At 35.2% G+C, this 57,671-nt stretch carries 51 protein-coding genes (2 of these 51 cut by a window edge); 28 read left to right on the top strand and 23 right to left on the bottom strand.

Going from position 1 to position 57,671, the window contains the following annotated elements; all coding sequences use genetic code 11:
* Window positions 1-1,039, top strand: the 3' portion of a protein-coding gene (locus tag ACFSJT_RS08935) for a hypothetical protein (RefSeq protein ID WP_378319911.1). It extends 353 nt beyond the left edge of the window; 1,039 of the gene's 1,392 nt are visible here — the last part of the coding sequence; the start codon falls outside the window, past its left edge; its stop codon occupies window positions 1,037-1,039.
* A 324-nt stretch (window positions 1,040-1,363) separates the two neighbouring features.
* Here ACFSJT_RS08935 and ACFSJT_RS08930 read toward each other — a convergent pair whose 3' ends face one another.
* On the bottom strand, window positions 1,364-3,655 hold the full coding sequence (locus ACFSJT_RS08930; RefSeq protein WP_378319910.1) for an N-acetylmuramoyl-L-alanine amidase: 2,292 nt from the start codon (window positions 3,653-3,655) through the stop codon (window positions 1,364-1,366).
* Between the two features lie 244 nt (window positions 3,656-3,899).
* Window positions 3,900-5,480, bottom strand: coding sequence for a solute:sodium symporter family transporter (locus tag ACFSJT_RS08925; RefSeq protein ID WP_378319909.1), 1,581 nt, complete (start codon window positions 5,478-5,480; stop codon window positions 3,900-3,902).
* 548 nt (window positions 5,481-6,028) lie between these two features.
* Here ACFSJT_RS08925 and ACFSJT_RS08920 point away from each other — a divergent pair.
* Window positions 6,029-6,568: a hypothetical protein gene (locus tag ACFSJT_RS08920; protein WP_378319908.1), complete on the top strand. Its 540-nt coding sequence runs from the start codon at window positions 6,029-6,031 to the stop codon at window positions 6,566-6,568.
* Between the two features lie 15 nt (window positions 6,569-6,583).
* Entirely contained in the window at window positions 6,584-7,078 is a 495-nt protein-coding gene (locus ACFSJT_RS08915) for a nuclear transport factor 2 family protein (RefSeq protein ID WP_378319907.1), read from the top strand.
* On the opposite strand, the gene ACFSJT_RS08910 is transcribed toward ACFSJT_RS08915, so the two are convergent.
* The 7 genes from ACFSJT_RS08910 to ACFSJT_RS08880 form a co-directional block, all read right to left on the bottom strand.
* Window positions 7,075-7,710 (bottom strand): HAD family hydrolase, encoded by a 636-nt coding sequence (locus tag ACFSJT_RS08910; protein WP_378319933.1) that lies wholly within the window; start codon window positions 7,708-7,710, stop codon window positions 7,075-7,077. The two genes, ACFSJT_RS08915 and ACFSJT_RS08910, sit on opposite strands and share 4 nt — an antisense overlap.
* 31 nt (window positions 7,711-7,741) lie before the next feature.
* On the bottom strand, window positions 7,742-10,153 hold the full coding sequence (locus ACFSJT_RS08905; RefSeq protein ID WP_378319906.1) for a TonB-dependent receptor plug domain-containing protein: 2,412 nt from the start codon (window positions 10,151-10,153) through the stop codon (window positions 7,742-7,744).
* 4 nt (window positions 10,154-10,157) lie between these two features.
* Window positions 10,158-10,877: a DNA repair protein RecO gene (recO, locus tag ACFSJT_RS08900; RefSeq protein WP_378319905.1), complete on the bottom strand. Its 720-nt coding sequence runs from the start codon at window positions 10,875-10,877 to the stop codon at window positions 10,158-10,160.
* 34 nt (window positions 10,878-10,911) lie between these two features.
* Window positions 10,912-11,478, bottom strand: coding sequence for a GNAT family N-acetyltransferase (locus ACFSJT_RS08895; RefSeq protein ID WP_378319904.1), 567 nt, complete (start codon window positions 11,476-11,478; stop codon window positions 10,912-10,914).
* Window positions 11,475-12,005, bottom strand: a complete 531-nt coding sequence (locus ACFSJT_RS08890; protein ID WP_378319903.1) for a DUF4136 domain-containing protein — start codon at window positions 12,003-12,005, stop codon at window positions 11,475-11,477. Before ACFSJT_RS08890 ends, ACFSJT_RS08895 begins: the two co-directional genes overlap by 4 nt.
* Before the next feature lie 132 nt (window positions 12,006-12,137).
* A complete protein-coding gene (gdhA, locus tag ACFSJT_RS08885) occupies window positions 12,138-13,481 on the bottom strand; it encodes an NADP-specific glutamate dehydrogenase (RefSeq protein ID WP_378319902.1) in 1,344 nt (447 codons plus the stop codon).
* A 103-nt stretch (window positions 13,482-13,584) separates the two neighbouring features.
* Entirely contained in the window at window positions 13,585-14,724 is a 1,140-nt protein-coding gene (locus ACFSJT_RS08880) for a cystathionine gamma-synthase (RefSeq protein WP_378319901.1), read from the bottom strand.
* 114 nt (window positions 14,725-14,838) lie between these two features.
* Here ACFSJT_RS08880 and ACFSJT_RS08875 point away from each other — a divergent pair, with 114 nt between their 5' ends.
* Window positions 14,839-15,618, top strand: coding sequence for an RsiV family protein (locus ACFSJT_RS08875; protein WP_378319900.1), 780 nt, complete (start codon window positions 14,839-14,841; stop codon window positions 15,616-15,618).
* Here the strand turns inward: ACFSJT_RS08875 and ACFSJT_RS08870 are convergent.
* On the bottom strand, window positions 15,613-16,068 hold the full coding sequence (locus tag ACFSJT_RS08870) for a DinB family protein (RefSeq protein ID WP_378319899.1): 456 nt from the start codon (window positions 16,066-16,068) through the stop codon (window positions 15,613-15,615). The two genes, ACFSJT_RS08875 and ACFSJT_RS08870, sit on opposite strands and share 6 nt — an antisense overlap.
* Before the next feature lie 225 nt (window positions 16,069-16,293).
* On the opposite strand from ACFSJT_RS08870, the gene ACFSJT_RS08865 reads away from it, so the two are divergent.
* Together ACFSJT_RS08865 and ACFSJT_RS08860 are read left to right on the top strand one after the other, a co-directional pair.
* Window positions 16,294-16,641 carry an arsenate reductase family protein gene (locus tag ACFSJT_RS08865; protein ID WP_378319898.1) on the top strand — a complete coding sequence of 116 codons (348 nt, stop codon included), beginning with the start codon at window positions 16,294-16,296 and terminating at the stop codon, window positions 16,639-16,641.
* Window positions 16,642-16,644: 3 nt separating this feature from the next.
* Window positions 16,645-17,538 carry a DMT family transporter gene (locus tag ACFSJT_RS08860; RefSeq protein WP_378319897.1) on the top strand — a complete coding sequence of 298 codons (894 nt, stop codon included), beginning with the start codon at window positions 16,645-16,647 and terminating at the stop codon, window positions 17,536-17,538.
* Here the strand turns inward: ACFSJT_RS08860 and ACFSJT_RS08855 are convergent.
* Window positions 17,530-18,006, bottom strand: a complete 477-nt coding sequence (locus ACFSJT_RS08855) for an acyl-CoA thioesterase (protein WP_378319896.1) — start codon at window positions 18,004-18,006, stop codon at window positions 17,530-17,532. The two genes, ACFSJT_RS08860 and ACFSJT_RS08855, sit on opposite strands and share 9 nt — an antisense overlap.
* Window positions 18,007-18,166: 160 nt before the next feature.
* Here ACFSJT_RS08855 and ACFSJT_RS08850 point away from each other — a divergent pair, with 160 nt between their 5' ends.
* From ACFSJT_RS08850 to ACFSJT_RS08770, 17 genes are all read left to right on the top strand, one after another.
* A complete protein-coding gene (locus ACFSJT_RS08850) occupies window positions 18,167-19,276 on the top strand; it encodes an aldo/keto reductase (protein WP_378319895.1) in 1,110 nt (369 codons plus the stop codon).
* A 71-nt stretch (window positions 19,277-19,347) separates the two neighbouring features.
* On the top strand, window positions 19,348-20,256 hold the full coding sequence (locus ACFSJT_RS08845) for a helix-turn-helix domain-containing protein (RefSeq protein ID WP_378319894.1): 909 nt from the start codon (window positions 19,348-19,350) through the stop codon (window positions 20,254-20,256).
* Between the two features lie 119 nt (window positions 20,257-20,375).
* Entirely contained in the window at window positions 20,376-21,143 is a 768-nt protein-coding gene (locus ACFSJT_RS08840) for an SDR family oxidoreductase (RefSeq protein ID WP_378319893.1), read from the top strand.
* A gap of 77 nt (window positions 21,144-21,220) precedes the next feature.
* Window positions 21,221-22,222: a bestrophin family protein gene (locus ACFSJT_RS08835; protein WP_378319892.1), complete on the top strand. Its 1,002-nt coding sequence runs from the start codon at window positions 21,221-21,223 to the stop codon at window positions 22,220-22,222.
* Window positions 22,222-23,196 carry a YheT family hydrolase gene (locus tag ACFSJT_RS08830; RefSeq protein ID WP_378319891.1) on the top strand — a complete coding sequence of 325 codons (975 nt, stop codon included), beginning with the start codon at window positions 22,222-22,224 and terminating at the stop codon, window positions 23,194-23,196. The genes ACFSJT_RS08835 and ACFSJT_RS08830 overlap by 1 nt, the downstream gene beginning before the upstream one ends.
* A gap of 186 nt (window positions 23,197-23,382) precedes the next feature.
* A complete protein-coding gene (locus ACFSJT_RS08825; protein WP_378319890.1) occupies window positions 23,383-27,027 on the top strand; it encodes a S8 family serine peptidase in 3,645 nt (1,214 codons plus the stop codon).
* Between the two features lie 132 nt (window positions 27,028-27,159).
* Window positions 27,160-27,582, top strand: a complete 423-nt coding sequence (locus ACFSJT_RS08820; protein ID WP_378319889.1) for a hypothetical protein — start codon at window positions 27,160-27,162, stop codon at window positions 27,580-27,582.
* Between the two features lie 88 nt (window positions 27,583-27,670).
* On the top strand, window positions 27,671-28,018 hold the full coding sequence (locus tag ACFSJT_RS08815) for a DUF2834 domain-containing protein (protein WP_378319888.1): 348 nt from the start codon (window positions 27,671-27,673) through the stop codon (window positions 28,016-28,018).
* 31 nt (window positions 28,019-28,049) lie between these two features.
* Window positions 28,050-29,264 (top strand): APC family permease, encoded by a 1,215-nt coding sequence (locus ACFSJT_RS08810; RefSeq protein ID WP_378319887.1) that lies wholly within the window; start codon window positions 28,050-28,052, stop codon window positions 29,262-29,264.
* A gap of 164 nt (window positions 29,265-29,428) precedes the next feature.
* Window positions 29,429-30,007: a hypothetical protein gene (locus ACFSJT_RS08805; RefSeq protein WP_378319886.1), complete on the top strand. Its 579-nt coding sequence runs from the start codon at window positions 29,429-29,431 to the stop codon at window positions 30,005-30,007.
* A 51-nt stretch (window positions 30,008-30,058) separates the two neighbouring features.
* A complete protein-coding gene (locus ACFSJT_RS08800) occupies window positions 30,059-30,877 on the top strand; it encodes a helix-turn-helix transcriptional regulator (RefSeq protein ID WP_378319885.1) in 819 nt (272 codons plus the stop codon).
* Between the two features lie 70 nt (window positions 30,878-30,947).
* A complete protein-coding gene (locus ACFSJT_RS08795) occupies window positions 30,948-32,288 on the top strand; it encodes a DUF6624 domain-containing protein (RefSeq protein ID WP_378319884.1) in 1,341 nt (446 codons plus the stop codon).
* A 73-nt stretch (window positions 32,289-32,361) separates the two neighbouring features.
* Window positions 32,362-32,919 carry an alcohol dehydrogenase catalytic domain-containing protein gene (locus ACFSJT_RS08790; RefSeq protein WP_378319883.1) on the top strand — a complete coding sequence of 186 codons (558 nt, stop codon included), beginning with the start codon at window positions 32,362-32,364 and terminating at the stop codon, window positions 32,917-32,919.
* A gap of 69 nt (window positions 32,920-32,988) precedes the next feature.
* The gene (gene modA / locus ACFSJT_RS08785) at window positions 32,989-33,762 is read left to right on the top strand and encodes a molybdate ABC transporter substrate-binding protein (protein WP_378319882.1); all 774 of its coding nucleotides are present in this window, start codon (window positions 32,989-32,991) and stop codon (window positions 33,760-33,762) included.
* Window positions 33,759-34,157 (top strand): TOBE domain-containing protein, encoded by a 399-nt coding sequence (locus ACFSJT_RS08780; RefSeq protein ID WP_378319881.1) that lies wholly within the window; start codon window positions 33,759-33,761, stop codon window positions 34,155-34,157. The genes modA and ACFSJT_RS08780 overlap by 4 nt, the downstream gene beginning before the upstream one ends.
* The gene (modB, locus tag ACFSJT_RS08775; RefSeq protein WP_378319932.1) at window positions 34,157-34,828 is read left to right on the top strand and encodes a molybdate ABC transporter permease subunit; all 672 of its coding nucleotides are present in this window, start codon (window positions 34,157-34,159) and stop codon (window positions 34,826-34,828) included. The genes ACFSJT_RS08780 and modB overlap by 1 nt, the downstream gene beginning before the upstream one ends.
* A gap of 20 nt (window positions 34,829-34,848) precedes the next feature.
* Window positions 34,849-35,700, top strand: a complete 852-nt coding sequence (locus ACFSJT_RS08770; RefSeq protein WP_378319880.1) for a sulfate/molybdate ABC transporter ATP-binding protein — start codon at window positions 34,849-34,851, stop codon at window positions 35,698-35,700.
* 354 nt (window positions 35,701-36,054) lie between these two features.
* On the opposite strand, the gene ACFSJT_RS08765 is transcribed toward ACFSJT_RS08770, so the two are convergent.
* From ACFSJT_RS08765 to hemB, 7 genes are all read right to left on the bottom strand, one after another.
* Window positions 36,055-36,768, bottom strand: coding sequence for a 3'-5' exonuclease (locus ACFSJT_RS08765; RefSeq protein ID WP_378319879.1), 714 nt, complete (start codon window positions 36,766-36,768; stop codon window positions 36,055-36,057).
* On the bottom strand, window positions 36,758-37,918 hold the full coding sequence (locus ACFSJT_RS08760) for a serine hydrolase domain-containing protein (protein WP_378319878.1): 1,161 nt from the start codon (window positions 37,916-37,918) through the stop codon (window positions 36,758-36,760). The genes ACFSJT_RS08765 and ACFSJT_RS08760 overlap by 11 nt, the downstream gene beginning before the upstream one ends.
* Window positions 37,919-38,187: 269 nt before the next feature.
* Window positions 38,188-38,667 carry a methylated-DNA--[protein]-cysteine S-methyltransferase gene (locus ACFSJT_RS08755; RefSeq protein ID WP_378319877.1) on the bottom strand — a complete coding sequence of 160 codons (480 nt, stop codon included), beginning with the start codon at window positions 38,665-38,667 and terminating at the stop codon, window positions 38,188-38,190.
* A complete protein-coding gene (locus ACFSJT_RS08750; protein ID WP_378319876.1) occupies window positions 38,667-39,749 on the bottom strand; it encodes a CNNM domain-containing protein in 1,083 nt (360 codons plus the stop codon). The genes ACFSJT_RS08755 and ACFSJT_RS08750 overlap by 1 nt, the downstream gene beginning before the upstream one ends.
* A 50-nt stretch (window positions 39,750-39,799) precedes the next feature.
* A complete protein-coding gene (locus tag ACFSJT_RS08745) occupies window positions 39,800-40,192 on the bottom strand; it encodes a c-type cytochrome (protein ID WP_378319875.1) in 393 nt (130 codons plus the stop codon).
* Window positions 40,193-40,206: 14 nt separating this feature from the next.
* Window positions 40,207-40,593 carry a tellurite resistance TerB family protein gene (locus ACFSJT_RS08740; RefSeq protein ID WP_378319874.1) on the bottom strand — a complete coding sequence of 129 codons (387 nt, stop codon included), beginning with the start codon at window positions 40,591-40,593 and terminating at the stop codon, window positions 40,207-40,209.
* Between the two features lie 21 nt (window positions 40,594-40,614).
* Window positions 40,615-41,589 (bottom strand): porphobilinogen synthase, encoded by a 975-nt coding sequence (hemB, locus tag ACFSJT_RS08735; RefSeq protein WP_378319931.1) that lies wholly within the window; start codon window positions 41,587-41,589, stop codon window positions 40,615-40,617.
* Between the two features lie 171 nt (window positions 41,590-41,760).
* Between hemB and ACFSJT_RS08730 the strand changes: the two genes are divergently transcribed.
* The 5 genes from ACFSJT_RS08730 to ACFSJT_RS08710 all read left to right on the top strand — a co-directional run bounded on the left by ACFSJT_RS08730 (window position 41,761) and on the right by ACFSJT_RS08710 (window position 49,169).
* On the top strand, window positions 41,761-42,648 hold the full coding sequence (locus tag ACFSJT_RS08730) for an ABC transporter ATP-binding protein (protein ID WP_378319873.1): 888 nt from the start codon (window positions 41,761-41,763) through the stop codon (window positions 42,646-42,648).
* On the top strand, window positions 42,645-46,241 hold the full coding sequence (locus ACFSJT_RS08725) for an ABC transporter permease/M1 family aminopeptidase (RefSeq protein ID WP_378319872.1): 3,597 nt from the start codon (window positions 42,645-42,647) through the stop codon (window positions 46,239-46,241). The genes ACFSJT_RS08730 and ACFSJT_RS08725 overlap by 4 nt, the downstream gene beginning before the upstream one ends.
* Window positions 46,242-46,378: 137 nt before the next feature.
* On the top strand, window positions 46,379-47,032 hold the full coding sequence (locus ACFSJT_RS08720; RefSeq protein ID WP_378319871.1) for a DUF6090 family protein: 654 nt from the start codon (window positions 46,379-46,381) through the stop codon (window positions 47,030-47,032).
* A 181-nt stretch (window positions 47,033-47,213) separates the two neighbouring features.
* Window positions 47,214-48,716 (top strand): carboxypeptidase-like regulatory domain-containing protein, encoded by a 1,503-nt coding sequence (locus ACFSJT_RS08715; protein WP_378319870.1) that lies wholly within the window; start codon window positions 47,214-47,216, stop codon window positions 48,714-48,716.
* Between the two features lie 87 nt (window positions 48,717-48,803).
* On the top strand, window positions 48,804-49,169 hold the full coding sequence (locus ACFSJT_RS08710) for an endonuclease domain-containing protein (RefSeq protein ID WP_378319869.1): 366 nt from the start codon (window positions 48,804-48,806) through the stop codon (window positions 49,167-49,169).
* A 240-nt stretch (window positions 49,170-49,409) separates the two neighbouring features.
* On the opposite strand, the gene ACFSJT_RS08705 is transcribed toward ACFSJT_RS08710, so the two are convergent.
* The 5 genes from ACFSJT_RS08705 to ACFSJT_RS08685 form a co-directional block, all read right to left on the bottom strand.
* Window positions 49,410-50,072: an ABC transporter ATP-binding protein gene (locus ACFSJT_RS08705; RefSeq protein ID WP_378319868.1), complete on the bottom strand. Its 663-nt coding sequence runs from the start codon at window positions 50,070-50,072 to the stop codon at window positions 49,410-49,412.
* A 62-nt stretch (window positions 50,073-50,134) separates the two neighbouring features.
* Complete coding sequence (locus ACFSJT_RS08700; RefSeq protein ID WP_378319867.1) at window positions 50,135-52,558, bottom strand: ABC transporter permease; 2,424 nt, start codon at window positions 52,556-52,558, stop codon at window positions 50,135-50,137.
* A 28-nt stretch (window positions 52,559-52,586) separates the two neighbouring features.
* Window positions 52,587-55,001, bottom strand: coding sequence for an ABC transporter permease (locus tag ACFSJT_RS08695; protein WP_378319866.1), 2,415 nt, complete (start codon window positions 54,999-55,001; stop codon window positions 52,587-52,589).
* Between the two features lie 21 nt (window positions 55,002-55,022).
* Complete coding sequence (locus tag ACFSJT_RS08690; protein ID WP_378319865.1) at window positions 55,023-57,410, bottom strand: ABC transporter permease; 2,388 nt, start codon at window positions 57,408-57,410, stop codon at window positions 55,023-55,025.
* A gap of 21 nt (window positions 57,411-57,431) precedes the next feature.
* A protein-coding gene (locus ACFSJT_RS08685; protein ID WP_378319864.1) for an ABC transporter permease crosses the window boundary here: on the bottom strand, window positions 57,432-57,671 show its end. 2,193 nt of this gene lie beyond the right edge of the window; 240 of the gene's 2,433 nt are visible here — the last part of the coding sequence; its start codon lies beyond the right edge, outside the window; its stop codon occupies window positions 57,432-57,434.

Raw genomic sequence — 57,671 nt, 5'->3', positions numbered from 1 at the left:
AGCTGAAAAAAAAGCAACGAATTTTCAGCAGGATCTTCTTTTGTTTCAAATTTATGATTGGAAAAGAAAGGTTCATCAAGCAGTAAACCCCCAAGATTTGGCAACCATTAAAAAGATTACTGAAACGCAGAAAAACACTTTAAAATTCACTAATGAATATATAGACCTAATTCTGGCTAATATTGATCCATCACAATTTTCGCCTTCGCATAAAAAGAGTGTCTCGTTGCAAAACAAAACCCTCAAAACCCTTCATAAATATCAAAAACTATTGATTTCAAAAGATCATAACAAGGCAAAACGCACCTTAGAGGATCTACTAAAAGAATGGGAACAACAACCAGAATTGCTTAAAGAATACTTTACCATGTATTTTTCGGTTTGTAACAATCTTATGGGGTATTTGGTCTTTAAAAAACAATACAAAGAAGCATTTGTTAGAATCTTATTGATCAAACAAAAAGCACAAGCTATCGAAAATACCTCTGCGTCTTTTATCAAAGAAAAACTACGTTTGTACAATATCGAACTTGAGATACACCGTAGTTTAAAAGATCTACATACCACACGCGAAATAATTAATGAAATTCAGCATTTTGTTGAGGAACACAAAGCCCTGGTTCCAGGTAATTATCTCTTATCATTCCGCTTTCAGTTTGCTACCATATATTTCTTAAAAAACGATTTCAAAAAGACATTACATTGGATCAACGCAGTTTTGAACAACCAAACCAAAAAGGATCGAAAAGATTTAATCACGTACACACATTGGCTTAATCTTTTGACACATTATGAGCTTGGAAATGGATTTACACTTCGGTATTTAATCGACAATATGAAAAAACATCTTAAAAAACAAAAAAACATAGTAGTCTATGAAAGAATGTTATTCAAATTTTTATCAAAAACTGTAGAACTTTCACCTGTGCAAAAGAGAAGTGCATTTATAGAGCTTCAAAAAGAATTAGTAATTTATCCTTTTCCTGAAGATGTATTAGGCTATGTTGATTTTAATGAATGGATCAATGGCAGGATATAATAATTAATTGAAGCAATCTATTTGTGTTACATTTAGAGAAATTACTCGCAAAAAAGCGTCAACCCGCCTGACGGATCAGGCAGGTTCGAGTAGTTTTTCAAAGTAAAACGAAGAAAAATTGTATCGAGAATAGCTGTAATAAAAACCAAACATATTATGAAAATCGTTTGGTCGTGTCATAGAAATCGAATAGACGGATTTTATATTAAAAAATATCCAAATGCACAACGGGTGTAATCTAAGTCTTTCTATAAAAGCAAAAGATGCAATATCACTTTTTTTGATATTGCATCTCGAACAACTGACTTACTTCAAATAAAATATTTATTTTTTCAACATCTTAATCGTTTCAAGATAAGATCCCGAGGTAAGTTTAATCATATATAATCCAGAAGAAAGTTTATTGGTAAGCGAAGAAATATCCAAGGTACTTTTTCCTTTGTCCATATATTCTCTAGGCATTTGGGCGATCATTCTTCCTTGTAGATTATATGCTCCTATGTAGACAGTACCATATTCAGGTTGCTGCCATGTTAAGACTGCCTTATCATTTACTTCATTAGGATGCAATGTCAACTTTTGAGCATTCACTTCAGTAAAAAATCTTCCAAAATTCATAGTAACGTCAAAATTTCCAGGAATAGACCAGTTACCCGCATCGTCTCTAACCATACTTTTCACTTTTCCGGTAGTAGTCCTAAGATCTTTATTATTGTCAGAATTTCCGGCGGTTACTTTTACGCTGTTTCCTGCTCTGAATTTATACACTTTGAAATCATCAAATTCGACAGCTGTTTTATTGGTTCGCAGTGAAATAGCAACTCCCGAAGAAATTTGACTACTATCTGTCCAGCTTAACAAATACTCATTATTCTTCCAGATTTGTATTACTCCATAAGCTGGACTATATGTGACTCTATATTTTGCCCAATTATTATCTAAAGACACATCTCCAATAGCTCTGAAGTATAATGTATTGTTCACAGTCTCGTAAATACGTACTTTGTTATCTTCACCACTAAACCAGATCAAATAAGAATTTCCTCGCTGACTGAGTGTGCCATCAGATGACATAATATGAATCCCAAATTTACGTGGTCCTGAAGTTGAGGTTACCTTAGCGGCAAATTCGTACAAATATGGCAATCCAGAATCCTGGATCAAATAAGAGCTCCATAAAGTATTATCAGAAGTGGTATTGGTTTGTTTTAATCTCCCATCGGTTACACTCCAACTTCCTGCTCCTTTATCATAAACACCAAAGTCTTGTCCAAAATTTTCATTAAAGAATCCATTTCTTCTATTCGCCAAAAAACTAGAACTATATTTTTCTAATACCTGATAATACCGTCTTGCCACTCCAACATTGTCATTATCAGAAAAAGTAACGGTAAAATCTCCAGTTTGCACATTTCCGCCGCTAATAGAAGTTGTAGGAGGTGTTGTGTCTGAAGAAGGAGGTGTACTCCCTCCAGAACAACCATTAGAAAGCAACAGATCTACCCCGCTACGTATTCCGCCAAGAGTTGCATATCCTCCACTACCCGGACAAACAGAACATCCTGCATCACGGTGTCCTGAAATATGTGTTAATGCCCTATTCACAGAATAATGAAAGGACGATCCTAACGGATTGATATTTTCTTTATCTGCTTTCCATGCCAATAGACTTTTTACTGAATTTTGTGTTGCCGTAGTAGGTGATATTGAAGAATAATCTCCTAACATACAGACGCCCATAGTATTGCGATTTCTTCCACAAAAATGAGCACCAATGGCATTATCCCCTCCAGCTCTTCCTTCATAAATTACTCCGTTAGGATCTACCAGAAAGTTATATCCTATGTCTGACCATCCGTTTCCATTAATATGAAAATTTTGTACAGAACGCACTCTTGCCGCCCAATCGCTACTGGTATTGGACCCAAACTCATGATGCACAATAAGATGGGAAACTGTAGAAGTAGCCGCAGCACCTCTAGGAATTGCACCCCATTGGCTTCTACTTACTACAGCGGGTTTAGAACACACCGCTTTGGTAGCATTGGTGGCATTCTTTTCGATTTGTTTTTGAATTTTCTTTGGAGTTTCACCTGGGCTGTAATGATACAATTTGGCGTTAGAAATGATAACATCTTGCATTCCGCTATTTAATGAAACTTTGTATTGAATGTACCTTACACGCTTATCCAGAAATTCCATTTTTGAAACTACACGTTTGTCTGTTTGTTCCAAATGTCCGTCAAGAACAGTGGGCTTCCAATTGGACCATGATTTACCATTTTTTGAAGTACGGTACATCAGGGTCATCTGGGTATAATCTAGATTTTTTCCTTCCCAAACTGAATAGGCCGAGATAAAAGGCTTTGCCTTTTTCAGCTTAATTTTGGAAGGTTTAAGAACGAACTCTGACGTTTCTTGTGTCTTTTCTAGTATTGTAAGTCCAGTTGATTGTTGCGTAAACGCTTTACTGGTCAATAAAGCATCTTGATTCGATAAATTAATTTCAGAAACTTCAGCGCTTTCTCCTTTAAATACATGTCGCTTCTCTTGTGCAAAAGTATTGAGCACAAGAAGTAGGCAACATATTACCTGGGGTAATACATTGTTTTTCATAGTTGATGAGTTTGTGTTAGTCGAACTAAAATTGAAAAAAAGTTTTGTGTTATCCAAAATTCAGAACACAAAAAAACCCATAATTTTCAAAAAACCAATTAATTAGCTGTAAACACAGTAACTGACAACATCGTTAAAAATATGTTACAAAATTGAAAAAAGAAGTTAATGCTCTATTTATTGATCACGTTTTTAGGGTTAGAATATCAAAGATTTCTTCCAGTCCTCAATTCAAATGCAATCTTTAAGAAAAATAAATATAAATCCCTATCACAATAACACAAATAGAACCTCCAACTATTTTTACTGCCTTCCAAGGAGTGATATCCACCTCTTCGGTATATCGCTGAGTGTAGGCCACCTGGCGTGGATATAGCTTCCCTATAATCAACATCACAGCAATATTAAATACAAAAAGAATTGCCATTACATGCAAGAAATGTGGAAATTGATCTTTCATAATAGTCCCATCGAGCACTACATAAATTAGGTACAATACTGCCCCAGAAATAATCGCAATTTTTGCCGCTATGGCAGGAACATTCTTTGTGAGATACCCTACAACAATAATGGTTAGAATCGGAATGCTATAACAACCGTTTACCTGCTGTAGATATCCAAATAACCCATCGGGAGCATTAGCGATGAAAGGAGCAATGAACATTGCCAAAAGTGCTAGCACTATTCCAAATAGTTTACCTGCTTTAACCACCTGCCGCTCTGAAGCCTCTTTATTAAAATATTCTTTATAAATGTCGATCCCGAATAGGGTGACCGAACTGTTCAAAGCACTATTAAACGAACTAAGTATAGCTCCAAAAAGTACCGCAGCAAAAAATCCAACCAATGATAACGGTAATACTTTACTTACTAAGGTAGGATACGCTTCATCAGGATTGGTGAGTGTATCTCCAAACATATGAAATGCAATTACCCCGGGAAGAACTACGATAAGCGGACCTAAAATTTTAATAAAAGAAGCCAATAGTAATCCCTTTTGACCTTCTTTTAAGTTTTTCGCACCCAGAGCGCGTTGAATAATAGCTTGATTGGTCCCCCAATAAAACAATTGTACTAACATCATACCCGTAAAAATAGTTGCAAATGGTACCGTAGCTTCATTAGAACCTACAGCATTAAATTTCTCTGGATTGTCCTTAAATAACGTAGCTAACCCATTACCAATACTACCATCACCTATTTCTAGTAATCCAAAAACAGGAATCATAATTCCTCCAATCAATAATCCAACAGCATTAATGGTGTCAGATACCGCTACCGCTTTCAATCCTCCAAAAATTGCATAAATCGATCCCGTAATACCTATTCCAAAAACACAGATCCATATAGACATCTCTTTGGATACTCCCAGTAATTCTGGTACATCAAACATCGTGCTTATAGCCAGTGATCCGGAGTATAACACAATAGGCAAAAATACCACCACGTATCCAGTTAAAAACAAACCAGAAGTAATTGCTTTAGTTGTTGTATCATAACGACGTTCTAAAAACTGAGGTACGGTGGTTATACCTCCCTTTAAATATCTGGGTAATAAAAACACGGCAGTAATAACCATAGCAATCGCTGCCAGAGTTTCCCAGGCCATAACCAAAATACCTTCGGTAAATGCTTGACCGTTGAGCCCTACGATTTGCTCTGTAGAAAGATTGGTGAGTAATAAAGAACCTGCAATGACCACTCCCGTGAGACTCCTGCCTCCCAGAAAATAGCCATCAGATGTATTTTCGTCTGTTTTTAATGTTGAGATATACGCTATTATCCCTACTAACAGTGTAAACCCTAAAAAGGAAAGTATGCCCATAATTTGTGTTTTTGAAGTACTAAATATATAGGATTTATTTTAACTATTTGAAAACGCTATTCTTATACCATACCCTATTGAAGCACTTATTGCATTCATCAAGACTCATTGAAAACAATTTTCGATATAATTTCTTAACTTTTTTACTAATTTGTTAAACCCTTAACATGTCCTTAAAAAGTGTTAAGATTTTTAAAAAATCGCAATAATCAAACTCCTTCGCGTTAACAAGACGTATATAATTTATGATCATACAAACTCAGCGAAAATGAAAATTAATGAATTAATCCTACCAAAAAAAGATGAATTATTAACTCGTAATTCAAAAGAACTTAGCCAACACTTTTAGCTTACAATTATGATATCCTAAAACCGAATTGTTTTAGTAATACATGACACCACGTATAAATGCGAATCCCTGAACTTAACCAATTACCTATGCATTTGTTGGACCTCAGATAGATTTATCTGAGGTCTTTTTTGTTTTTATGTACTTATATTCCGTAATAAATATCCTATTTTTGAGTCTTTACAAAAAATAGTACTACATGAATCTGTCTCGACTTCTTCTTCTAGGAATTATTATTCTGTGCTTTGCCTGTAAAAACGAAAAAGAAACAAATTTTAACACTCCCCAGCTCCCAGCAAAGCTTGATAGTCTTTCTACCGAAAAAATCAAGTTAGAGCTTTTAAAACTTTCTTCACAGGCTGAAAAAGATCTTCAAAGTTTTGAGGATTTTAAAAATCTCCAAAGCTTTATTACGACCTTACAGAATTCTAATCCTTATTACATAAATAAACATGTAGATAGTTTGGAGTTATTGGTTCAGACTTTTGAAGAAAATCTATCAGAGGATTTAAATGTAAACACCATCAATTCACGACTTACCGTGATTGCCACAGAATTGGGATTATTGAAATTATTATCTGAAAGTAAAAACCCGGATGCAAAAAAAATTCTTGAAGCTAATGCCAGAATAATAAAGGCTTACAATAGCTTGATTATACAACTGAACGAATTATCATTGGCAATTCCTGAAAATATAGAAAAAGAGTTATTAAGAGACGAAGAAAAAAAAGAGCAATAATTTTAAATAGATACTATGCAAATATATATATATTCCCTTTTAATACTGATCTGTACCTCCTGTTTTGCTCAAGAAAAATCTGAAATTAATACCATCATTCAAAACTGGCATAAAGCTGCAGCCGATGCTAATTTTAAAGAATATTTTGATTTTATGACCAAGGATGCCGTCTTTATTGGAACCGATCCTGCCGAAAATTGGGCTTGTCCTGATTTTAAAACCTTTGCCAAGCCGTATTTTGATAAAGGAAAAGCATGGAGCTTTTCTGGTTTAGAAAGAAACATTTTTGTTGCTGAAGACGCAGAAATTGCATGGTTCGATGAACTATTGGACACACAAATGGGAATTTGTAGAGGTAGCGGTGTTTTACAAAAAACAAATGAAGGTTGGAAGATAAAGCATTATGTTCTTTCTATTGCTATTCCTAATGAAAATGTAAAAGAAATCACAGCAATTAAAGAGAAATTTGATGATGATTTGATGAAGAAACTTAGAGCAGTTAAAAATTAAAGGAATCTTTCTTTAAATTCTTCTAAATCTGAAAAGCAGTTTTCCGCTCCGTTTGCCACCAGTTTTGTTCGGTTTTTTTCTCCTATTCCAACAAAATCAAGGTGTAAATTTTGAGCTGTTTTTAAATCCCATAAACCGTCACCAACAGATATAATCTGATCAAAATTACTTTTGTCGTAAAAAGTCCTAGCTCTTTCAATTGCATCCACGACAAAACCCTCTCTTGCTTCGTGAGTTTTTGAAGTTGCTAAAATACGTTCATCATACCAAATATTACATTGCTTTAGTTTTTGTATGGCAGGCTTTGGAAGAGCACCCGTTGCAAAACAAAAAGAAATATTGTGATCTCTTAAAAATTGTATTAAGGATTTAGCTCCTTTAATCTCTTTTACAGGACCTAATAGATTCATTTGATTTACCAAATCAGTTTCAAAGTCATCTAATAATGTTGTTGATGGTGTTCTTGAAAAATTGCGTTCATAATTATAACGCAGCGCATAGCTATCTGTATGATGTTGATAGTTATTATAATCGGTATCAATATCTGAGATACCAAGAGCCATCAAGGCTTTTGTGACCGAAATCAAATACATAGGGACGCTGTCTGTAAGCGTGCCATCTATATCGAATATGAACAGTTTATTTTCCAGAAGATGTAATTATTTATAAAGAATATTTTAACGATACAATAAAATTTCTTCCCGCAGCCGCAACTCCAGAAGAATAAGGTCTGTAGCGTTGATCGGTTATATTTTCTAAAGAAATTATACTTTTTAGATTATCTGTAATTTTATATTGTGTTCTTAAATTAAGCGTGTACCAAGATGGAGAATACGGATTTCCATTTTTATCTTTGGCATATAAGAAATCATTGTTTTGCTGGGATGGGGCCAAATCCTCAAAATCGAACTGACCGTTATAAACAGTAAATGCATCTACTATCCATTTTTGTGAAGTAAATGTCAAGCGTGTATTCCCAAACTGCGGAGACACATGCCTTGTTGGGGTGGTTACGCCATTATCTAGCTCCTCTTCTCCCCCCACAAAAGTATATTGAGAAGCAAGTTTAAAATGTTTTGCAAATTCATATTCAACACCTGCTTCAAAACCGTAGATTCGAGCTCTAGCCGCATTTTGGATGGCTTGTACATTACTTAATTCACCCCCAAACACAATTTGAGTCTCTCCGTTTAAATTAAAGTCTCTTCGCACTAATGCGTTATCCAAATATGTATAATATGTAGCTAGATCTAAAGTGAAATTTTTACTAAGAGTTGCGGTTAACCCCAATTCTCCATTGTAGGCGTATTCTGGTTTAAGATCAGGATTTGGCACCACTACAGATCCTGGTTCTGAATCAAAAATCTTACCTACGTCATCAATATTTGGCGCTCTAAAAGCTGAAGAGAAGTTTAATTTCCATTGAAGCTTATTATTAGGTAACCAGCTTAAGCCTGCGGTACCAGTAAGAGCACCTGTATCAATATTTGCTTCGTCGAAAGGGAATTCGAAAAAATCATTATTAAAATCTGAATACAGAATAATTCTATTATATCGCAGCCCGCCCTGAAACCTTAATTTATCACTAAAATTATTTTTTACACTTGCATAAGCCGCTATAGATTGCCAGGTAGATCCATCTGGATATCTGGAAGGGGCCGCAACAATCTCTCTTGTATTGATATCACGTTCTGACCCATCAGAAAACACATTATTCAAGATATATTCAAGGCCATAATAGAACGATGTTTTTTTATTGAATTCTTTTTCGAAATCTACATTGAAAGAATATACATCTACCTGCTCTTGAGTTCTTGATAAAATATCACCTCCAAAATCTCTATCATTTCTACTTTCTTCAAAAAACTGATACGCTGCGGTAACTTTTATCTTGTCGTAAAGATTACTTCTTGATTTATGAAATACATGAAAGTTTCCCATTCCCCATCTTTGTGGTCCATAAAACCATTCTGCGGATCTTAAATTCCCATCTCGGCGTCTAATCAAACGATCATATCTTGGGTAATCTGAAGTCTCTGAATATATAAGTCCCACACTGAAATCCCATTTTTCGTTGGGTGTAAAATGTATCTTTTGTAATAGATTTATTTGATTATATCCTGTAAAAACCTGCTCTTCGGGATCTGAATTTTGAACTATTATATCTTCACCGTTAACTGTCGCCACGTATTCAGTTCGCAAATAATCATCAGGACCGTGACTCCCCATTTTCAAATCATCAAAATCAGTATAACTTACACTAGTTAAAAACGCCCATTTTTCCAATCCTATATTAAAATCTATGTGACCTGTCATCTCGTTGCTTGCACTAGCGTATCTCACCAAAGCATTACCACTTACGTGATTTTCATCTCTAATCGCAAATTTAGGTTGTACCGTGTAAAAATTCATGACCCCCCCTATCGCATCGCTACCGTACACAACAGACCCCGGACCTAAGATTACTTCTGTTCTATCCACCGTAAAAGGATCTATGGATATAACGTTTTGTACATTTCCTCCTCTAAAAATTGCAGTATTCATACGAACACCATCGACAGTGAGCAATAACCTATTGGTAGAAAAACCTCTTATGATGGGACTACCCCCTCCTAATTGACTCTTTTGAATAAATACCTGACCGCTACTTTGCAATAAATCTGCAGATGTTTGTGGTGTGGCAATGGCAATGTCTTCAGAAGATAGACTTACTATTTTCTGAGGGATATCTTTTTTATCCTGTTCCCATTTGGATACCGAAATCACAACTTCAGACAGTTGATTTTGATCCTCTTCGAGGTGTATTATATAAAGTGATTCGATCAATTCTGACTTTAAAATAGAAATAGGCGTATGAAGACTGTGAGTAAAATACAGTATTTCATTATTTGAAAACTCAGCAATATCAGCTTTACCATCAAAGTCGGTAATCACTCTTTTTGACTTTTCCTTGTTCTCAATTATTACATCTGGAATCGGTGTATCTGACAGTTTTTCAATAACAGTTACTACCTCTTGCGCATTTGCCAGTGGAATAGAAAATAGTATGAGTAAAACTGAAATAAATGAACGCATTATTTTACTTAAAAATTTCGCTTAGTACCGAAAGTGATTTTGGTTTCTTAAAACCGTGCAAATGTAGTTCAAAATATACTAACAGCATAGCTAGAAGCTCACTTCGTGTACCCTTGGATAATCCAATATTCATACTTTCCTCAAATGTTGTGCCTAAAAATTCTTTGAATTTTGATATATGCATACCGCTAACACAATGGATGTTGGTTCCAGATGCCTGAAAAACACCTTCTTGTAAGTTGAAGTACTCATGCTCTATAACAGATGCGTCTGGGAAAAAACCTAAATATTGGGTAAGCTTAATAAGAAATGTGATATGAAAATTTGCAATAGCATCGTTAGCATCTAACCATAGTAGGGCCGTCTCTAGGTATTCGAACAAATCATTATTTTCTTCTTCTTCCTGTATTGAGCTTTTAAGGATATCTGAAATAAAGAAAACTAAAGAACTTTTTATAAAATCTGTATGCAGGGTATTGTAATGTGTTACTACCTTAGCTTCTTTAATTCTTTCTAACGTTCCTTTATTTTTATGAACAGCTTCAATCTCTAAAATCATGAGCGGTTGAAAAAAAGAAGAACGTATTTTTCCTTTTTTTGATTTTAGCACCCCTCTTTGCAAATACGATCGAAGTCCACTGGTCTTGGTAAAAAGAGTAACAATTAAGTCTGCTTCACCATAACGCAAAGAGTGTATTACAATAGCTTTAGAATTGATAATCATTTAAACACACTATACTATAATTAAAAAGATACTCTTAATGGTTAAGAACTGAGACATTCATGTCAAAAGCGAGTCCGAGATATTCATTTTCGTTGAATATAAATTCGTCTATTATTTCCCATCCTAATTTTTTGGTATGTGCCTTTTCTGAAATCTTATTGACTTTATTGATAAATGTAATACTAATTGGATATTTTTTAAGAAACTCTAGTCTCATTTCTTCAAAAATTGAATTTAAGAGTCCTCTACCCCTATAACTCGTATCGATGCAAATAGGTCCATATTGAAAGCTATTTTTTGTGGTAATACTTTCTCCTTTAAAGGATAAACCAGGGAAACGAGATACCATAAAATTAAAAATATCCCACTGCTTGAAATACTCCCAGTCTCCTGCATAAACATATGCCACTATTTCTTGATCCTTCTCAGCTACGAAAAGTCCCGTTTGCATAATTATTTCTTTAATTTGATTTTTGGTAAAAGGTGTGGTTACAAATCCATTTTTTCGTTCTTCCTTAGAAAGGTTACTGTATAAGTTTTTTTCCTGCAGCAGTAAAACTCCTTCTATATCTGATTCATTTCCTATTCTTGTTTTGATCATTTTTTCTTTTGAGGAGGATACTTCGCTAAAGATTTTTCAACAAGTCTCTGAAAAAACAGAGTTCGCTTTTCTGGAGAGGAGTTGGTATAAAATCGTTTTCTGGTTATAGCCTGCCAAACCAGCGCATCTTTTTTTACATCAACAAAATCAAACGTAAGTTCTAGATAGGTTTGTGGTCCCCCTAAAGGAATGTTACCACCAACTCCTACGTTTACACCTCTGCCACCGCCTCCACCAAGACCTACACCCAGATTGCTGTTAGACGCCTCTTTGGTAAAGACTGTTTCAAAATTAACGTATATATCAGGAGTTTCAGATTTGATCAAGCCTTTGGCTTTCATTGCAGCTTCTGTAGCTGATAACAACCGTTTTTGATCAATATCACTAAGCCCAGAATTCATCTCAGGAAAAAAAGCATACGTTTGGTATGAAGCAAAGTCTTGTTGCTCATCATAATCATAGACAATATTTACAGTACCGCAAGAGGTTGACAATACTATTAATAACGAAAAAGCAATTTGCCTCATAAGCTAAGTTTTACTATAAAAATACGGAACAAAACGATATCAAAGTCATTTTAGAGTCCAGTAAAAACAAAAAAAGCCATTCAAAATAAAAATTTGAACAGCTTTTGATCATCAAATGTGATATGGTATTCTTTATACGACTCCCTGAGCAAGCATAGCATCAGCAACTTTTACAAAGCCTGCAATATTTGCTCCTTTTACATAATCTATATAACCATCATCTTCAGTTCCATACTCTACACATTTTTCATGAATATCATTCATGATTTGTTGCAATTTTTCATCCACTTCTTTTCGTGTCCACTTAAAACGTAATGAGTTTTGTGTCATTTCTAAACCAGACGTCGCCACTCCTCCAGCATTCGAAGCTTTTCCAGGAGCAAAAAATATTTTGGCTTTATGAAATGCTATTACGGCTTCAGAGGTACAAGGCATATTAGCTCCTTCGCTTACGCAAATACATCCATTATCAATTAAGTTTTTGGCATCTTCACCTTCTAATTCATTTTGAGTGGCACAAGGTAATGCGATATCACATTTTTCTCCCCACGGAGTTTTTCCATCGTGATACTTTGCAGAAGAAAATTTATCGACATATTCTTTTATTCGTCCTCTCTTTTCATTCTTTAACTTCATGACAAATTCCAACTTCTCTTGATCGATTCCGTCCTCATCATAGATATATCCAGAAGAATCTGAAAGTGTCACCACTTTTGCACCCAATTGAATTGCTTTTTCTGCAGCAAACTGTGCCACATTTCCAGAACCAGAAATCACTACAGTTTTTCCTTCAAAAGAATCATCTTTGGTTTTTAACATGTTTTGCGCAAAGTACACTGTGCCGTATCCTGTAGCTTCAGGTCTGATTTCAGATCCACCCCAGCTTAATCCTTTACCTGTTAAAACCCCAGTAAATTCATTACGAAGTTTGCGATACATTCCAAATAAAAATCCTATCTCTCTTGCTCCAACACCTATATCACCAGCAGGAACATCTGTATTTGGCCCAATATGTCTGAACAATTCTGTCATAAAACTATGGCAAAAACGCATAATTTCATCATCAGACTTTCCTTTAGGATCAAAATCAGAACCTCCTTTACCACCTCCCATAGGAAGTGTCGTAAGACTATTCTTAAACACTTGTTCAAAAGCTAAGAACTTAAGGATACTAAGATTTACCGATGGATGAAAACGTAATCCACCCTTATAAGGCCCGATAGCAGAATTCATTTGAATACGATATCCCCTATTTACGTGAATTTCTCCATCATCGTCAACCCACGGTACACGGAACATAATTGCCCTTTCTGGCTCTACCATTCGAAGTAAAATGTTTTGACCATTATAAATTTCGTTCTTGGCGATGTAAGGAATTACCGTCTCAGCTACTTCTTGTACCGCTTGTAAGAATTCAGGCTCATGTGTATTACGAGCTCTTACTTCTTCCATAAATGCATCAATCTTTGCTTGCATATGTTAAAAGGATTAATAGATTCTTATTTGATAACTAAAATTACGACTCAAAGATATGATATTCTCAAAATACTGAGTCTATTTTTTTGAATTTAATAACAGATTATCCTATGGCTTGTTCAAGATCTGCAATGAGATCATCAACATCCTCGATACCCACACTTAATCGTATCAATGCATCCACTACTCCAGTCTTTTCACGTTCTTCTTTTGGAATTGATGCATGCGTCATACTAGCGGGATGTCCTGCAAGGCTTTCGACACCACCCAAGGATTCTGCCAAAGTAAAAATCTTCAGGTTTTCTACGATCTTAATAGCCTTCTCATAATTACTTCCCTTGGTAACAAATGAGATCATACCCCCAAAGCCATCCATTTGAGCTTTAGCGATGTTGTGGTTGGGGTGATCTTCAAAACCGGGCCAAAATACTTTTTCTATTTTTGGATGATTTTTTAAATATTTTGCGATGGCTTCTCCATTCTCACAGTGTCTCTGCATGCGAATGTGCAAGGTTTTGATTCCTCTCAAAGCCAAGAAGCTATCCTGTGGCCCACAAACGGCACCACTTGCATTCTGAATAAAGTATAACTTTTCTGCAATTTTTTCATCTTTTACGATCAAAGCGCCCATGACCAAATCACTATGGCCTCCAATATATTTTGTAGCACTATGCATTACAATATCTGCACCAAGATCCAAAGGTCTCTGTAAATATGGTGTAGCAAAAGTGTTATCTACAGCGAGTAGCAGATTGTGCTTTTTTGATACTTCTGCCATTGCCTTAATGTCGATAATATTCATCATTGGATTGGTAGGCGTTTCTACCCAAATCAATTTTGTGTTCTCATTAACATAGCTAGCCACTTTATCTTCATTTTCCATGCCGATAAAGTGAAACTTAATTCCAAAATCCTCGAAGATTTTGGTAAATAAACGATACGTCCCACCATATAAATCATTGGTAGAAATTACCTCATCACCGGGTTTCAACAATTTAATTACTGCATCAATAGCGGCCAGGCCAGAAGCAAAAGCTAATCCAAATTTTCCGTTCTCGATACTGGCCAGTGAGTTTTCTAATGCTTTCCTGGTAGGGTTATGCGTTCTACTATATTCAAATCCTTTGTGGCCCCCGGGGGTCGTTTGGGCATATGTTGAAGTTTGATAAATTGGAGGCATTACTGCACCATATGCAGGATCGTGTTCCTGGCCTCCGTGTATTGTTTTTGTATTAAATTTCATTTAGATCTTAATTTTTGACAAGAAAAAAATAACTTGCTTGTTTTTATGTTAAAAAACTGAGCAAATGTATGATTTAATTCGTTCTAATCATATTTCATTAAATATCTTTAGTAGATGATTAACACAAAAACTAACATTACTTTTTGGATAACTTTTGTTATAGGATTTTTCCTGGTGATTACAAGTTGTACTACCAAGGAAGCTTTCACTTTTGAAAAGCAGAATTTTACGGTTGATTCTTTACTCGACTGCAAGAATATAGAATGTGCTTCAATCGAAATTACCTTATTAAAAATAGTTGAAGAAACTCCTGTCTCAAAAAACATTAATCAGGAGATTGAAAGAATGGCATGTTCTGTTTTGAATATTGGCGAAAATGAAACCATGGGAACCCTAAGGGAGGAGGTCAATCAATTTAACGTGTCTTATCAGGAAATCCATGAAAAATTTGGAGATGAGATCCCTCAATATGAAGCCAACATTAATTGTGAACTTGGTTTCGCATGTAAAAGTTTGATCTCTTTGGCCTTGGATTCTTATATATTTACTGGAGGTGCTCATGGCTATGGTAGCCTTTCTTTTCTAAATATAGATACCAAAACCGGTAAAAGAATAGCAAACAAAGATTTATTTAAGAATTATACCGAATTTGAAAATTATGCCGAAAGAGTGTTTCGATCGACTTATGAAATTCTTGAAAATGAATCTATCAATAGCACTGGTTTCTTTTTTGAAAATGATACATTCACTTTACCAGAGAATATTGGATTTACCGATACTGAAGTTATACTTTATTATAATCCTTATGAAATTAGCTCCTATGCCGAAGGACCTGTTGAAATAAAAATAAAAAAAGAAGATGTAGCTTCTTATTTTGCCTTTGATGTTTTATAACGCTTTCTTTAATGCCAAAATATATCCTAAATGAATCCCCTCGTGAAAGTTATTGAAGTTGACAGCATCTTCAAGAGACTTCAATACAAATCCTGTGCTGGTTGGGTACTCCTGGAAGTTTTTAAACACCCCAGCTTCAAGATCCTTTTCGGTTTGATCCAATGTAGAAAATAATAATGTTTTAATCTTATCTATTTCATTTTGAGATATCGGTCCTTCAGTTTTGGTTCCTTTTCTGAAAGAATTCACCATTTCCTCATCTATCATCATGGGCAATCCACTCAAGTTATACACCAATAATTGTTGGGTAACCACTACATGGGCAATATTCCAGATCAAATTATTTTTAAATCTATCGGGCACGGTATTTAATTGTTCGATAGAATGGTTGTCAAGAATTTTTTCTAGTAAACGACGGTTGGTGCGAGTGATTTCTAATTGATGTAGCATGAGTTTCTTAATTTTTAGCCAAAAATATATTTTTTAATTGTGAAATGAATTTCCTTTGTGAGGATTTTTATACTTAAATTTTTTACTAACAAATCCCAAAAATCAAAGTATATGTGCACTGTCACATTGAGCAGAGTCCAGATGTATAAGCCATACGGTTTATTTTTATCGACTCCTCCCGAAATGACAAAATAGATTTGCTTTTTAAAATATAAAGAATATTCAATGAAAAAAATATACCATCTTTCTACTTGCGACACTTGTAAACGTATCCTAAATGAATTAAACCCTTCTTCAGAATTTATTTTACAAGACATAAAAGCAGAAGCAATAACCACCACACAAATTGAGGAAATGCAACATCTTGCAGGAAGCTACGAAGCTTTATTTAGCAAACGAGCACGATTATATAAAGAGCGTGATCTTAAAAATCAAAATTTATCTGAAGAAGATTATAAAAATCTTATTCTCGAGCATTATACGTTCTTAAAAAGACCAGTGATTGTTGTTGATGATCAAATTTTTATTGGAAACAGCAAAAAAGTGGTTGAGGCAGCACAATCTGCAATGTAGCATATGAGCAAAAGAGCATTAGCACTCATGGCTGCAAGTTTTGTAGCCATATTTTATGGCGCAAATTATACCATTGCCAAAGATGTGATGCCCCATTATGTAGCACCTTTTGGATTTATCGTATTGCGTGTTTCGGGTGCCTTTTTATTGTTCTGGGCAATTAGTTTCTTGGGGCCTAAAGAAAAAATCGAGCGTAAAGATTTTGCTCAAATCGCTTTGGCATCTTTGTTTGGTGTAGGGATAAACATGTTAGCCTTTTTTGAAGGCTTAAATCTTACTACCCCTATTAATGCCTCTGTTTTGATGGTGACCACCCCCATCATAATACTGATATTGGCAGTGATATTTCTCAAAGAAAAAGTAAGACTTTTAAAAGTAATCGGCGTATTGATTGGGCTTTCGGGAACGCTCTTGATTATACTTTATGGTACAGGGAGTTCTGCCACCGCCACGAATCCAACATTAGGCAATTTTCTCATTTTTGTGAATGCCACATCGTATGCTTGCTACATTATTGTGGTAAAAAAAATCACTCAAAAGTACCATCCGTTTACGTTTATAAAATGGATGTATGGTTTCGGCTTTTTCTTTGTGTTGCCTTTCGGACTGTCACAATTGCTTGAAATGCAACCCGATTTAATTCCCCTAGAAGGATATTTAAAAATTGGATATGTAATTGTCTTTGCCACTTTTGGGACCTATATCCTTAATATTTTTGCCATAAGGGAACTAAAACCCACTACAGTAGCGGTTTTTATTTATCTACAACCCATGTTAGCCTCAATATTTGCTATTGGATTAGGGAAAGACAAATTAGATATGGTTAAAGTGACAGCTACACTCTTAATTTTTTTAGGAGTATATCTGGTGACCAAAAAACAAAAAGTATCAAACTAAATCTACGGGTTTTTTACTAAATCTTCGTGTATCTTCTTTGGTAAGTATTCTAAAATCCTTCGGGCGTTCAATTTTGTCTAAAATTTTACGCATTTCTTCTGGTAATGGTATTAGTTTTCGAGTACCTAGATCTAACCATGCACCCATCATCTCACATTGTGCAAAATTTCTTCCTTTATGATCATAAAAGTAATGTCTGAACTCATAAAACATACCATCTTCGCTCAAACCCGAAATTTCTAGAGAAACTTTTACTGGCCTACCATAAAAAACTTCTTTAAAGTAATAGATATGCTCATAAAAGACTACGGGACCAATATTAAAAGTACCTAATAACCGTTGATCAAATCCACTTTCTGATAAAAATGACATACGAGTGTGAGCCGCAAATTCTATATACGATTTATTGGCCAAATGACGATTTGCGTCGATATCATTCCATCTAATTTCAAAATCTTTTATGTACATACCCCTTGTTTTAGGATTACAAAATTACAAAAGATTTTATTATGCACGCATAATAAAATACGGTCTTGCCTCTTAACATAATGCTAATTAACTTTTATGTAACACCAAGAATCTTGTAATCAAATATTTATCAAAGTATCTTAAAAGAAAAATTTACACAATGAGTTTAGAAAAGTATTACACATTAGGAAAAACCGGATTAAGAGTAAGTAGACTAGCTTTAGGAACCATGACCTTTGGCGAAGATTGGGGCTGGGGTAGTGAAAAAAAAGCTGCCAAAGAAATTTTCGATCGATATATTGATGAAGGAGGTAATTTTATTGATACCGCAGATTTATATACTGAAGGAAATAGTGAAAAAATGGTAGGAGAATTTGTAAAGGACCGTAGCCTTCGTGAAAAAGTGGTGATCGCTACAAAATTTAGCTACAATAGTGACCCTGGAAACCCGAATGCAGGAGGAAACAGCAGAAAACATATCACTCACGCGGTAGAAAATTCGCTGAAAAGATTGGGTACAGATTATATAGATTTATATTTTTTGCACACCTGGGACATGCTTACGAAGCCCGAAGAAGTAATGCGCACACTCGACGACCTGGTGAAGCAAGGTAAAATACTTCACGTGGGATTAAGCGATATCCCCGCATGGTATGTAAGTAGAGCACAAACTATTGCAGAGTTTAGGGGTTATGAACTTGTATCTACCATGCAAATGGAATATTCTTTGGTAGAACGAAATATTGAGAAAGAATTTATTCCACTGGGTCAGGAAATGGGTATTGGTACTATGGTCTGGAGCCCATTGGCGAGTGGACTATTGTCTGGAAAATATAAACCTTCTGAAGGCGGCATCGATGGTGAGGGAAGGCTAAAAACAATGGAAGGCAGTAGCAATAAAGCCTTTGATAAAAACACCGAAAGAAACTGGAAAATCGTAGCAACACTTGAAGAAGTTGCCAAAGAAGTTGAGCAACCTATGGCCAGTGTAGCTTTGAATTGGGTTGCCAATCGCCCGGGCATTTCTAGTGTAATCGTTGGTGCTACCAAAATGCATCAACTAGAAGAAAACCTGAAGGCACTCGATTTTGACATACCACATGACCTTAAACAAAAACTTAAAGAAGCCAGCAATCCTATAACCGAATTTCCGTATTCATTTTTTGAACCAGAAATGCAAGCCATGCTTACTGGTGGAGCCAAGGTTGGACATAAACCCCAAAGTTATTGGAGCGATGTGAGTATTGAAGCGCAGCCGGCTGGTGTTTAAAAATTAAACAACCCTCTAATAAATACCGGTTTTTATCAAACCGGTATTTTTAAGTTATGTATATCAAAAAAATGAGCGACGATTCAAAAATTAAAGCCTATAATAAACTATCAGACTTATATGACGACGAAAATGTAGGCCAGAGTATCGTACAAGATACAGATTTTACCATCCACCGCTTGGAAATAGTACATGACAAACCTGTACAGTCTCCTGTTTTTAGAGCAAATTACTTTTCGTTTGTGTTAGTCAAAAAAGGTAAAAGTTTTTATACTATTGATGATCACAAATTTTATACAAAGCCTAATACCTTGTATTTTACCAATCCCGGACATTTAAAATCCTTCGGAATTGAAGAAGTGGTACAAGGTTTTATCATTACTTCGTCTGAGGAGTATTTAAAAAAATATATCCATACCACGGTTTTTGACGAATTTTCTTTCCTATTGACAGAGATGGTACCCCCTTGTTATCTTGATGATGCAAAATTTAAAGAATTGTATCATTTAGCCGAACAAATTCTAGCAGAGCAAGAAAAGAAATCTACATTACGGCATAAAATCGTAAGTTCTCTTTTTATGGTATTCTTATTAAAAGTGAAGGAGTACTTGCTAAAAGACGATTCTTTTAAAGTTGCTTACGACCGTGATAGTGAAATTGTAAATCAATTTAAGAAAGATCTTGAAAGTGCTTTTAGATCAGATACATTAAAAAATGGAGATTTGCAGGTTAGCGCTTTCGCGGAAGCACAACAGCTGCATCCTGCTTATTTTTCAACTGTAATAAAAACTAAAACAGGAATATCTGCCAATCGTTGGATACAGGATAAAACTATTACTGAAGCACAGGCTTTACTTTCAAAATCTACCACTCCTATAAAAGAGATTGCTTATCAACTGGGATTTAAAGAACCTACTCATTTTTCTAAATTCTTTAAAAAATATGCAGGAGTGAGTCCTAACCAATATCGAAATCAATAAAAATCTTCGGTATCTTAAAAATATACCTTTCTTCCTAAAAAATATGCCTTTATGCGCTTGGTTTTCTGGATGATATTTGCAGTGTAATTATTTAATAATCATTTAAAACACATAATATCATGAAAACTTTAGAAAACAAAATTGCATTAGTGACAGGAAGTAGCCGAGGTCTAGGAAAAGAAATGGCAATTAGACTAGCGCAACAAGGAGCTGATATTTTGGTTACCTACAATTCAAACAAAGCACAGGCAGATGAAACGGTAAACGAAATCGAATCTTTAGGACAAAAAGCAGTAGCATTTCAATTAAATGTAGGCGACGCTTCTACTTTTGATTCCTTCTTTTCTGAAATAAAAAATATTTTACAACAGCAGTGGAGCGCCTCAAAATTTGACATATTGGTCAATAATGCTGGTATTATCGCACATGAGATGATAGCTGAAACCTCTGAAGCTACTTTCGATAGCTTAATGAATATTCAACTTAAAGGGCCTTTCTTTATGACTCAAAAAGCACTTGAACTGTTGAGTGATGGTGGAAGAATTATTAACGTTTCAACCGGATTAGCAAGATTTTCTATCCCTGGATACGGTGCCTATGCAGCTATGAAGTCTGGTATGGAAACCTTAACGAGATACTTGGCTAAAGAACTAGGTACTAGACAAATCACCGTAAATGCAGTAGCTCCCGGTGCTATTAATACAGATATGAACAAAACAGCTCTTGAAAATAATCCGGAATTAGAGAAAATGTTATCCTCTGTAACTGCTTTGGGACGCGTGGGTGTAGCCAAAGATATAGGAGGTGTCGTAGCCTTTTTGGCCAGCGAAGATGCTCGATGGATCAATGGCCAACGTATAGAAGCTTCTGGCGGAATGTTTCTTTAAAAACTATCTTCACTAAAAATGACCTCATAAGTTTTGAAAACGGATGAGGTCTTCTTATTTTAGAACAAAAATCACAGATGTACATCAAACGAAATATTGGCTGGGGGCTCATTCTTAGGTACGGCTGGAAAAATCTCATCTTCTTTACTGTTTATACAGCAGGTATCTTTTCTCTATATTATTTCTTGCAATGGACTTTTATAGATATTCCTTTTCAGCCATTATCAGTGATTGGTATTGCAGTTGCATTTTATATTGGTTTCAAGAATAGTCAAAGCTATGATCGCTTTTGGGAAGCTCGCAAAATATGGGGTGGGATTGTGAATTATTCGAGAACCTGGGCAAATCAAGTACTTAGTTTAGTTAATGATGATCACCAAACCAAAAAAGTTCTTATTCATCGACATGTTGGTTGGCTCAATGCTTTACGAATTCAACTAAGACAACCTACTTCTTTTAGCTTAAAAGAAAATGTCGCCGTAGAAAAACTCTTTAAAAAACATGGAGAGCAAAAACCTGCTTGTGATGCTACAAAGTTTTTTGTGTCTGAGGAAGAATATAACGACCTGTTACTGAGAAAAAATCCTGCTACTCATTTGGTGAAAAATCAAGGGTTACATATCAGAAAACTTTATGGTGAAGGTAAAATAAGTGAATTCGATAAACAACTTTTTCATGCTACCCTTGAAGAGTTTTATAACCTTCAAGGAAAATGTGAACGGATCAAAAATACCCCTTTCCCTAGGCAGTATGCTTATTTCAGTACTGTTTTTACCTGGATTTTTGTACTCCTTTTACCTTTCGGAATGTTGAATGTCTTTGAAAGTGAGTTAAACACTATGAATGATGAAATTAAATCACGCTTTATCTTCTTAATGATTCCACTATCTGTATTGGTATCCTGGATATTTACCACCATGGAAAAAGTGGGTAGCAATAGTGAAGATCCTTTTGAAGGTCGTGTAAATGATGTACCTATGACTGCCTTGTGCAGAACCATAGAGATTGACCTGAGAGATATGCTAGACGAAAAAGACTTACCAGAAAAAATACAACCAAAAGATAACATATTGTATTAATGCCTATACTTTCGTCAACCTATACCCCTCCATATATATTTAGAAACGCACATGTTTCTACGATCTATCCTAATCTTTTACGAAAAGTAAATGGCATACAACAAAAAAGAGAACGAGTTGAGCTTGATGATGGTGATTTTATCGATTTAGATTGGAGTTATACTGCCTCTACAACCGAAAAAGTAATCATCGTTGTACATGGGTTAGAAGGAAACGCTCAAAGACAATATATGATGGGGATAGCTAGACTCCTCAATAAAAATAATTGGGATACGGTATTAGTTAATCTTAGAAATTGTAGTGGCGAAGTCAATCGATTGTACAAATCATACAATGCCGGTGTAAGTGACGATTTGGATCATATCGTGAATCATGTACTGCGTAAAAATAAATATACTACTATATCTTTGTGCGGATTTAGCCTTGGTGGTAATATTACCTTGAAATATCTGGGCGAAGGACGAAAGATACCTTTCGAAATTAAGGCTGCCGTAGCGGTTTCGGTGCCCTGTGATCTGTATGATTCTCTCTTAGAGATCAATAAACCTAAAAATTATATTTATGAGCAACGATTTATACGACATTTAAAGGCAAAATTATACGAACGACAAGCAGTATTTCCCGATAAAATAAGCAAATCAGATATCAAAGCTTGTTCATCACTAATTGAAATTGACAATCTATATACCAGTGTTGCCCATGGATATAAAGATGCTATAGATTATTATAACCAATGTAGTAGCAAACAATTTCTGAAAACCATTAAAATTCCTACACTTATCCTTAATGCAAAAAATGATTCTTTTTTAGGAAATCGCTGTTATCCAGAGGGTGAAGCCAAAGAAAACCCTAATTTGTTCCTTGAAATTCCAAAATACGGAGGTCATGTCGGGTTTTATTTTCCAGGAAAAACCTACTATAATGAGGCGCGAACCCTCGAATTTCTCGAAAAATGGGTTTATAAAAACAAATAAAAGCAGTTTTTTCCTACATTACTTTAATAGTAAACGAAAGTTAACCCTTTGTTAATGTTTTATGAAGTCTTTTCTAATCACTTAGTCGAAAAACTTTTTTTTATTAAGAATATTTTAAGAGTTTTGGTCGTTTCCTTATACAATTTTCAAGGAAAACTCACTAATGCTAACTCAAACTCAATAAAAATGAAAAAAAGTTATCGAAGTCTCATTTCTATATTAGACTTCACGGAAAACAAAATGGCCATATTTGTATTTTTTACAATGCTACTACTATCAGCCGGGCTTTTTGCACAAACTCCTGCAGAGAAGGCAGCAATAGGTCGACAAAGTAATGTGGAAAAATTAAATCAACTGCAAGCTGACTTTTCGCAAAAAGCAGCAATAGATAAGAAAAAGGCTGTCCAAGCTGCTCGTTTAAACGGATGGCAAACTGAATTTAAGGCTAAAGATGGCAGCTATTCTGAACTACAAAAAGTAGCCTCCTTTGGTGGTAAAGATTATGCGGTTTACTATACCACATATAATGTTGCTGCAGCAAGATCAACCAGAACAAATCACTTAAACGGGGGTGGTTCTCTGGGTCTTAACTTAGATGGTCAAAATATGACTGCCTATGTTTGGGATGGTGGTCATGCTCGTGTTACACACCAGGAGTATGATGGTCCGGGAGGAAATAATCGTGTTTCGGTAGAGGATGCGTCTTCTGAAGGTGGTTTGGATCTAAACTTCCATGCGGCTCACGTTACAGGTACTATCGTCGCATCAGGTGTGCAAGCTAATGCCAAAGGTATGGCTTCACAAGCTAAAGCAAGAGGGTACAAATGGAATAATGACATTGCAGAAGCTACAACAGCTGCTGCGAACGGAATGTTACTTTCTAACCATTCCTATGGTTTTAGAAGTGACTTAGTTCCTGATCAGTACTTTGGTGCTTATATAGACGAGTCAAGAAGCTGGGATGAAGTCATGTTTAATGCACCTTTCTATCTTATGGTAGTTGCTGCCGGTAACGACGGTAACCAAAATAGTTATAACGGTGCTCCACTTGACGGAAACTCTTCTTATGACAAGTTAACAGGCCACTCTACTTCAAAAAACAACCTTGTTGTTGCCAATGCACAAGATGCAAATGTAAATAATGATGGAACTTTGATAAGTGTATCTATCAACAGCTCCAGTAGTGAAGGGCCTACAGATGATTACAGAATCAAACCAGATATTACAGGTAATGGCACCGGGGTTTACTCAACATATGAAAGCAGTGACACTGCATATAACAGCATTACCGGTACATCTATGGCTTCGCCAAACGTAACTGGATCTCTTTTGTTATTGCAACAACACTATAATAATTTGAACGGAAACTTTATGAGAGCTGCAACCCTTAAAGGTTTGGCGCTACATACAGCAGATGATGCAGGACCTTCTGGGCCTGATGCCGTTTACGGATGGGGGTTATTAAATGCTAAAGCAGCGGCTGAAACTATTTCTGCTGTAGCTAGTGGTGATTCAAAAGTGGAAGAATTATCGCTTTCAAGCGGTCAAACCTATACAATTAATGTAGATTCTGACGGAGTAAGCCCATTATTGGCATCTATCTCCTGGACAGACAGACCTGGTACTGCGACCACGGCTACCAACTCTAATACTCCAGTTCTTATAAATGACTTAGATATTAGAGTATCTCAAGGATCTACAACTTTTAGCCCATATAGATTAACTGGAATTACTACCAATGGAACTGGAGATAATACAGTTGATCCTTACGAAAAAATTGATATTGCTGGTGCTTCTGGAACATACACCATCACAGTAACTCATAAAGGTTCTTTAACCGGGGGAAGTCAAAACTTCACTCTAGTAGTAACAGGCCTTTCGGGAACACCAGTAGTTTGTAACGCAACTGTACCAACAGGTGTAGCTGCTTCCAATATTGGGTATGATACAGCAACTATCTCATGGACTGCAGTACCTGCTGCAACTTATGATCTGAGATATAGAGTTGCTGGAACTTCTTCTTGGACTAATCAACAGGATATTAGTGGTGCTTCTGTTAACCTTACTGGATTAACTGAGTTAACGTCATACGAAGTACAGGTAAGAAGTAAGTGTTCTGACGGTACGAATTCTGTCTATAGCAGTACTACTGCCTTTAGCACTACAGAATTTCAATTGGTATACTGTGCTTCTAACGGACAAAGTGTTGCCGACGAATATATTGGCAACGTCCAATTAGAAACTATCAATAATGCTTCTGGTGCAGGATCTGGGGGATATAGTGATTTCACTTCTATCTCTACTAGTTTGGCGAAAGGTAGCACATATACCATCTCTGTAACACCAACCTGGACAGGTACTGCGTACAATGAAGGATACGCTGTGTGGATTGATTATAATCAGAATGGAGACTTTACTGATGCCGGTGAGCAAGTTTGGTCACAGGTTGCTACGCAAACTACGCCAGTAAGCGGAATATTTACCGTTCCTGCAGGAGCAACAGCCGGAAATACAAGAATGCGTGTGTCTATGAAATATAATGGAATACCTACTTCTTGTGAGTCTTTCCAGTATGGTGAAGTTGAAGATTACACCATAGTAATTGGTGGTGCAACTGCTGATACGCAAGCGCCAACAGCACCAACAGCATTGGCTGCATCTGATATTACCGAAACTACATTGACACTTAACTGGACTGCTTCTACAGATAACGTAGGAGTAACAGAATACGACGTATTTCAAGGAAGTGCGAATATTGGATCTGTAACCGCTACCACAGCAAACGTTACCGCTTTAACTGCCAATACCGCATATCAATTTACCGTAGTAGCAAAAGATGCTGCAGGAAACGAATCTGCTGCAAGTAATGTTGTTAACGTTACTACCGCTGGTGGTGGAGGTGGAACAGGTTGTACTACTGGTATTACTGCTTTCCCTTATAACGAAGGATTTGAGAATACGCTAGGTGCATGGACACAGTCTACTGCTGACGATATTGACTGGACTGTTAATGCAAGTGGCACTCCATCAAATGGAACCGGACCATCTAGTGCAACTCAGGGTACATATTACATATTTGTAGAAGCCTCTGGAAACGGAACAGGATATCCAAATAAGCAAGCGATCTTAACATCTCCTTGTTTTGACCTTTCAAGTACTTCACAAGCAAGCTTCAAGTTTAGCTACCACATGTATGGGGCTACCGACATGGGAAGCATCGCTGTAGAAGCTAGTACTGATGAAGGTGCTACATGGGCAAGCATTTGGAGCCAGACGGGCAACAAGGGTAACTCCTGGCAAAGTGCAGACATCGACCTAGCTGCTTATGTAGGCGGAGGTGTTCAGTTACGATTTAACAGAATCACAGGTGCTACTTGGCAAGCAGATATTGCACTGGACAATGTATCCCTTACCAACTCAACTGGTAGTGGACCGGTAGATCAATGTGATGGGATTCCTGCGTGGAGCAGTACACAGAGTTATCAAGTTGGTGATCGTGTAGTATACCAAGGAAGTCTTTATGAAAGAACATCTACAGGATGGACTAACCTTGGACCATGTGGTACAACTTCCTCGTTTGCTACGACTAGTGATCTAGCTGGACCACCAGTACTAGATTCTAAAATTAGTGCGTATCCAAACCCGGCAAGTGCAGATTTATTTATCTCTATGCAAGGTAATGCAGAGCATACGTTTGTAATTTACAGCTTACTAGGAAATGTAGTAGGAAAAGGAAACTTTACAAATAAAATCGATGTAAGGGAATTAAAAGCTGGAATATACATGCTTAACATAGACGGAAGACAAAATCTACGTTTTGTGAAGCAGTAGGCCAATAAATAAGTAAATTTTTATAAAACCCCTGAAACATCTGTTTTGGGGGTTATTTTTTTTAATACAATTAAATACTTCCGCTTAACACAACCTATATCTAATTCTTGCATCTACCATAAAAATAGGGTCATGCAAAAAATAATAATAAGAATGCTGCTACTATTATTTGTAATAGTAGCTTGTAACAGTGATGATGATGTAACTACCGCCTGCGATCAGTTTATAATAGTTAGCGATACGCAATTCGAAAATGCTCCAAAAGACCCAGTAACCATCAATAGTGCTATTATCAATGATGATTGCATAACAATCAACTTTAGTGCTGGTGGATGCGATGGTGATAGCTGGGAAGTCAAACTAATTGACTCTGGCGGAGTTTCATTTTCACTACCCCCACAAAGAAACCTAAGGTTATCCTTAAAAAATGAGGAGCTATGTGAGGCATTTATCACCAGAGAATTGACTTTTGACATTGGGGCTTTGCAAGTAAGTGGTAATCAAGTGTTACTTAATATCCAAAACTTTGATCAACAAATACTTTATGAGTATTAAAACCATGTACAATAATATCTTCTAGAATTTCTGTTTCTTTTTTCAGAATGACTATTAAAAAGTAACTTTAACTGAAAAATTTTCTGAAATGAGACTAAAATATATCTTCCTGCTTCTGGCTATTGTCGGTGTCTGCTATACCTGGTATTTTAATATCCAGTTTTATATGACTGCTGAAGACACCTCGCTGCTTAACTTTATAGCGCAAACCAAAACTACTTTCCCCGCACGATCATTGAGTGCCGATTTATTAGTGGTGGTCGTCACATTTTTTGTGTGGTATATTCCTGAAGCTATCAAACTAAAGATAAAATATTGGTGGGTTTTGATACCACTCACATTTTTGGTTGCAATTGCCTTTACTTTTCCTCTTTTTTTGTACATGAGACAATCTAGGTTAGATAAATTGAATGCCCATACTACTGCTAATCCATGACTATTGGCGACATTGAGTTATGAAATGAAAAATGAACAAAGCTAAACTAAAAAGATCAATATCATTACCAGTACTATTCCTTTATGGATTAGGTACCATGGTGGGGGGTGGTTTTTATGCACTATCCGGAAAAGTAGCTGGCATGGCAGGAATCGCTGCTCCCCTGTCCTTTTTAATAGCTGGGATTTTAGCTTTTTTAAATGTATTTACCTTTTCGGAGTTGTCATCACGCTATCCTGTAAGTGCAGGTGAGTCAAAATATGTTCAAGAAGCATTTCATAACCGATGGTTTTCAGGATTAGTGGGTTGGCTAGTGATTCTAACTGGTGTAGTCTCTGCAGCTACCCTCTCTGTAGCAACAATTGGTTTTCTACAAGACCTGATTAGTGTTCCCGAATCTATCGGAATCATAATTTTAGTCCTACTTATGGGGATAGTTTGTGCCTGGGGAGTCGGCGAATCGGTAAAAGTTGTTTTGGTCATCACTATTATTGAAGTAGGAGCATTATTCTATATTTTATTTTCCAAAGGAGAAAACCTGGGTCAAATTCCAGATGTACTCTCAAACCTGGACTATCATTTCTCTCAAGGCTTTTCTGGTATTGGAATATTGTCGGGTGCATTTTTAAGTTTCTATGCATTCGTTGGTTTTGAGGATATGGTAAATATGGCTGAAGAAGTTAAAAACGTAAAGAATACTTTGCCAAAAGCCATGATATGGGCCGTGATTAGCACCACCATACTTTATGTTTTTGTAGCTACTACCATGGTGTTAACGATTACTCCCAATGTGCTTGCTGTCGCAAATGCACCACTAGCCAAAATCATTGAGGGAGATGGAGCTCTTGTGGGCTTATTTTTTATCATCATTAGCATACTTACAGGTCTTAATGGAGCATTAGTACAAATAGTAATGTCCTCGAGGGTTCTGTATGGATTAGGTAAAGAAAAAAAGGCTCCTCAACTTTTTTCAGTGGTCAATAAAAAAACCCAAACACCTATTGCTGCAACTGTTTTTGCTACTCTTATCGTACTCATCTTAGCACTTTTCTTCCCTTTGATAGGTCTTGCAGAAGCAACGAGCTTCATCATTCTTATTGTTTTTACATTCCTTAATATTGCACTGATCACCATAAAAAAACGGGAAAAAGCAATCCCAAATGATATCAAAACCTACCCTATTTGGTTACCTTATATAGCACTAGTCGCTTGTATCGCCATTCTCTTTTTTAAAATAACTCAATAGGGCGATTATGTTTCTCTACTTCAAGTGTAACAACCTCAACCAAAAGTCGTCGGATAGATAAATGAGTATATTCAACAATTGAGCAATAAAATTTGCTTAGATTTAGAATAAAATAAGTGTTTTTGAATTTAGTAGACAACCTAAGAAAGTTATAAAATATACCCATGAAATTAAAAGTTTGTGCTATAACTGGGTTAATATTTCTAACCCTTAATCAAATATTACTTTTAAAAGGCAACGAATTTATACAAGCCCAAAAACCAATTGATTACGTACATTGGTTGTTACTCATTGGGATATTGTTGACTTTATCTTTAAACTATATTTTTTCAGACAACATTTTTAGTAATACCGCAACAATTTTAACTTCACTTGGAGTAGTTGCTCTTATCGGACAAGCAACTATTGATTTCTTATGGTGGAGCTACGGAACTGATTATACAGGAATGAATGATTTAACAAATCAAATAATGAGCAGACCATCAATTCGTATCCCTTTTATTACAATTGGACCGGCTTTGTTCTATTTTGGTTTAGCAACTCACGCCGGAAAATTAATACGAACATATCCTGTATGGTCTATAGCGTCATTTATTGGAGTTATTATTATTGGTTTGGGAGCATTTGTTTACAACAACAGAATGCCTATTGTTTTAGGTCATATAATCCTTACCCTTGGTCTTGCCGTACTGATTTGTAAAAAAGGCGATACAACGACTAAAACTAAAATAGGTACAATGTGAATTGAAAGGTCTGAACAAACTAAGAACGGAACTGAAAAGAAGTAATAAAAAATGCCTAATCAAAATTGTCATAATATTTTTCTTAAGAAGGGTCATTATCTTGCCCCAAGCTACCGCACACGCGATTACGGTGATTTTTTAGTTGGTCTTACTGAATATAAAAACCCTATTGATACTGGAAAATGGCATTTTCATGAAAAACCAATGATTAGCTTTGTTCTTTATGGTGGTAATGTTGAATTTAGAAAAGGGAAAGTCATTACAAGAGTGGCTGGATCAGCTAATTTCTACCACTCCCATGAAATCCATAAAAACATATACAACTGTTTCCCTTCCAAACACATAAGTTTAGAGTTAGACTCTGGTCTTTTAAAAAGGTATGGATATTCAGCATCAGAAGTTGAGCTTGCTATTCAAAAGAATCACAATACCACTTTTACTTTTATAAAATTAATGAATGAATTACAGATTAATGATTCACAATCATCATCCGCGGTTGAGATGTTATTTCTGGAGTTCATGGAAAAATCTTTAAAATCTAAGAGCTCCAATCAATTTCCATCCTGGATGAAATCGGTAGAAGAACTTTTAAATGATCGATGGGATGAACATATTAGCTTAAAAGAACTAGCAGATCATTCTGGCATCCATCCTACTACAATTTCAAAGAATTTCAGAAAATATTTTCAGTATTCATTTGGAGAATATACCAGAAGGCTTAAAGTAGCCCACTCGCTGGACTTTTTACATTCTTCGAAATATTCGATTACCGAGATAGCCTATCTATGTGGATTCGCTGACCAAAGTCATTTTACAAGAGTATTTAAATCATTAACTGGTTACTTACCCAAAGAATACAATAAAGTGTAAAAGGCAAATTTCATTCTATTTTAATTGATAATCGTATCCTTTCTTTGAAAATAATATTATTAAATTAGATATGATATATCCAAGAATACTTCAAGTACTATTTCCTTTCAGCTTTTTTATAGCCATTATAACAATTAGTTGCAATGATACAGGAAAAAACAAAATCAAAACCGAAAGTAAAACCTCGGCCAATAATGATACTCAAGAATGGGTAATTCTATTGACGGAAGGGTATCATAACCTAAATAAAAATCGCAGTACGAAGGCTGCAGATAAGATTTTTGAAGCTACAGAACTCATGCCCAAAAAAAATTGGGAAAATTATTTAGTGAGTGCAACCGTTTATGCTCCTAATGGAGAAAATGAAAAGGCTTTTACGGCTATTGAAAAAGCCATCGAAGCAGGATTTAATGATCCTGAATTATTAAAATCGCTTCCTGAATTTTCATCACTTCATAATAACCCGAGATGGGATAGCCTAATTTCAAAAACCAATGATAGGAGAGTGGCATCTCAGCAATCTATTCAAAACCCCGAACTACTAGAAGAGCTGAAAAACATGTGGGCTCAAGATCAACTTGCGCTAAGTGAGTATGAAGAAAACATACGATCTTTAGACAGTACAGCCTCGGCAGAAGACTATCGCCAACTTTTTGAGCCGGTAGAAAATAGATGGGAAATAAACAAAAGTAAATTAGATAGTATTGTTAAGATTCACGGTTGGCCGGGATATGAATTAGTAGGAGAATATGGCGCTAAAATAGCTTGGGCAATCCCGCAACATTATCCAGATGTTTTTTATAAAGAAAAGTGTTTGTCATTACTTAAAAAGGCTATAGAAAAAGAGGATGCAGATCCCAACCACTACGCAGAATTAAGTGACAGAATAGCTCGCGAAACCTGGCAAAAACAAATCTATGGTGCAAGTATGGGAGAAACTGCTCCTTACCCAATAAAAAATCCATCAGAAGTAAATAAAAGAAGATTGCAATTAGGCCTAGTAGAGCCTATAGAAGTTTATGCAGTTTACCATGGGGTTGACTATCAAACACCTACCGAAGAAGAAGCTCAAGCGATAGTAAAAGAATCCTATCAAAAGGCTCAGGCAGATTATGAGAAATTCGAAAGCTTTGTGACTTTAAAAATGGCAGATTCTGCGAATGTATACATTACCAAAGCAATTGAAGCTTATGGCGATATCAGTAATAAGCAGCTTTATAGAGCTTCGATTGAACTTTCGAAGATGAAAAATAACCGTTCTAACCGAATAAGCTTAAAAATCCTTAAGGTCCTCATCTGGCGAAAATGGGAGAAGCGATATCATATATTAACTGAAAGCGGACTCAATACTTTACACGATAAACAGGAGTGGATAGAAATTAAAGAACTACTCGAAATGAGTAAATCATAAAAGCTATGCACAATTCTGAAGTGTAACAATTGCCTGACTGAATCCTCATCCAAGTACACAAATCCTAACCCAAATGAAAGCCGTTGTCTTTAAGAAATATGGATCTCCCCAGAAGGTTCTTACAATAAAAGAAGTAGCAAGACCTACTTCCAAGGAAAATGAGGTTCTGATAAAAATTAAGGCTACCACAGTAAATGATTATGACCGGAGTTTTGTAAGAGGTAAACCCTATTTGTACAGGCTAATGTATGGGTTGCTTAAACCTAAACATCCCATTTCCGGAATGGAACTATCAGGTTTGGTAGAAAATGTTGGTTATAATGTTGGTTATAGTGTAAAGAAGTTGAAAGTTGGAGATGCTGTCTTTGGAGTTATATCTAGCTATGGTTTTGGAACTTTTGCCGAATATATAAGCATTCATGAAAATACGGTAATCAAAAAACCGGATAAGTTAAGTTTTGAGGAAGCCGCTGCAATTCCTCATGCATCTAGAATACTCCTGAAATGGAAATTAAATTTAAAGTATATAACAATCATGATTCAAGGTTTTTTTCAAATGTCTGCGGTCTTAGATAAAGGAAAAACATTGATCAAAGATGTTGTTGAAAAACTTTCGGTATATTTAAGATAATTACAATAAGTTCATTAAATGACAAACCTATTCAACAAAGAAAAAATTGACTAACAAAGGGAATACAAAATGAATTCAAAATACCTCTTTAGAAACCTAATTATTGCTTTCTTCTTATTACTCTTTACCTTTGGATGTACCTCAACGAATTCTCGAAAAGTAACTATTGCCACAGCGGCCAATATGCAGTTTGTAATGAAAGAAATTGCTGCCGCTTTTACCCAAGAGACCGGGATTGATTGCGATGTGATCATTAGTTCGTCGGGAAAGCTCACCGCTCAAATCAAAGAAGGAGCACCATACGATGTTTTCATCTCGGCAGACACAAAATATCCTAAAATTCTTTATGAAAAAGGTTTTACATCCAATATTCCCAAGATCTATGGGTATGGTACTTTGGTACTCTGGTCTTTTTCAGAAAATGTACCGCTCGACATTAATTTGCTAACCCAAAATCAAATCGAGCATATCGCGCTGGCCAATCCCAAAACAGCTCCATATGGTACGGCGGCAATCGAAGTATTGAAACATGCCAAAATTTATGATCAAATTTCAGAGAAATTAGTATTTGGAGAGAGTATTTCCCAAACCAATCAATTTATCCTATCTGGAGCGGCTCAAATTGGTTTTACGGCTAAATCGGTAGTGCTATCTCCACAAATGAAAGGGAAAGGCGAGTGGATTTCAATAGATTCAACTTCGTATACTCCTATTGCACAGGCTGCAGTAATCATTAAAAAAGATAAAATTAGCGACGCTGCTATGAAATTTTACGAATTCTTATTCTCTACAAAATCAAAAGAAATTCTTGAAAATTTTGGATACCTTGTCCCTGTAAAATGAATACACTACAAGGACAAATATCAAATATCGAAGTGAATGGTAGTCTTGCATTGGTTACTGTGATTGTAAAAAATGTATCTTTCACAGCTATTATTATTGAAACCCCTAAGACAGCTTCATATCTCAAAATAGGTAACACCATTACCATCTTATTTAAAGAAACCGAAGTGGTCATAACTACCGGGTCTCCAGAACACATAAGCCTGCAAAATCAAATTTTGGGTACCGTTAAAAAGTTAGAAAAAGGAACATTATTGAGCAAGCTTATCATCAATACTGAAATTGGGGAAATTGTTTCGATTATTACCAGCAATGCTGTACAAAAATTAAGTATAGAGAAAGGGTCTGAAATAACCGCAATGATCAAAACCAATGAAATTCTATTAAGCCAATGATGGATTGGGAACCACTCATATTGACTTTCAAGTTGGCATTGATTACCACTGCCCTACTTCTTGTTATTGGAGTTCCTCTTGCTTATTGGTTAGCCTATTCAAAATCAAAAATCAAACCTGTAATTGAGACTTTGGTGAGCATGCCTTTGGTATTACCCCCTACGGTATTAGGATTTTATTTGTTGGTCGCTTTTAGTCCGAACAATTCTTTTGGTCACTGGTTAAATGACTGGTTGGGACTTCGTCTTATCTTTTCATTTGAAGGGTTGATAATTGCTTCTATTTTGTATAGCCTTCCGTTTATGGTACAACCTATACAATCTGGATTGGCAACGCTTCCCAGCCAACTCAAAGAAGCTTCATATGTGCTTGGGAAATCAAAACTAAAAACAGTCTTCAAAATATTATTACCCAATATAAAACCTGCCTTGCTCACGGGTATCGTGCTTTCTTTTGCACATACCATTGGCGAATTTGGTGTAGTATTAATGATCGGGGGCAATATACCAGGAAAAACCAAAGTAGCTTCAATCGCAATTTATGACGAAGTCGAAGCGTTAAACTATGACACTGCTAATGCTTACTCTCTTATCTTACTGGTCATTACTTTTTTCATTCTATTAACTGTATACCTCGTTAATGGAGGGTACCTTAAAAAGTTTAAGAAATGATTGTCTTGTCGCTATATAAAATGTTACATACAGCCCAAGGCACTATTCCTTTAGATATCCAGCTGATGACTGAACCACGTCAATTTATTACATTGTATGGTGAATCTGGTGCCGGAAAAACTTCAACCCTACGCATGATCTCAGGACTGCTTGCTCCCGATAAAGGAAAGATTGTGGTGAATAATAAGGAGTGGTTAGATACCAATAGTAAAACCAATCTAAAACCTCAACAACGAAATGTAGGTTTTGTGTTTCAGGAGTATGCATTGTTTCCAAATATGACGGTACGCAAAAATTTGGAATATGCTCTTGAAAAAAATCAAGACAAAAACATCATCGAAGAATTAATTGATCTCGTCGAATTAGGAGAACTTCAACATTTAAAACCTAATACTTTGTCTGGGGGACAGCAGCAGCGCGTTGCTCTAGCCAGAGCTTTAGTACGAAAACCTGAAATACTTTTACTTGACGAGCCTTTATCAGCTTTGGATTCAAAAATGCGGGTCAAATTACAGGACTATATTCTAAAGGTTCACAAGGAATATAACCTAACTACAGTATTAGTGAGTCATGATATCGGAGAAATTATTAAATTATCTGATCAGGTGTATGTCCTAGAAAAAGGAAAAATTATCCAATCAGGAACGCCTACAGAAATCTTCACAACACATCAAATGAGCGCCAAATTTAGATTTACAGGCGAAGTAATCGAAATACAACAAGAAGAAGTAGTATATATAGTAACTGTCTTAATAGGCACTAATGTGGTAAAGGTGATTGCTCAAGAATCTGAAGTTACAGACCTGAAAATTGGGGATAAAGTAATAGTAGCTTCAAAAGCATTTAATCCGGTACTGCAGAAAATAATTTAGAAAACTAGTCCTGTTCCAAAACTTTAATAATAGCATATAAAGAATCAACAAAACTTAAAAAAATGTTAATAATTGACCTTTCATTTTAAAATAAATCTATATATTCGCAGTATCAATTTCTTCACAGAAACCAGAAGCTTAATTTTGATTTGGCTATTTACTCCATCAATTAATATCATAAAATTTTTTGTAGGGTTTTTATTTATTTTCTACCCTGCTTGCTTTGTAATTATATCGAAGGGAATCAACTTGAACATAGAAATTCGAGTTTGTTGGGGGACACGACTGGCATATAATTACTTGAAATTCCCTCACTCAAAAGGTGAGGGATATTTTTTGAATTATGTAAGTAGATTATACAGAAATCACTTCTTCATCACAGAGTAATTCTTCTTGCCGTAAACGAAGTAAGATCTGTGCTACAGCTACCGTATCTTTTTCGCAATACATAATAATTCGATCAATATCCTGATCTTCATAATACACCTCTCGAACCTGACTACCATCAATATCATCCTTAGGTGAAGGAATCCCTAAAATATTGGTTAGTAATTTCAAAGAAGTGTAGTGTTTATAATCACCAAATTTCCATAGATCTAAGGTATCCAGATGTGGTACTTCCCAAGGTTTTTTACCAAAAAGATTCAGCTTATAGGGTAAAGCAATATTATGAATAATCATCCTGCGAGCGATGTAAGGAAAATCAAATTCTTTTCCATTATGAGCGCAAAGCAGATGATGTGGGCTACTAAAATGTGTTTCTATAAGACTTTTGAAATCTAACAGCAATTGTTTTTCTGCTCCATAAAATGATGTCGTTCTGAAGGACCTTTTTTCACCTTTAAAGGTAAAATATCCAACAGAAATACATACAATTTTTCCAAATTCTGCCCAAATACCGGCACGTTCATAAAATTCTTCGGGAGAGAACTCTTCTTTGCGTTGATACTTAGTCTTATCTGCCCAGAGATATTTCATTTCATCACTCAAACTCTCGAAATCACTATGTTCAGAAACGGTTTCTATATCCAAAAATAATATGTGTTCAAGGTTTAATTTATGAAGCATTCTGTAGCATTTTATAAGCTTCTTCTACAAAGACAAAAAAATCATGGGTAAATGATTCTCCATCTACAAACTGGCCTCTATTGTGTCCTAATCTAACAATAATTACATCGTCTTCGGGGATACAAATCACATATTGCCCCAAGATACCGCGCATAGCAAATATTTTCTTATCTAAATGATCAGACAACCAAAAACCATAACCATACATATCATCTTTTTTGAATCTTTTTTTGGTGGCCAGTTCAATAAACTCTTTTGGTAATAATTGTTTACCTGCAAAAACACCTTTGTTTTTGAATAACACTCCAAAACGTGCAAAGTCTCTAGCGTTACTGGCCACACAGCAGTATGCTTTTTCCATTCCACTATCTTCACTGTCTAATTGCCAGATAGCGTCTTGCTCCATTCCCATGGGTTTCCAGAAACTTTTGCTTAGATACTCAGATAAAGTTTTTCCTGTTGCTTTTTCGATCACCATACCCAACAATTGCGTATTACCACTCAAATACTTAAACTCCTTTCCTGGTTCTTCTACCACTTCTAATCCAAGTAGCACCTCTCGTATATCGGTATCATAATATGCCTTGGCAGTAATAGAAAACGGACTTTTATAGCTTTCTTCCCAGTTAAGACCAGAAGACATCGAAGAAAGGTCTCCTACCGTAGTCTTTGTTGCCAAGCCTTCAGAAAACTCGGGAAAGAAATCTCCCAGCGGTTGATTCAGGCTTTTAATATAACCCTCCATAATAGCTTTTCCCAGCATTGCCGTGACCATACTTTTGGCCATTGAAAAAGAATTAGTTTTAGACTCGACACCAAAGCCATCAGCATACTTCTCATACCAAATGCTATCGTTTTTAATGATCAAATATGCCACTGTACCTAACTCTTCATTGATCTTATTTAATCGATCTGTAGATGTAACGGTATTGTAATCTTCATGCAGTGCCCACGGAATATCAGCTGTACCCTTTTCAATAGTACGATTTTCAAAATGCGTATAATCATCGAGATACGCTGTGTTATGACCAGTCATATACACTACTCGTACCCCTTTTAAAATATATTCACTATCAAAAACATATAATAAGAGAATACATAAGATAACGATAGCTAAGAGTCCTTTAAGAAATTTTTTGAAGATTCGCATACGAGAGTTTAATTAATAAAAATGAATTCACGACAATTTAATTAAAAAAATGAAACGCTTAAGCATGCAATTATAAAATATATCAGTTTCATTTTTTGAAACTGAAAAAAATAACTTTTGTGAAGTAGACCTGTCGTAATTAGATTGCTTTCATTTAACTCATGATACTCCATGATAAAAATATGTTAAGATTTGAAAAGTGAATTCCAGCCTGCGCCAGGATGAAAAATATGTTACCTTAAGAGAAAAATCACCTCGTGGGCCAAACTTTAAAACAATGATTGTTGCTTTACTGGATTTTCATGATCCAATAACCATTTTTTTCTCCATAAACCACCTGCGTATCCTGTAAGAGAACCATCACTGCCAATTACACGATGGCACGGTATAATAATCCATAATGGATTTTTGCCATTAGCAGACGCGGCAGCACGTATGCATTTTGGATCTCCCAATCGCTTAGCCATATCAAGGTATGTAGTTGTTTTTCCGAAAGGAATACTTAATAATTCTTTCCAGACCTTTTTCTGAAAATCAGTTCCTGAGGGATTAAGCTTTAAGTCGAAAGTGGTACGCTGACCATTAAAATATTCCAGGAGTTGTGAAGCAGCCTCTTTTAAATGAGAAGGAATCTCTTTGGAAGGCCTATCAGGAGATTCTTGACCAACTGAAACACGGCAAACTCCCTCTTTATCACCAGAAATTATAGCTATGCCTAACGGAGTTTCTATGAAGACATCATCACTCATTATTCATCTTTATCTTCCAAAATCCCAAGTTTTCTGGCTCTGTTTTCCCAATTTTTTCGAGCAAGTACCTGCATATCAGTTTCGGTATCACTCTCATCTACAATCTCTAATCCCAAAAGGGTTTCTATCACATCTTCCATAGTCACCAGACCATTTACAGATCCATATTCGTCTACCACTAATGCGACGTGATTTTTAGATTGTATCAATTCATTAAACAATTCTGGGATTGGTAAATTTCTAGGAGTGAATAAAATCGGTCTCTTTATTTCTGCCAGAGTTTTCTGACCATTCTGATTCGCCATTTCTTTGAAAACCTCATCTTTTAAAACCTGACCTGTTATATTGTCTGCTCTATCCTTATAAACCGGTATTCTGGAAAACCGAAGATTTTGATTTTCCTTGAAAAACTCTTCTATGGTGGTCTCTTCTGAAGCAATTTTCATAACAGTTCTAGGTGTCATCACATCCTTTGTCAAAACTTCTTTAAACGTAAGTAAATTCTTAATCACTTTTGATTCTGACTCTTCAAAAACTCCTTCTTCTTGAGCAATATCTGCCATCGCTGTAAAATCTTCTCTACTTAATACTGATCCATGATGTCCTTTACCTCCTATTAACTTAGTAGTAAGTTGAAGCAACCATAATATTCCTGTATATTTAAGTGGAGCGATTAAAATCACTAGAGCTTTTGAGGTAAAATTTGCTAATTGCCTCCAGAATGTAGCCCCTATAGTTTTTGGTATGATTTCAGAAACTACCAAGATTAACATGGTCATAATTGCTGATACCACACCTACTATATTTACTCCAAGTATTTCGAATTTATATGGCAATTGTTCTGCTTGTACTCCAACCAAAATTGCACCAACGGTGTGAGCAATAGTATTAAGAGTTAGTATCGCAATTAAAGGCTGATCTACATCTTTTTTAAGGTTTTCTAAGATGGTGGCATAAGGTTTGCCTTCCTTTTTCTTGACGTTAATAAATGTTGGGGTAACACTAAGCAGTACGGCTTCTAAAATTGAACATAGAAACGAAAAAAAAATAGAAATTACTGCGTATATTATAAGTAAGGTCATTGTTTATAAATATGATACTAAAGTACGGATTTTGAAATGTATTGTGATCATTATTGTTCACTTACTTCTGTCATGTAAACTTCTAATGCTTTGAGCTCTTCTTCAGAAAATGTTTTAATGATGGCAAAGTTTGTTTTCATAACCGCATAGGTTTCTGGATCAACGATCGGTTCTGCTTCTTGTTTTAAAAAAGCGATCAGGTCTGCATTTTGTTCTTTATAGATTTTTACAATTTCATGCACCCCCGGTCCAATGGACTTTTTATCTATTTTATGGCAGGTATAGCATTTACCTTTTCCGTTAAAAATTTTCTTTCCTGTATCAAAAGCAGAAATTTCTTTTTTCTTTGTTCCAATCTTAATATCTTCTTTTTCTTTTTTTTCAGATTGACAACTTACTGCAAATAAGGCCAAAGTGATGAGTATGATAGTTGTTTTTTGCATTTACAGTGAATGTATTATGTGTATTTTTCTTTGATTTTTTCTATATCTTTTAAAAATCGTTCTAATAGATCCTTAGAAAAATTGGTGATCACTTTTTCCTCTTTAGGATCAATCCCTTTACTGGCTTCGGCTATTTCGGTAAGTGCATAGATCATAAAATCGTATTCTACATCGGGGCCGTTATCAGAAAATACCTCAATAACTTTTTTGTACAGCGTTTCGACATTATTTTGGTTGGCACTTTCATAATCAAAAGACCATTTAATTTCTTTACCCTTTGGATGTCCTTTTAAAATCTTTTCCAGGGTTTCGACTTCTTCCTTCTGTATAACTCCATCGCTCATGGCAACTACGTATAACAACTCACCGAATGTCCTATATAATCTCTCTCTACTTACCATAAGTCTTGATTTTATATTATTCTAACCCAAAAGCTTCACCACATCCTTGGCAAAATAGCTTGCAATGATATGTGCTCCAGCCCTTTTAAAAGCCATTATCTGTTCCAGCATTACTGAATCGTGATCCAGCCATCCTTTTTCTGCAGCTGCTTTCAACATAGCATATTCTCCGCTTACCTGATACACTGCTACCGGCACATCTACACTATCTCTGACATCTCTAACCAAATCTAAGTATGCTATACCTGGCTTTACCATTACAATATCAGCACCTTCTTCGACATCCATAATCGTTTCTTTGATGGCTTCATCACGATTGGCAAAATCCATCTGATATGTTTTTTTATCTCCAAATCCCGGTGCAGAATCCAATGCATCTCTAAAAGGGCCATAAAATGCCGAAGCATATTTGGCGCTATAGCTCATGATACCAGTATTCTTGAAATTTTCTTTTTCCAGCAATTCGCGAATAGCCAGAATACGTCCATCCATCATATCACTAGGGGCTACAAAATCTGCTCCTGCTTGTGCATGAGATAATGACATCTGTGCCAACACTTCACACGTTTGATCATTTACAATATATCCATCGTCAACAATCCCATCGTGCCCGTATGACGAGTATGGATCTAGAGCTACATCAGTCATGACCAACATATCTGGTGTTGCATCTTTTACTGTTTTAATAGCTCTTTGCATCAAGCCATCAGCATTTAATGCTTCAGTACCCTTATTATCCTTAAGCTCATCAGGCACTTTTACAAACAGTAGCACCGATTTTAAACCTAAGGACCAAAGTTCTTTAACTTCTTTTTTAAGTATATCCAAACTATATCTATAATAGCGAGGCATAGAAGGAATTTCTTCTTTAATACCTTTTCCTTCTACAATAAAAATGGGAACTAAAAAATCATTTGGAGTAATTGTATGTTCTCTAATCAAGGAACGAATCGCTTCATTAGTTCTAAGTCGTCTGTTTCTGCGAAGTAGTTGCATTCTTAATAATAAATTAATCGAAGTAAAGATACTCATAATATCTATTATACATTATCGTTAATAAACGCATCTTTAAAGCTAACTTTATTTAAAAAACATGGCTATCATTGTAACAAAACCTTAACAAGAAGTACTAACTTTAAAACTGCATATGCCTTTAAAATTAACTCTATGCTTACTATAAAAAATTTGAATAAAACCTATCCCAATGGCACTCAGGCCTTAAAAGATGTCAACTTGAATCTTGAAAAGGGAATGTTTGGTCTGTTAGGACCTAACGGAGCCGGAAAATCTACATTAATGCGAACCATCGCTACTTTACAATTAGCAGACTCTGGCAACATTCAGTTTGATGGCATCGACGTTTTTAAGCAGCCTGATGAGATAAGAAAAACACTTGGATATCTTCCTCAGGATTTTGGTGTATACCCAAAGGTATCTGCAGAAATGATGCTTAATCATATCGCCAAGGTTAAAGGTATCATAAATAAGAGTGAACGAAAAGACTACGTAGCCGACTTACTTCATAAAGTAAACTTATATCCGTTTAGAAATCGAAATCTAGGCGATTTTTCAGGAGGTATGCGACAACGTTTTGGGATCGCGCAGGCATTACTTGGTAGTCCTAAATTAATTATTGTTGATGAGCCTACCGCTGGTCTTGATCCATTAGAGCGTAATCGCTTTCATAACCTATTAAGTGAGTTGGGAGAAAATGCAGTGGTGATTCTAAGTACCCATATTGTAGATGATGTAACCAATCTATGTCAAAGAATGGCCGTATTTAATGAAGGTAAAATTTTGATTGAAGGAAATCCGCAAGAATTGTCAGACACATTACGTGGTAAAGTTTACAGAAAACATATTGAGAAATCTGAATTAGAAATCCTTGAAAACGATTTTACCGTACTGTCCAATTATCTAAGAGGTGGACAATTTTATGTGAATGTATACAGTGAATCAAATCCGGGTGAAGGATTTGAAATTGTAGACAATGATCTTGAAGATTTTTACTTCTACTGTATTAACAAAAAACAAGAGCAGGAGGCAGCTATATGAAAGAAGTATTTATATTCGAACTCCACTATAGGCTAAAAAGACCAGCAACCTGGATCTATTTTGCCTTAGGTATTGGTCTTGCCATTCTATTTGCTGCTTTACAGCGATCTTCTACCGCAGAATTTGTAAATAGCCCCACAAAGATCGCTAACGTAATGACCGCAATATCGGTGATCAGTATTTTCTTTTATGCAGCTATTATGGGTGTTCCTATTTACAGAGATCATGATCATAAAACAGCTCAAACCTATTTTACATTTCCTATCACTCAAAAATCATATATATTGGGTAGGTTTTTGGGCAGCTTCTCTATTGCTACCCTTCTTAACGTTGGTATTGTGATCGGTGTTATGATGGGTTTTGGTATCGGTGATTTTCTGGAAAGACCAGATTATGGAACATATACCAATTATAATCTATCTTCATACCTATTGCCATTTATTTTTATACTGCAAATCAATGCACTTTTGGTGGGCTCCTTATTTTTCTCTTTGATGGCTTTCTTTAAAAAAATGCCAATTATCTATTTGGGTGGAATTTGTCTATTTTTATTGAACACTTTGTCAGAAAGTCTACTGGGGAATTTAGACAACCAATGGATGAGTATATATCTTGATCCTTTTGGCGGTGAAGCGTTTAGCTTCATCAAAAAGTATTGGTCCATTGCCGAATTAAATTCAAATCAATTGCCAATCTATGGCAAGTTTTTATTGAATAGATTGTTGTGGTTAGCCATCGGTCTTTTATTTTTTCTAATTACACTCTTCAAATTTAATTATAAAAAGTTTTTAGTTTCAGGAAAAAAAGAGAAGAAAACCGATAGTGGTCCCTACCAAAGATCTTTGGTAACTTCTGTTACTCAATTTTTTTCGAAGAGCACAGAAAGACAAAAACTATGGTCTTTAAGCAAAATAGAGTTTTTGTCTATTGTTAAAGATCCTGTATTCATCATTCTATTAACCATCGGTATTATAATTTCACTAGTAACGATTTTTCTGGCAAATGAAACGTATGGCACTCCTAACCTACCCCTTACCAGATATGTTGCGCTTTTTGCATCAGGAGGTATCTCCTTGTTTTCGGCTATAATTTTAATAATTTATTCTGGAGAAGCCGTGCATAGAACTCGAAAAAATAAAACCTTTGTATTTTATGATGCTTTGCCAATTAGTGATTCGAGTTTATATTTTTCTAAAATTATTGCCCTTCTTGGAATATCGATAATCCTTGCTCTAACCAATATTATCGTAGGAATGTTATTTCAAACCTTCAGTGGTTATTTTGTATATGAATTGGATATGTATTTCATATATAATTTTGTCATTTTATTTCCAGGATTAATCATGACAGTGCTGTTAGCATTTTTTATTCATGTCCTGGTTAATAATAAATTCTTAGGGCACTTTATTGTGATATTACTTTATGTTGGTTTGCCTTTGTTGGTGACTTTTGGATTTAAAAGCAATAATCCCTTACTCGTTTTTGGCCAGCCTACTCCATTTTTTATAAGTGATCTTAATAGTTTTGGACACTATCTTACTGGAATTACCTGGCTTAATTTATATTGGACATTATTTACGGCTATACTAATGATGATTGGTAAAGTGTTCTGGACAAGAGGATTCTTTTCTTCTGTTAAAGAAAGATTGTCATTAGCCAAAGAACGTTTCGATTCTCATACAATTTTGGCAACCATAACCATAATCCTCATATTCGCATCGGTAACGGGGTATAGCTATTATAATTTAAAAATAGTAAACACTATACAAGATGGAAATTATGCCCAAAAAGTAGATGCAGATGCCGAAAAAAAATACGCAAAATATATTGGCAAAGAACATCCTATCGTAACCGACCTGAAGGCATACATTGATGTTTTCCCTAAAGAAAGAGATCTAAAAGCCAGAGGCGAATTTAAAATTTTCAACCCTCACGAAAAAGCTATAGACACCTTATTACTAGAAGTACAGTATCCCGGGCAACATTTTACATTGAAAAAAGTAATGTATAACGGACAGGAAATTACTCCTACTCTAACAGACTCGGTATATAGAATGTATTTCTACAAATTACCCAATGCCATACAACCCCAGGAAAAAGCCTCGCTTATCATAGAAGTAACTGCCGAAACTAAAGGGTTTGCCAATGCCAGGGAAACCCAGGTGTTATATAATGGATCTTTCTTTAATAACTCCATATTTCCCAGGTTTCATTATGAAAGGAGTTTGATCGATAACGGAGTGCGTATTAAAAATGGTTTAGAAAAATTAGACTACCTCTACCCGCCCAGAACGGATTCTACGGCTCTAAAGAAAAATTTATTTAATGAAGATGCCAATTACATTAATTTTGAGGCAGTCGTAAGTACTGCAATTGATCAAACGGCTCTTGCACCTGGAAAATTAGTGAAACAATGGCAAGAAAACGACCGTGCTTATTATCATTACCAACTAGAATCACAAACAGACCTGTTTTTTAACGTGGTTTCAGCAAGATACGATATAGAAAAATCAAGTTGGACTGCTCCCAGCGGAAAAAAAGTAGCTATAGAAATCTATCATTCACCAAAACATAAGCGTAATCTTGATTATTTCATTCATGGTGCCAAAGTTGCTTTAGACTACTGTTCTAAGAACTTCTATGAATATCCCAATTCTGTATTACGTATTGTAGAATTTCCAGGGCATTCTACTTTTGCACAATCTTTTGCTACCACTATACCCTATTCTGAGGATTTTGGATTCGTTGCTAATTTTGATAAAGCAGAAGATTTTAATTATGCATTTAGAGTTACAGCACATGAAGTAGCGCACCAATGGTGGGGCCATATCGTTACTCCTAGTAAAACATCTGGGGCTAATATTATTTCTGAAACCTTAGCAGAGTATACGTCCCTTATGACTATGAAGCATGAGTACGGGGAAAACGGTATTAAAAACTTCTTAAAGTATTCTTTGGATGACTACCTAAGAAGCAGAGCATTAAGTTTTAAACCAGAAAGATCATTACTTAATGTAGAGTATGGTCCTCATATCTGGTATCGTAAAGGATCTATGATTATGTATGAACTTCAAGATCTAATTGGAGAAGATAGAATGAATCAAGCGCTTAAGAACTTTTTGAATGAATATAAGCATTTCGAAAAGGGAGTATATCCTACTTCAGAAAATCTATTCGATGCGATTTATTCTATTACGCCCGATTCTTTAAAATATAGTGTAGAAGATGGTTTTAAAAAGATTGTCATGTACGAGAACCGAGTTGTTTCCGGAACGTCCAAAAAACTAGATAACGGCAGATATGAAACTACCTTCACAGTAGACACCAAAAAAATCTATTACGATAATGAAGGAAAAGAAGAGCGAACCGATGATAAACCTAATTATATTGAAATTGGGTTATTTGGCGAAGATATTACAAATGAAGAAGATGTGCCTTTGAAAAATCCGTACTATTTAGAGCGTAAATGGTTACAACCGGGAGAGAATACATTTACAATGGTTACCGACCAAAAACCGGTAAAAGCTGGGATTGACCCTTATAACAAATTGATCGACAGAAATTCTAACGATAACTTAAAAGCTATAGAATAAAAATGCGACTATAGTTAATGGAAGGTCCGAATCCACAATCAAAACAACGCTGTTTTGATTGGGATTTTTCATGCTATTAAACTCATGATGAATTTAATTAGTACCTTATCCTTGATATTTAAAATTTGAATCATCAAATGAAAAAAATCAATTGGCAATACGCACTAGGAGAAACTCTAATTGTAATTATAGGTATAACAATCGCTTTTAGTTTAAACAAATGCTCTGAAAATAGTAAGGACAACAAACTGAGAATGGCGTATCTCGAAAATCTGAAAAATGATATTAAAACCGACAAAAAAGCTTTAGAAGATAATCTGCAAACCTTAATAGATTTTCAAAAAGAAGCTCGAGAGATCTCTCCTTTTCTGAACACAAACGCTCAAGACAAAATGAGTATTTTAGAAAAGATATTTAAGATCTCTCCGTTAATTGAATTTATTCCTCAAGATATTACTTATAAAACGCTCATTAATTCAGGAGACTTGAAACTTTTTGATGACTTGAAACTAAAATCAGCAATACAAAAATACTACTCTGGGGATTTACATAAAGTAATGAAAGCCTATGAGCGCCAAGAAATTATTCATAGAGAATATCTGGGAAGCTATTATATCTACCATTCAGATTTTGATAAAATGGCGAATAACGAATTTCCTTTTGATGATGAAAAGTTATTGAAAAGAATTATTCAAAGTTTAGGAGGATCTTACAGTATACAAATTACTGCCACCAAAAAAGGTATTGCGCAGTGTGATAGTATTATTCAGGTTTTTGACAAAGAACTTTAGTAGTGTTTTTATCTTCTAAACGCAAAATTAAAAGATCGATCTCGTCTTTTTTATTTTAATTAACTGCCTCTGTAACAAACACTTTCCTTTTCAGTCTTATTTTTATTAAAACCAAAGGCAACTTTCTTGCTTAGAAAGTCGTCTTTAGATATACATACTAATTTGAACCAAATTTCAAATCATGACACACAAAACAATCGATGCATTTATTCTAGTATTCTTATGCACAGCAATAACTAGTGCACAAACCATAACTTCAAAAGTAGTTGATAAAAAAACCAACGAACCTATACCCTATGCTACTGTGCAAGTTTCAGAAAATCAAGGTATCATCACCAATGAAGAAGGTCGATTTAGTATTACATTAGATAATATTTCTAAAGAAATCGATTCAATCTATATCTCATCGATGGGGTATGAAAAAATAGGATTAGCAGTCGAAAATGTTACAGACAGCATTATTTATATTGCCCCTAAAGCCATAGCTCTTAAAAGTGTTTTTGTATCTAATAAAAAACTTACCGTAGATGAAATCATCGAGAATGTTGAAGAGCGATTAGAACAGAATTACCACTTTGATTTGACCCAAAAGCGATTATTCTTCAGGCAATCAGAATTTAACTCCTTAAATACTTTTGATATTGAATTCAAAAAATCAACTATCGAAGAACTCAACAAACAATTTATAGATAGTGTTACCAAGCTCATCCCCAGAAAATCTGAGTATTATACAGAAACACTATGTGATTATTATGGGGGTCCCGAAAAACGGAAAATTAATATCATCAAGGCAGCAGAATTGTATGACAAAAATAATTCGGGATCTATGGAAGCATTGTCAGAAAGATTAGAAAAAATTTTTAAAGAAAACGTAAGACCCGATTCATACCTAAAAATAAAATCGGGAATCTTTGGTACCAAAGTACAGGTGGATTCGATCCTCGAAAATAATGACGAAGCTACCGCAGCCAAAGAAGAGCTGGATGACAAAAAAGAAGATAAGAGTCATTTCTTAAAGTATAGAAGATCGGCCATTCAGGGGCTTTTTAAAAATATGTTTTTTCAGGAAGATCCTACGCTGAATTTTATTCGTAAATCCAATCGTTATGAGTTTAAACTGGTAGATTATACTTATATGGATGATAGCAGCGTATATATTATCGATTTTTCGCCCAAGCGAAAAGAAGATTTTAAGGGAACTCTTTATGTAAACACAGAAAACTTTGCAATTATGCGTGTTGATTATGAAAATGTAAAGCTACTTAGAAACTTCAGACTTTTGGGACTTAGTTATAAAGAGAATGTTTACAAAGGAACTACTATTTTTACTAAAGGACCAGATAATAAATACACTGTAAAATATCTGGAAAAAATAAAGGGTAATATTTTTGGAGTGGATCGCCCATTGAAAGTTATCGAAAAAAATAAACATGTTAAAGGAAGACGTAAGCAAAATGAGTTGGCTCTAGAAATTGACGCTGGTATTGGTAATGTCAATAAATATGAAATCGTAGTCTTTGACGCAAAACAAATAAGTGAAGCCGATTACAATAGTAGTCAGGAGAATACATCTATTAAACCAGAATATTTATCACAGTATAATCCCGAATTCTGGAAAGGATATAATATCATTGAACCTAATGCCGCAATTAGACAGTTTACTGTTGCTCCTGTAATGGAGTAACTTGGTTAAACAAAAATGTTCCTTTCCCTTGAAAGGGAAAGGTGGCCCGCTCAAAAGCGGGTCGGAAAGGGTAGAACTGAGTATAAAATGAAGAAAAAATTACACAACAAACCTGAGTTAAAAACGTATCGTAGAGAACTTCGAAAAAATATTACTTCTGCAGAAGCCTTTTTATGGAACTATCTTCAAAACAAAAAATTAGGGGGAAGAAAATTCAGAAGACAGCATAGTATTAAAAACTACATTGTTGATTTCTATTGTGCCAAAGAAAAATTAATTATTGAATTGGATGGGGAGGTCCATAAAAATAATAAATCTCAAGAAAAAGATTTTAATAGAGATCAAGAATTAGAAAATTTAGGTTTTACAGTAGTTCGTTTTGAAAATTACATGGTTTTCGATCATCTTCCTTCTGTTTTAGCAAAAATAAAAGATAATTTTAATATAACGTGAATCACCCCTTCCGTTTCACAAAATGTGAAACACCTTCCCCTATTATAGGGGAAGTATCCTATTAGCAATGTTATTATACCATTTCTCACATGAAATTACCGTATAAAATTGTCTCTTTTGACTTGATGCTTCGTTATAAAATTGATCGATAGCTATGGCTATCCATAAATTTTTTACCTAGCCTAAAATCAAAATAGTTCAATTCGTATATCAGTAACTTCATATAAGAACTGGTATTATTTACACTATTCCGCCATCCAACAAATTAATAATCCTAGAACCATAGGAAGTGTTTTTTTCGGAATGCGTTACCTGGATAATGGTTACACCTTCTTTGTTAAGCCCTGAAAATATTTCCATAATCTCCTCCCCTTGTTTAGAATTCAGGTTCCCGGTGGGTTCATCTGCTAAGATAAGTTTGGGGTTAGCAATAAGTGCCCTGGCAATACCTACCAATTGTTGTTGCCCACCACTTAACTGAGCAGGAAAAAGATCTTTTTTACCCACGATATTAAAACGATCCAGCATATCAGCCACTAATGCTTTACGTTCTGACCCCCCATATTTTTTATACAACAAAGGCATTTCAAGGTTTTCTTTTACTGTTAGCTCATCAATCAAATGATACGACTGAAACACAAAACCTATATACTGCTTGTATAAATTCGAGCGATGTTTTTCTTTCAATGTATGTACTGGGTCTTCAAGAAAAGTATATTCTCCTTCATCAAAACTATCAAGCATCCCGATGACATTGAGCAGGGTAGATTTTCCAGATCCCGATGGCCCCATTATCGAGATAAAATCTCCTTCATGCACCCAAAGATCAATATTTTTTAATAAGTAAACTTTTTGACCTCCTGATTGTACCCATTTTGATACTTTATTTAGTTGTAGTAACATATTAATTTAAGTTTTCTGAAATTTATTATTCATTAAATATTCAAGTTCCAGGGAAAAAAGAATTATTCTGTACGTAAGCTATTCACCGGATTCATAGATGCTGCTTTAAAGCTTTTCCAACTTATAGTCATAAATACAATACCTATTGTAATTAAGCCTGCCAAAGCAAATATCCACCACTGTATTTGAATACGATAAGCAAAATCTTCCAGCCATATATTCATCACATAAAATCCTAACGGAAATGCGATCAAAAATGAAATAAGTACTAATTTTAGAAAATCAGAGGACAGCATCGTGATGATTTGCGGCACACTAGATCCTAATACTTTTCGGATTCCGATTTCTTTAAATCGCTGTTCTGCCGTAAAAGTTATGAGTCCGAATAAGCCAAGACAGGCCACAAAGATGGTAAGCAAGGCAAATATTCTGAGGATTGCACCCATTTTTTGTTCTTTGATATACGTTTGATTATATAACTCATCAAGCAATCCATAAGAAAAGGGTTCGCTGGTGTTAAAACTATTCCATAAGTGCCGTACACTTGCAATGAGTGCAGACATATCGGCTGTTTTTGCTCTTATAATCAGCCCTGAACTCTTATCATGGAGCATAATTAATTGATCAATAGGTTCATGTAACGAGTTAAAATGAAAATCCTTTACAACTCCTATTATTGTATATGTTTTTGTACCGCCTTCATTGTTGATTGCCATGGTTACTGTTTTTCCAACGGCGTCATTTGTAAATCCTAAAATCCTTGCAGAAGTCTCATTGATAATCATATTTTTAGATTCAGAACCAAAGTCTTTAGAAAAATTCCTACCGGCAACAAGTTCCATCCCCAAGGTAGGAATGTATTGTTCATCAATATTATACACGACACTTCTTCTGACTGCCTCAGAATTTTGACCTGCATAGATACGCGTCATATACGTATATGTAGGTCCTGCTGGAATATGCCCTGACATCGTTATACTAGAAACCCTGGGATCTTTGGCCAATTGCTCTTTAAAAACTTCTTCATTTGCTCCCAGCATCCAAGAATCTCGTAATACCAGTATTTGGTCTTTTTGGTATCCTATATCCTTGTTTTGTATAAACGCCATTTGTTGATCTACCACTAAGGTTGCAATGATAAGTCCCACCGATATCATAAATTGAAAAACAACCAATCCACTGCGTATACCTTTGGTTTTACCTGTATTTTTAAAGGTATTCTTGAGCGCAATAATTGGTTTAAATGATGACAAGAAAAAAGCCGGATAGCTCCCTGCTAAAAAACTGATAAAGATTCCCAAAAATCCAAAGTATAATAGAAGTTTTGGATCCAGAATATACGCCATATCTAATGTCTTACCTGATAGATTATTAAATAATGGCAATGTCAAAATAACAATGATCACTGCCAAAAACATGGCTATCATTGTCGCTATACATGATTCTATCAAAAATTGTCTGATCAATTCGCTTCTAGATGATCCCATAACTTTCTTTACTCCCACTTCTTTGGCTCTTTTGGATGCCGCAGCGGTAGATAGGTTCATGAAATTGATGCACGCAATTATTAAAATAAATATGGCAATGGCACTAAAAATATATACTGTTTTTATATCACCTCCTGGTTCGAGATTAGAAACATCGGCGAAGTCTGAATGAAGATGAATATCAGTGAGTGGTTGTAGAAATAGTCCTATCTCATTACCGTCTTTGAACTCTTCATAGGTCATACCCAAAGTTTTTTTTATCTGTGGACCCATATATTTCTCCACAATACCTGGTAATTTATTTTCGATCGCTTTACTTTCAGAACTATTATCAAGAAGTAAGTAATTATGGTAGTTTGATACTATCCACCTGGCCTCTTTTGCATCAGCAACACCTTCCATAGACCCAAAAACATCAAAATGAAAATGAGAATTTTGGGGCAGTTGTTGCATTACTCCCGTTACCTTAAACTGTTGCTTCCATTCTTTGAAATCAAGTAGTTGCCCTATTGGATTTTCCTCTCCAAAATATTTCGAAGCTAACTCTTGGGTGATGATAATGGTATTTGGTTCTTTTAAAGCTGTTTTTGAATCTCCTTTAAGGAAAGGCACGGTGAATACTTCAAAGAAATTGGAATCTACATATGCAAATTTATGATCTCTAAAAGTATTGTTTTTATAGGTTATTTGAGGAGTCCCCTGTGGTCTTAGACGTGTTGCTTTTAATACTTCGGGGAATTCTTCTTGTAAGGTAGGCCCAACAGGACCTGGAGTGGCCGCTTCTTTAATTACTTCTCCATTCATCTTCCCTTTAAGCACCACTCGAACGATCTGATCAGAATTTCTGTGAAAACGATCATAGCTTAACTCGTCTGAGACAAAAAGAAATATGATCAATGCGGCAGCAACACCTATGGATAAACCAAGGATGTTAATGGTAAATAATGCTTTGTGTTTTAAAAGGGCCCTCCATGCGATTTTAATATGATTGTTAAACATGATTGTTTATTTTAATCTTTACTATTCATTACTCAGTTCGTAAACTCTTCACTGGGTTTTGCAGAGCTGCCCTTATAGTTCCAAAGCTTATAGTGACCAAGGCAATTCCGAGGGCTAATATTCCTGCCGCTAGAAAAAACCAAATACTTAATTCCATTCTATATGAGTATTCTTGCAACCATCGATCAGAGTACCACCAGGCTATTGGGACAATAAGAACAAAGGCAATAACCACAAGTTTCAAAAAGTCTTTGGCCAACAGCAGGATTAAGGAGGTTACACTGGCCCCCACAACTTTTCTTACTCCTATTTCTTTGGTACGTTTATTGACTACCAACAACGAGATTGCTAGCAAACCAATACAACTTAGTATGATCGCAATCAAAGAACCACTTGTGATAATTGTGATCATTGTTTTTTCTCTCTTTAAGGTTCGATCAATATTCTCATCCAGAAAGGAGCCCAAAAACTCAGCATTCGGTTCTAGACTTTTCCAAACTTTTTCTATTTTATCCACTGTGGTTGAAATATCAGCATTCGATATTTTGAAATAGGCATATCGAACATTTTTTTGATTGCTCATAAATAATGACATGGGCTCAATAGCACGATCTAATTTTTCGAAATTGAAGTCTTTTATAACACCAACTACAGTATGTCTTATACTATCATTAATTACAGCAAGTTGTTTCCCTATGGGGTCAGTTTCTTCTAGTTCTTTTACCATCGCCTCATTTATGATTACAGATAGGCTATCTGAAGCGAAGCTTTTATCAAAAGATCTTCCTGAAAGCAATTTAATATCTAAAGTTTTAATGTAATCATAGTCTACAATTAGCATATTAGTACTTACCTGACGATTTTTATAATCAAAACCTATACTACTACTATATCGACTTCCATCTTTTCCTCTTCCTAAATTGTTGTCTGAAGCGGTAATGCTAATAATATCAGATTGATCTTTTAATTCTTCCCTTAGAAGTTTTATCGCCTTATTTCCATCTTTTTTATCATTTAATGGCAAAGACATCACGTATTCTTTATTGTATCCCAAATCCTTTGTACGCATGTATTGCAGTTGCCCCCATAAAACAAAACTTCCGCTTACCAATAGGATTACAATCGCAAACTGGGTAATCATTAAAATATCTCGTACTTTATCGCGTCCGTTTAATTGAATTTTTCCTTTTAACGCTTGTAGCGTCCCTAGTTTACTAAGTAAGAGAGCAGGGTATCCACCTGCGACGCCAGTAATCACAAAAAACACTAGGGCAAAAACAATAATTGAAAGAAATGATACAGTATTATTGAAAGTGGCTCCTGTATTGAACAGTGTTTTAAATTCATCTAGAAACAGGACACTTAAAAGTATTCCGAATCCCAATGTTGCAATGAAAATTAGAATACTTTCACACCAAAACTGCAAGAAAACATGTTTTTTTGTACCTCCCAGAGTTTTGCGCATTCCTATTTCTTGAAGTCTGGTATTGCTCTTTGCAATACTCATGTTTATAAAGTTTACACAAGCGATAAATAACAATAGAAAAGCGATACCAAGTACGATATATGGTAAGGCTCTGCTAACGACCAAGTTTCCAAGTTTATAACTTGTAAAATAGAGATCTTTAAAAGGGTGTAATTTTAACTGAAGGTATTGCCCATTTTCATTGGGCGAAGCACCATCTCGTTTTGTATCTTCTATGTTTTCTTTAAAATGCAGGTTTGCAAAGCTTTGAGTACTCTCTTCAAATTGAGGAACAGAAATTTCATCTTGAAGCTGCACATATACAATATGGTTTGAGTGATCCCATTGATCCTTAAGTCTTTTGTACCTGGGAGAACTTTTAAAATTACCCAGGATTTCGAACTTCATGCTGCTATTGTCAGGAATATCTTTTAGAACCGTAGCGATGGTAAAAGGTTCTTTTTTCCCATTGATAAGAAGATTAATCGTTTTTCCAATAACATCTGTACTTCCAAAGGTTCTATTGGCCATACTATTAGTGATGGCCAAGGCATTTTTATCATTTATAGGATTATCGTTACCTTTTTCTATTGGAAATGAAAAAAGTTCAAAAAAATCTGGATCTACCCAGCTCATGTCAGCAGTAAGTTCTTTTTCATTATAAATTAATAAAGTTTTGCCATCCAGATACCTTGAAATTCTTTTAACTCCAGGCACCTCATCCTTCAATGCAAAAGCTAACGGAATGGGTTGTGAGGTTTGAATATCAGAACCTTCGGGAATTTGCCATTGGGCATATACCTGATAAATTGAATCTCCTTTTTCGTGAAAATCATCGTACGAAAGTTCAAAAAAAGCAGTCATACTCAATACTATGGCAACACCAAAAGCAATTGATAACCCTATACTATTTAGTATAGTGAAACCTTTATTTTTCCAAAGGTTACGCCAGGCAATTTTGATATAATTCTTAAACATAATTGTTCGTTTTTTGGTGATTTATTCTGATCTCAAACTATCTACCGGATTAGCGATAGCTGCTCGAACTGCCTGATAACTTATTGTTGCAATGGTAATCACAGTTACTCCTATAATCGCTACGGCAAATACCCACCAGTCAATTGAGATTCGATATTGATAATTTTCTAACCAATTAGTCATGAAATACCAGGCAACAGGCGAAGCAATCACTCCTGCAATTAAAATAAGTTTGAAAAAGTCTTGAGTGAACAACAATAAAATATCGCTGATTTTTCCTCCGAGTACTTTCCTAATACCTATCTCTTTTGTTTTTTGTGCCACAAAAAATGAGATTAATCCATACAGCCCTAAACAACTAATGAAGATTGCTAGTCCCGAGAATAACTTGGATAATGATAAAAACCGTTGCTCTTCCTGGTATTGTTCGGCAACGCGCTGATCTAAAAAGGTGTAATCAAATATGTATTTAGGAAATACTTCTTTCCATCGCTTTTCAATTTCTAACAAACTCGTAGTTGCATTTTTACCATTAATTTTGATCGCAAATTCATTATACGCATTACGAGACGGAGCTATAAAAACGGGGTTAATATTCTCATGAAAATTTTGGTCATGAAAATTTGCCACTACTCCTGATATTGTTGCTTTTATAAATCCGCCATTTAGCTCAACCTGCTTACCTACTAATTCTTCGGGAGATGCTACTCCTAGTTTTTCTCCCAATTTTTCATTAACAACTACCTCTGTAATAGAATCTGATTCTCTAAAATTTCGGCCAGCAACTAATTCTAAACCAAAGGTTTTGATGTAATCTTTGTCAGACAACTTTGCAGAAATAAAAAACTCTTCATGTTCTGGTCGAGTATTATATTTTACTGAAGTTCCCCAATTGCTATAGGCAGCACCCGGACTTGCAAAACATGCTGTTACCTTCTCTACACCAGAGATTTGAAAAAAACGATCCTTAAGCCCGTCTATTTTTATTTTTTCAATTTTTTCTGGAATAGGCACCATGACTATCGCATCTTTTTTGAAACCTAAATCTGCATTTACAGCAAAGCTTATTTGTTTTCCAATAACGATGGTTGATACGATAAGTACTATTGAAATCACAAACTGCGCAGTAACTAATATTTTTCTGGTCAATTTTTCTCCTGTATCTCTTTGGGTTAGTTTTCCCTTTAATGCTAAAGTGGGTACAATTCTGGATAAAAGTATTCCCGGATAACTTCCGGCTAATAGAGATACCATAACTAATAATGATAGCACAAAGACAACCGTTTTAAAAGATATCAACGATTGGATAGACAAACTAAGTCCAAAAAGCTCATTAAAAGTAGGTAATGCAAAAAAGGCAATAGCGCAACCTATGATTATGGCAAAAAGACTAAGGACAAAAGTTTCAGAAATAAACTGCCAAAATAAGTGTTGTTTATAGCCGCCAAGTACTTTTCTAATTCCTATTTCTTTGGAACGTGAAAAGGCCTGTGCCGTAGAAATATTGATAAAATTAATACAGGCAATAATGATAAGAAATAATCCGACGAGACCAAAAATCCATAGTAAGCTTGTGTTGATTCCGCCATAATCATTATTAAAATGAATACTGCTTAATGACTGTAATTTATAACGATGTACATTTTTAATTTTAGGACGATGCTTACTGACCAAGGAAATCAGAGACTCTTCAATATTTGCAATATTTTGATTAGGGTGCAGTAATGTATAACACCTCAAAGAGCTATTAATGCCGCTCCAGACATCTTTAGCAACAAAATCGCCTGAACCTTTTAATGTAAGAAAAGAAACAAATACGTCACCCTGAACTGTAGAATTTTTGGGTATATCTTTAAAAATACCGATTATTTGTATAGTTTTATTATTATCCAGAGTAAAACTTTTCCCTAAAGGGTTTTGTACTCCAAATACTTTTTTTCCAAAAGATTCAGAAACATAGGCCGTTTTAGGATCAGCCAAAGACTGTTCGCTGATCTTTTCTAAAATAGGGAAATTAAATATCTCAAAAATATCCTGTTCGGCAAATACGATATCGTTTTGAAATTTTTTAGTTCCATTATCATCCTCAATATCAATTTGCAAAGCATCCTGGTAATAAATTTTGGCAACTTTCTCGGCATAGTCATATTCTGTACTAAACGCATTTGCAAATGCTGGTGGCACTGCTGCTTCATAACCTACATCACTTCCTTGATGCTCCTCGGTAACGACTCGGTATATTCTATCAGCATTTTCGTGAAAATCATCGAACTGAAGATGATAATTAATAAATAGAAAAATTAATATAGAGCAACCAAATCCAAGTGCCAATCCCAGAATATTGATAAAAGCAAAGACCTTTCTTTTTTGAAGGTTCCTCCATGCTATTTTAATATAATTTTTAAACATAACTGTTTGTTTTTTGATGATTTACTCGGTACGTAAGCTTTTTGTAGGATTAGCCATCGCTGCTTTAATACTTTGAAAACTAACAGTAAGTATTGAAATGAAAATCGCTAAAAGAGTAGCTATAACAAAGACCCAAATATTAATTTCTATCCGATACGAAAAGCTTTCCAGCCATTTTGCCATGGCGTACCATCCCAGCGGAAGCGAAACTAAAATTGCAATTCCTACTAATCTTAAAAAATCAATAGATAGCTTATATGT

It is taken from the genome of Aquimarina celericrescens, from assembly GCF_042682765.1.
Taxonomy (GTDB): Bacteria; Bacteroidota; Bacteroidia; order Flavobacteriales; family Flavobacteriaceae; genus Aquimarina; species Aquimarina celericrescens.
This window is presented reverse-complemented; position numbering and strand designations above follow the sequence as displayed.

Bases quoted from the DNA above. Each gene is read 5' to 3' on its own strand.
- ACFSJT_RS08930 (WP_378319910.1), bottom strand. From the start codon at position 3,655: ATGAAAAACAATGTATTACCCCAGGTAATATGTTGCCTACTTCTTGTG.
- ACFSJT_RS08925 (WP_378319909.1), bottom strand. From the start codon at position 5,480: ATGGGCATACTTTCCTTTTTAGGGTTTACACTGTTAGTAGGGATAATA.
- ACFSJT_RS08920 (WP_378319908.1), top strand. From the start codon at position 6,029: ATGAATCTGTCTCGACTTCTTCTTCTAGGAATTATTATTCTGTGCTTT.
- ACFSJT_RS08915 (WP_378319907.1), top strand. From the start codon at position 6,584: ATGCAAATATATATATATTCCCTTTTAATACTGATCTGTACCTCCTGT.
- ACFSJT_RS08905 (WP_378319906.1), bottom strand. From the start codon at position 10,153: ATGCGTTCATTTATTTCAGTTTTACTCATACTATTTTCTATTCCACTG.
- recO (WP_378319905.1), bottom strand. From the start codon at position 10,877: ATGATTATCAATTCTAAAGCTATTGTAATACACTCTTTGCGTTATGGT.
- ACFSJT_RS08895 (WP_378319904.1), bottom strand. From the start codon at position 11,478: ATGATCAAAACAAGAATAGGAAATGAATCAGATATAGAAGGAGTTTTA.
- ACFSJT_RS08890 (WP_378319903.1), bottom strand. From the start codon at position 12,005: ATGAGGCAAATTGCTTTTTCGTTATTAATAGTATTGTCAACCTCTTGC.
- gdhA (WP_378319902.1), bottom strand. From the start codon at position 13,481: ATGCAAGCAAAGATTGATGCATTTATGGAAGAAGTAAGAGCTCGTAAT.
- ACFSJT_RS08880 (WP_378319901.1), bottom strand. From the start codon at position 14,724: ATGAAATTTAATACAAAAACAATACACGGAGGCCAGGAACACGATCCT.
- ACFSJT_RS08875 (WP_378319900.1), top strand. From the start codon at position 14,839: ATGATTAACACAAAAACTAACATTACTTTTTGGATAACTTTTGTTATA.
- ACFSJT_RS08870 (WP_378319899.1), bottom strand. From the start codon at position 16,068: ATGCTACATCAATTAGAAATCACTCGCACCAACCGTCGTTTACTAGAA.
- ACFSJT_RS08865 (WP_378319898.1), top strand. From the start codon at position 16,294: ATGAAAAAAATATACCATCTTTCTACTTGCGACACTTGTAAACGTATC.
- ACFSJT_RS08860 (WP_378319897.1), top strand. From the start codon at position 16,645: ATGAGCAAAAGAGCATTAGCACTCATGGCTGCAAGTTTTGTAGCCATA.
- ACFSJT_RS08855 (WP_378319896.1), bottom strand. From the start codon at position 18,006: ATGTACATAAAAGATTTTGAAATTAGATGGAATGATATCGACGCAAAT.
- ACFSJT_RS08850 (WP_378319895.1), top strand. From the start codon at position 18,167: ATGAGTTTAGAAAAGTATTACACATTAGGAAAAACCGGATTAAGAGTA.
- ACFSJT_RS08845 (WP_378319894.1), top strand. From the start codon at position 19,348: ATGAGCGACGATTCAAAAATTAAAGCCTATAATAAACTATCAGACTTA.
- ACFSJT_RS08840 (WP_378319893.1), top strand. From the start codon at position 20,376: ATGAAAACTTTAGAAAACAAAATTGCATTAGTGACAGGAAGTAGCCGA.
- ACFSJT_RS08835 (WP_378319892.1), top strand. From the start codon at position 21,221: ATGTACATCAAACGAAATATTGGCTGGGGGCTCATTCTTAGGTACGGC.
- ACFSJT_RS08830 (WP_378319891.1), top strand. From the start codon at position 22,222: ATGCCTATACTTTCGTCAACCTATACCCCTCCATATATATTTAGAAAC.
- ACFSJT_RS08825 (WP_378319890.1), top strand. From the start codon at position 23,383: ATGAAAAAAAGTTATCGAAGTCTCATTTCTATATTAGACTTCACGGAA.
- ACFSJT_RS08820 (WP_378319889.1), top strand. From the start codon at position 27,160: ATGCAAAAAATAATAATAAGAATGCTGCTACTATTATTTGTAATAGTA.
- ACFSJT_RS08815 (WP_378319888.1), top strand. From the start codon at position 27,671: ATGAGACTAAAATATATCTTCCTGCTTCTGGCTATTGTCGGTGTCTGC.
- ACFSJT_RS08810 (WP_378319887.1), top strand. From the start codon at position 28,050: ATGAACAAAGCTAAACTAAAAAGATCAATATCATTACCAGTACTATTC.
- ACFSJT_RS08805 (WP_378319886.1), top strand. From the start codon at position 29,429: ATGAAATTAAAAGTTTGTGCTATAACTGGGTTAATATTTCTAACCCTT.
- ACFSJT_RS08800 (WP_378319885.1), top strand. From the start codon at position 30,059: ATGCCTAATCAAAATTGTCATAATATTTTTCTTAAGAAGGGTCATTAT.
- ACFSJT_RS08795 (WP_378319884.1), top strand. From the start codon at position 30,948: ATGATATATCCAAGAATACTTCAAGTACTATTTCCTTTCAGCTTTTTT.
- ACFSJT_RS08790 (WP_378319883.1), top strand. From the start codon at position 32,362: ATGAAAGCCGTTGTCTTTAAGAAATATGGATCTCCCCAGAAGGTTCTT.
- modA (WP_378319882.1), top strand. From the start codon at position 32,989: ATGAATTCAAAATACCTCTTTAGAAACCTAATTATTGCTTTCTTCTTA.
- ACFSJT_RS08780 (WP_378319881.1), top strand. From the start codon at position 33,759: ATGAATACACTACAAGGACAAATATCAAATATCGAAGTGAATGGTAGT.
- modB (WP_378319932.1), top strand. From the start codon at position 34,157: ATGGATTGGGAACCACTCATATTGACTTTCAAGTTGGCATTGATTACC.
- ACFSJT_RS08770 (WP_378319880.1), top strand. From the start codon at position 34,849: ATGTTACATACAGCCCAAGGCACTATTCCTTTAGATATCCAGCTGATG.
- ACFSJT_RS08765 (WP_378319879.1), bottom strand. From the start codon at position 36,768: ATGCTTCATAAATTAAACCTTGAACACATATTATTTTTGGATATAGAA.
- ACFSJT_RS08760 (WP_378319878.1), bottom strand. From the start codon at position 37,918: ATGCGAATCTTCAAAAAATTTCTTAAAGGACTCTTAGCTATCGTTATC.
- ACFSJT_RS08755 (WP_378319877.1), bottom strand. From the start codon at position 38,667: ATGAGTGATGATGTCTTCATAGAAACTCCGTTAGGCATAGCTATAATT.
- ACFSJT_RS08750 (WP_378319876.1), bottom strand. From the start codon at position 39,749: ATGACCTTACTTATAATATACGCAGTAATTTCTATTTTTTTTTCGTTT.
- ACFSJT_RS08745 (WP_378319875.1), bottom strand. From the start codon at position 40,192: ATGCAAAAAACAACTATCATACTCATCACTTTGGCCTTATTTGCAGTA.
- ACFSJT_RS08740 (WP_378319874.1), bottom strand. From the start codon at position 40,593: ATGGTAAGTAGAGAGAGATTATATAGGACATTCGGTGAGTTGTTATAC.
- hemB (WP_378319931.1), bottom strand. From the start codon at position 41,589: ATGCAACTACTTCGCAGAAACAGACGACTTAGAACTAATGAAGCGATT.
- ACFSJT_RS08730 (WP_378319873.1), top strand. From the start codon at position 41,761: ATGCTTACTATAAAAAATTTGAATAAAACCTATCCCAATGGCACTCAG.
- ACFSJT_RS08725 (WP_378319872.1), top strand. From the start codon at position 42,645: ATGAAAGAAGTATTTATATTCGAACTCCACTATAGGCTAAAAAGACCA.
- ACFSJT_RS08720 (WP_378319871.1), top strand. From the start codon at position 46,379: ATGAAAAAAATCAATTGGCAATACGCACTAGGAGAAACTCTAATTGTA.
- ACFSJT_RS08715 (WP_378319870.1), top strand. From the start codon at position 47,214: ATGACACACAAAACAATCGATGCATTTATTCTAGTATTCTTATGCACA.
- ACFSJT_RS08710 (WP_378319869.1), top strand. From the start codon at position 48,804: ATGAAGAAAAAATTACACAACAAACCTGAGTTAAAAACGTATCGTAGA.
- ACFSJT_RS08705 (WP_378319868.1), bottom strand. From the start codon at position 50,072: ATGTTACTACAACTAAATAAAGTATCAAAATGGGTACAATCAGGAGGT.
- ACFSJT_RS08700 (WP_378319867.1), bottom strand. From the start codon at position 52,558: ATGTTTAACAATCATATTAAAATCGCATGGAGGGCCCTTTTAAAACAC.
- ACFSJT_RS08695 (WP_378319866.1), bottom strand. From the start codon at position 55,001: ATGTTTAAGAATTATATCAAAATTGCCTGGCGTAACCTTTGGAAAAAT.
- ACFSJT_RS08690 (WP_378319865.1), bottom strand. From the start codon at position 57,410: ATGTTTAAAAATTATATTAAAATAGCATGGAGGAACCTTCAAAAAAGA.